Below are 57,671 nucleotides of genomic sequence, written 5' to 3' on the forward strand. Positions count from 1 at the left end.
GACGGGGTGTGCGCCGAGGTGGCGAGCCGCCATCCCGACCGTGTCGCGGTGCTCGACGGGGACCGGGAGATCACGTACGAGGAGCTGTTCACCCGTGCCGCCGGCGTGCGCGCCGGCCTGGTGCGGCTCGGAGTCCGCCGGGGTGACGCGGTCGGCGTGTGCCTCGACCGCGGCACCGAGATGATCGCAGTGCTGCTCGGAACTCTCATGGCGGGCGCCGCCTACGTGCCGCTCGACGGCCGTTCCCCGGCCGCGCGGCTCGAGTTCGTGGCGTCCGACGCGGAGTTGGTCTGCGTGGTCGCCTCCGAGTCCTGCCTGGAGGCCTGCACCGCCGGCGGCGTGCCGGTGGTGCGGCCGGAGGAGCTCGACGACGAGCCGCTGCGGCAGCCGAGCGCGAGCGAACCGGACGACGTGGCGTACGTGATGTTCACCTCGGGTTCGACCGGCCGGCCCAAGGGCGTGGAGGTCACGCACCGCAACGTCGTCGCGTTCCTCGACGCGACGGCCGCGTTGCTGCCCCCGTCAGCGCCGCAACGGGTGCTGTTCGGCACCAGGCTCACGTTCGACATCGCCGGGCTGGAGATCTACCTCCCGCTCAGCTGGGGTGGCACGTGCGTCGTCGCCCAGGACACCTGGCTGCTGCGACCGCGGTCGCTGGCCAGGCTGATCAACGCGGTGCAGCCGACGCTCGTGCAGGCCACGCCCGTGCAGTGGCGCCTCCTCCTCGACGCGGGTGCCACCTTCAGCGCCGAGCAGACGCTGCTGTGCGGAGGTGATGTCCTGCCACCCGGCCTGGCCGCACAGCTGGCCGGGCTGACCGCATGGAACGTCTACGGCCCAACGGAAGCGACGGTGTGGGCCACGGCCTGGCGAGCCACGCCCGGCGCGGTGCGCATCGGCAGCGCCATGGACCACGCGACGGTGTACGTGCTCGACGAGCACGGTGATCGGGCAACTGAGGGAGAGCTGTTCATCGGCGGGCCGGCGGTCGCCGCCGGTTACCGGGGCAGGCCGCGGCTGACGGCGGAACGGTTCGTGCCCGACCCCTTCTCCCCGGTCGCCGGTGCTCGCATGTACGCGACGGGAGACCTGGTGCGTGCCCACGGCGACGAGCTGGAGTTCCTCTGCCGCAACGACAACCAGGTCAAGCTCAACGGAGTCCGGCTGGAGCTGGGCGAGATCGAGTCGCTCGCGGCCGGCGTGCCGGGGGTGCGCGCCGCGGTGGCGGTGGTCGTCGCGAACGACGGGGTCAAGACGCTGCAACTGTTCCTGGACGCGCCGGCGCCTTCGTCGTGCGACGCGGCCCGGTCCGCGCTGGAACAGCACTTGTCGTCGTCGGTGATGCCCAGCCGCATCGTGGCGATCGACTCGTTCCCCACGACGGCGAACGGGAAGATCGACCGGAAAGCTCTGGCATCCCTGGCGGAACGGCGTTGAACAACTCGGAAGGCGGCGCGGTGGCCCATTACTACGACGTGTTCGCCGAGGTGTACGACGAGCGGTGGGGGCAGCAGGACTACGCCGGTGCCGAGCTCGCGTTCCTGCGGGAGCTGGCCGGAGACGAGCCCGCGCTGGAGGTCGGCATCGGCACCGGGCGGGTCGCCATCCCGCTCGCCGAGGCCGGTGTCACGGTGGTAGGCGTCGACCCGTCACCGAAGATGCTGGCCGTGCTGGCGCGGAAGCTCGCCGGTGCGCCTCACCTGAAGGTGGAGGCCGGCGTGGGCGACATGACGCTAGCCGGCGTGACCGGTCGGTTCGGTCTCGTCTTCTGCGTCTACCACACGCTTTTCTACGCGGACTCACGCGAGGAGCAGCAACAGTTCTTCCACCGGGCCGCGCAGCTGCTTGCTCCCGGCGGTGCCGTGGTGGTCGAGGGCTACCAACCCGGACAGACCCGCAGAGCACGCTGGGCCAAGGGAGTCCGGGTCTGCGAGCTCTCTCCCGACGGCTTCGAGTACGAGCTCTACCGGCACGACGAGGCGAACCAGACGCTCGAGGTCGGCTGCCACTCCTTGACCGGCGGGCAGCTCCAGTACTCCTACTGGGTGGAGCGCTACCTCACCGCGGGGCAGACCGACGAGCTGGCGGCCGAGGCCGGGCTGGCGCTGAGCGAACGCTGGGGCAGCTATGCCCGTGCTCCGTTCGACGACGCGAGCAGCCGGTGCGTCTCGGTGTATGTGAGCTCATCGTGCTGACTGCGCACGCATTGTGGGGCGTTGTTGCCCCGCAGCGGGATCCCGTCGTCGTTGGTGGTGACCTCGGACCCGTTGCCGCGCACTACGAGCGCCCGGTTCGTCGTCGCCGCGTTCGGGCTGGACGTCGGTCCGGCGGAGCTGCCGCCGGACCATGACCTGCTGAGCCGTGTTGTGGCGCCCCACAGGGACCCGCGACCCGTCGAGGGGCCGCGGGCCGGGTGCGGTCAGCGTCGGCGAGGTCCGGCTTGCGCGCGTGCCTCGGCGGCGTCCAGGTCGGCCGCGTCGGTCAGGGTCGCGTTGTCCTCGTAGGTGACCGAATCCGGTACGGCGTCGCTGCCGACCGGGTCGGCGTCCCACACGTTGCCGCGGTAGACCACGTTGTCCAGCGGCGGGTGGACGTGCAGCACAGCGGTGTTGTCGGCGCGCCGCACCACGTTGTCCGCCACCGTCACCCACGCCGCGCCGTAGTCGGTGTAGAGGGCGAAGTTGTACGGCGTGCGGGTGTCGGTGACGACGTTGCCGCGCACCACCGCCCCGTCCTCGTGCGATTCGCCCTGCGGCCCGGCCACGTAGATGCCGCCGCCGTCGGCCAGCACCCCCATCGCGCCGGTGACGTGGTTGTGCAGGATGCGCGTGCCCTTCGCCGGGCCGCCCACGATGCCGCAGTGCGGGACGTCGTCCACGCGGTTGTGCGCGACCGTGCAGTCCACCGTGGCGAGGAGGGCGATGCCGGGCGAGCCCGAGTGGTCGAGCCCGACGCGGCGGATCTCGTTGTCCTCGACCACCGCCCGGTAGGTGCCGGTCAGGGTGATGGCGCCGGCGGCGAGGGTGTCGAACCCGCACCCGCGCACCACGGCGTCCGCGCCACCGGTGACGCCGAGCGCGGTCGAGCCCAGGCGGGTGAAGCGGCAGCCCTCGAACCGGATGCCGGTGGTGTCGACCAGGGACACGGACGCCGGGACGGTCTCCGGCTCGCCGGTGACGGTCAGCCAGGACTGGCCCTCCACGACGACCACGGTGTCGATCCGGCCGCCGTCGTGGAAGCCGCTGCCGTGGTAGTGCAGGAAGCCCCGGTCGCCGGTCGGGCGCAGCCAGGTGGTGTCGGCGAAGGTCAGGCCGCGGAAGGAGATGCCGCTGGCCCCCGTCGCCACCAGCAGGGTGTCCCGTTCCGGAGCGACGACCTGGGTGGCGGCGGGGTCCTCGCCGGTGCGCGGGAGGTAGTGCAGGACGTGCTCGCCGGGGCGGGAGCGATCCAGGGCGAACGTGCCCGGTGCGGTGAGGAAGGACGGGTCGTTCTCCACGCGGGTCGGCAGGCCGGGGCCGGAGGAGGTCTGGCCGTCCCAGGAGGAGTTGTAGAGCTGCCGGGCCCAGGAGAAGGCGGGCTGCTTCATGGTGATCGTGCCGTCCGCGACCGACTCGACCGCGAGCCGGGCCTCGGTCCACGGGTAGACGCCCCGGTGGACGAACTCGACGCCCGCTCGCCAGTCGAGGCGAGCATCCGTGACGTAACCCGACTCGTTTTCACTCACTTCGCCCGGGATCCCGTCGATGGCGGCCCGATCGACGCGCCGACCGTCGACGGTGAGGTGGCGGGTGTCGAGCGTGCCGACGTCCACGACCCAGACGCCGTCACCGCCCACCCGCCAGCCGGTGATCACCCGTCCGCCGCCGATCACCACCTCGTCCTGCGCGGGCGTGCCGAACCCGTTCGCCTGGTAGGTGATCCGGCCGCCTTCCCGCGCGGAGTCCTCCGCGGTGAACTCCCACGGCCCGGGGTAGGTGCCCGCGCGCACGTGGACGACCACGTCGCCCGCCGCCTCCCTGGCCGCCCTCCGCGCCCGGTCGATCGTGGCGAAGGGCCGTTCCGGGCTGCCGGGGGCGTCGTCGTCGCCGTCGAGGGCCACGTGGACTTCCGTTGTGTATGCCATAAACGCATTTATACTATAAACAGGAGGTACTGGTGACGAAGGACAACGAGCGGGTCGAACTGCTGTGGCGCGACGAGGACGCCCGGCCGGGGTTGAGCCAGGACCGGGTGGTGGCCGCCGCGGTGGAGGTCGCCGACGCGGAGGGCCTGGCGGGCTTGTCCATGCGCAAGGTCGCCGAGCACCTGGGCTTCACCACGATGTCGCTGTACCGGCACGTGCCCAGCCGGGAGCACCTGGTCGACCTCATGCGCGACGCCGTCCTGGACGCGCCCGCGCCCGACGACACCGGCGCACCGTGGCGCGAGCGCATGGAGACGGCCGTCCGGCACGGCTGGGAGCTGCGCAAACGCCACCCGTGGCTGGCAGAGGAGCGCAGCACGCGGCACCTCCCGGGCCCGAACGCGCTGGCGCACTACGAGCACCTGCTGAGCATCCTGGCGAGCACGCCCCTGCCGCCGGCGGAGGTCGTGGCGGCGGCGGGCCTGCTCGGCCGCTTCCTCGACGCCGAGGCCCTGGCGCTGGTCGAGGCGGCGCGCGCCGAGCGGGACAGCGGGGTGAGCGACGAGGAGTTCTGGGGCGCGCGCGACGGGCTCTGGTCGCGGATGAGCCGCTACCCGACCCTCACCGCACTGTGGGAGACGGGCGGTTTCGAGCAGCCGGACCCGTTCGAGTTCGGCCTGGCGCTCCTACTCGACGGCGTCGAGCTGCGCATCGCTCAGCGTGAGGGAACACGTGACGAAACCTGCGCGATGTGCGGCGGGCCGATCGAGCAACCCGTTTCGGGCCGTCCACGCGCCTACTGCTCGCGAAGTTGCCAACAACGCGCCTACCGCAGCCGGAAGCGCTGACACCACCGGATCACGCCGGCGCGGTGAGGTCCTCCGCACCGTGCGGTTGGCCCAGCGGTCCAGCAGGAGCGTGTCGCGGGAGATCGCCAGCCCCCGCGCCAGGCACGCCCGCTGCAACTGCCCGTCGCTGACCTCGTGTGGCCGGCGGGTGAGCAGTGCCGGCTGGCGACGCGAAGGCGCCGACCACGAACGTGCCGTACCAGCTGACGGCCGACGACGGACCCGCGAGCACCGACATGAGCCCGCGCACCCACGGCCCAGGCCGTGTCCTGCAAGGCCGCTCGATGAGAGTCACGGTCAAGTGGTTCGCCGACGGCGTGACTATCACGAACGAGACTTGCAGGACATGGCCCAGGCCAGACGCAGACCGCGCCGATCATTGCGGGTTTGACGCCGCGATCCGGGCTCGCGTGGCCGCGACGGGGGTGCGCAGCGCGAGGCCCAGCGCCAGCATGCACAGGCCGTAGACGCCCACTCCGAGCGTGAGCCCGCCGGTCGCCGCGAGGCCGACCAGCACCGTCGTCCAGACTCCGGCTGCCAGTGGGACATAACGGCGCCAGCCCTGCCACTGACCCGCACGCACGGTGGCGACGCCGGCCATCAGGAAGCCGACCCCGATCAGCAGGGTGCCCAGCCCGAAGACCCCGCCGACGATCGACGGCCCCGTGGCGTCGAGCGGGTCCGCGCGGAACAGGATCGAGGCCAGTTCGGCGACGAGGAGAACACCGGTACCCGCGACGGCGAGCGCGCCACCGGTGCGGGCGACTCGGCTCGTGCCTGTGGCGCCGCTGCGCGCGAAGCCCAGCACACCGACGAGAACGAGCGCGTGGAACACGGCGTACAGCACGCAGACGAGCACGAAGGCATCGCTGGTCCACGGGTAGCTCCACATCGTGTCCGGGACGTCGGCGGACCGGAACTGGACCAGTACCGCGGACACGGCGGTCAGAGCACCTCCGATGATGGCGAACGAGGCGTACATGGCGACCTCCACTTTCGATTGGTTGCCATGAAGAGTGGTCCTCGCGGCGCGCGCGTACATCGGCGCGAACACCGAACGCGATGCAGTGCCAGCACTGTGGTCGGACCTGTCGTGTCCTGCGACGATGATGCGATGCCGGCGCTGCTGTTCGGGCTGACCGTGATCGCGGAACTGGCCGCGATCCCTCTGGTGTGGGGTCTCGAACCGCACTACGACACGGTCATGTACGCGATCTACGCGGTCGTCCTGGCCGGCGCGGGCGCGCTGATCGCCCGGCGCAGCGTGATCGGGTGGTTGTTCCTGGGGTTCGCGCTGCTCAACGCCGTGGCGTCCGATCTGGGGCAGGGCTGGGCGTTGCGCGGCCTGCCGGGTGCGCCGGTCGTGGAGTGGATCGGTGCGATCAGCTGGCTGCCCAGCGGATTCGGCTGGATCCTCACGTTCGTGCTGTTCCCGGACGGCCGGGCCGGCCGGTGGCGGCCGGTGCTCTGGGTGGGGTCCGGGGGCCTGGTGCTGGCCACGGCCGGGTGGGCGTTCAGCCCGGCGCTCGGCGTCAACTTCCACGACGGCCACAACCCGATGGTGGTCGAATGGCTGCCCACCGGCCCGTTGCTCGCCGTCGGGATGACGCTGTTCCTGGGCGCTCTCGCCGCGTCGGTGGTCTCGCTGGTGCTGCGCTTCCGGCAGGCCGACGGCGAGCGGCGGCAGCAACTGAAGTGGTTCGTGTTCGCGGCCGCGATCGCCGGAGTCGGGCTGCCGCTGTCGTTCGCGCTCTGGTTCGTGACGCCCGCCGCCGGGGTGATCGCCGCGGTCTCGCTGATCGGGCTGCCGGTCGCCGCCGCGCTGGCGATCCTGCGCTACCGGTTGTTCGACGTCGATGTCGTCATCAGCAGAACGATCAGTTACGGCCTGCTCACCGTGCTGCTGGTCGCGGCCTACGCGGTGACGGTCGTGGTGCTGGGCACGGCGTTCGGCCGGGGATCGTCCTGGGTCACCGCGGCCGCGACGCTCGTGGCGGCACTGGCCTTCCGCCCGTTGCGGGAGAAGGTGCAGGACGTCGTCGACCGCCGGTTCAACCGGGCCCGCCACGACGCACTGCACCGCATGGCGGACTTCCTCGAAGCCCTCCGCGCGGGCCGGGCCGCGCCGGAGGAGGTGCGCGGCGTGCTGCGGGAGGTGCTGGCGGATCCGGAGCTCGAACTGCTCGTGTACCTGCCGGAGAGCCATGAGCACGTCGACCTCGACGGCAGGACCGTGGCCGGCACCGGTTCGCGGGTGGTGGTCGAACGAGACGGTCAGCCGCTCGGCACGGTCGTCCACTCCAGCCCGCGAGCCGCCCTGGTGCGCGAGGTCGTGGAGGCGGGCGGGCTCGCCATCGAGATCGCCCGGCTGCGGGTCGAGCTGCGCCGGCAGCTCGCCGAGGTGCGGGCGTCGCGGGCGCGGATCGTCGCGGCCGGAGACGCCGAACGCGGCCGCATCCAGCGCGACCTGCACGACGGGGCGCAGCAGCGGCTGGTCGCGATCGGACTGGCGTTGCGGCACGCCCAGCACGAACTCACGACCGACCGGCCGGACCGCGCCGGGCAGACCATCGACGACGCGGTGGCCGAGGTCGCGGTGGCGATCCAGGAGCTCCGTGCGCTCGCTCAGGGCATCCATCTGGAGGGCGGACTCCGGCCCGCCTTCGACGACCTCGCCAGCCGCACACCGTTGCACGTCGAGGTGCGGGCGCCCGCCGAGCGGTATGCCGAGAGCGTGGAGGCCGCGGCCTACTTCGTGGGCTGCGAGGCGTTGACGAACGCGGTCAAGCACGCCCAGGCCACCACTGTCGGCCTCACGGTCGCCCGCCAGAACGGCACTCTCGTGGTGACCGTGACCGATGACGGCATCGGGGGAGCGGCGCCGTCGCGGGGGAGCGGCCTGACCGGGCTCGCCGACCGCGTGGCGGCGCTGGGTGGCACGCTGCGCGTCGACAGCGTGCCGGGCGCCGGTACGACGATCATCGCGGAGGTGCCGTGCGAGTCGTGATCGTGGAGGACCAGGTGCTCCTGCGGGAGGGGCTGGCCCGGCTGTTCGCCGACGGCGGCCACGAGGTGGTCGAGACCCTCGGCGACGCGGGAGAGCTGCTGTCCGCGGTGTCGGCGTTCGGGCCTGACCTGGTCGTGCTCGACATCAGGATGCCGCCGACGTTCACCGACGAAGGCGCCCGCGCGGCTTGTTCGCTCAAGCGGACGCACCCCGCCCTGGGCGTGCTCGTCCTGTCGCAGCACGTCGAGACGACCCACGTGGCAGGGCTGATCACGGTGGGAGGGTTCGGTTATCTGCTGAAAGACCGCGTGCTGGACGTGGCGGACTTCCTCGCCGCTGCGGACCGGGTGGCCCGCGGTGGCTCCGCGCTCGACCCGCAGGTGGTCGCGAGGTTGCTCGGCTCCCATGGTCCACTCGCGACACTCAGTGAGCGCGAACGCACGGTGCTCGAACACATGGCGCAGGGCCTCACGAACACCGGCATCGCGAAGCGTCTGCAGCTCAGCGAACGCACTGTCGAAGCTCACGTTCGGCACCTGCTGATGAAGTTGGATCTGCCGTCCGACGAGGACGGTCACCGCAGGGTGCTGGCCGTCTTGGCGCTGCTGAACGCGACGCGCTGACGACCAGCACTCCGCGTACTACCTGTTGAACCGGAACCAGTTGAACATGGAGCCGGTGCTGGAGCAGCGGCAGAATCGTCGCCGACGTGTTCGCGCGTTTCGGTTCAGCGCGGGAATCCGCACTGGAGTCTTCTGTTCCGAAAGCCTGGCCAAAGGAATCCCGGAAGTGCCCACGAAGGAATCGGACGAGGCCGAGGTGCGACTGGGAAGTCGCTTCCACAGGCTCTTCGGCGCCACGCTGGTGTCGTCCATCGGCACCGGCATGCACGCCGCCGCGTTGCCGTTGCTGGCCCTGCAGGCCACCAGCAGTCCGCTGGCGTTGAGCGCCGTCGTCATGGCGGCCGAGATTCCCTGGGTGCTGCTCTCGCTGCACGCCGGTGTCGTGGTGGACCGGCTGGACCGTCGGCGGGTGATGGTGTGGGCCGACCTCGCCCGGTTCGCCGTCCTGGTCGGTCTCGCGGCGCTGATCCTGACCGCGCAGGTGAACCTGGTGTGGCTGGTGGTCGCGGCGTTCCTGCTGGGGGTCGGCCAGGTCTTCTTCGACATCGCCGCCCAGTCGGCCATTCCGGACTTCGTGTCGCGGGACCCGCGGAACCTGGCCACGGCGAACGGGCGGATCGTCGCCGCGGAAAGCAACGGCGAAGACTTCGTGGGGCCTCCGGCCGGTTCCGCTCTGTTCGGCGTGTGGAACTTCCTGCCGTTCGCCGGCAACGCCCTCTCGTTCGCCGCGAGCGGCCTGCTGATCCTCTCGATCAGGACGGACGCCAAGCCGGAGAAGACGTCCGAAGCGCCGCGCAAGAGCGTGCGGCGCGAAATCGCCGAGGGCATCCGGTGGTTGTTCGGAAACCGGACCCTGCGGGCGCTGGCCACGGTCTCCTGCCTCGGCAACGTGGCCGCCACCGCCCAGTTCGCGATGCTGGCGCTGCTGGCCAAGGAGGTCCTCGGACTTCCGGACTTCGGTTTCGGCCTGCTGCTGACGGCCACCGCGGTCGGTGCGACGGCCGGGGGACTGACCGCCGCGGCCGCCAGCAGGCGGTTCGGTCCCGGCACTGTGATGCTCGTGGGCAAAGCCGGCGTGGGCGCGGCCATCCTGGTTCTGGGACTCGTCGCGAATTCGTGGGTGGCGGCCGCGATGATGATGGTGACCGGTGCATTGATGACCGCGGAGAAAGTCGTCGTGAGCACATTGCGTCAGCAGATGGTGCCCGACGAACTCCTGGGGAGGGTGCTTTCTTCGAGCAGGCTGGTGGTGATGATCGGAGGCCCGATCGGAGCGGCAATCGGCGGCGTCCTCGCGACCGTGTTCGCCGTCCAGGTCTCGTACGTCGCCGCCGGTGTTTTCCTGATCCTGGTGGCATTGGCCTTCTGTCCCGTGCTGAACAACCGCGCCCTGGCGAGCGCCACGGAACAATCAGCCGGATGAGCGCGAGGACTTCGCGTCCGCACGGGAGGTGTCGCTCCGCGCGCTTCGGCTCGTGGACTCACTACCCAGCCAGCGTTGCGTGACACCATCAGCGGGGCTTTCGGTGGTAGGGGGCGCGCGGCAGCAGCGCGCACAGCGCGGATGTCGGTGCGACGCCCAGGGTTTGCCGCAGGATCTGGACGTACGAGTCGTACTGGCGGATCGCCTCGGAGATGTTGCCGTCGGCGAGATGGGCTTCGATCAACGCCCGCTGTGCCGTCTCGCGAAGGGGGTCGGCGCCCACGGCGCGCAAGGCCACCTCGATGGCGGGCTGCGTGTCGCCCGAGCCGGTGAGTTGGCGGCACAGGGTTTCCAACGTGTGCAACCTGATCTGGCGATAGCGCTCGCGTTCGAGCGTCAGCCAGTCGTCCGACCAGTGTGGCAGGAGATCGCAGCTCAGGTCGTCGATGAACTCCCGCCAGCACGAGGAACCGCCGTTGCCCGGCAGGTCGAAGGCGTACCGCGTGGTCCGCCACAGGTCCACGTCGGTGACCGGGCCGAGCACGACCGTCACGACGTCACCGGTGACCATGCCGGGCAGCCGGCGGCGGATCTGCCACAGTGCCGAGCGCATGGTTCCGGCCGCGCGTGCCTCGGACAGGTCCGGCCAGAGGTGCTGGGCGATGTGCGTGCGGTCCTGGGGTCGTGCCTGCGTCGCCAGGAAGGCGAGCAGCCGCTGCGCGCCGAGCGGTAGCCGGACCGGACGGTCGTGCAGGCGCACGGTGAACCCGCCAAGCACACGCAGATGCGGCCCGTCCATCGGTCACTCCCTTCCCAAACGGATATCGACGCAACGGCGCGTTTCGTGTCAAAGAGGACGCAGGCTCGTACGTGTGGGTGACCGAATCCGCACGAATTCCTCTACGCGCGGGATACGGAGCGAGGACGGGGCGTCTGGATGCTGGCTTCCATGGCCGGTTTCGAGAGCGTCGGCGCGGTGGGCAGCAGCCTGGCGCGGCTGCTCCGGCTGGCTTTCGCCGAGCAGCAGCCGATCCAGGGGCAGCAGACCGGCGTGGTGGTCATCCGCACCGATGACCTCGATCTGAAGAACGACACCGAGATCGTCTTCCCGGCGTTGTCGCTGTTGCTGTACCGGGTCGACTTCGACAAGACCATGAGGGCGGCGTGGGCGACGCGAAGCGCCGAGGAGAACCGCACCTTCCTGCCGCTCGATCTTCACTACCTGGTGACCGCGTGGGCGGACAACGCGGTGCACGAGCACCTCATCGTCGGTCGCACGCTGGAGGTGCTGGAGTCGGTTCCGACGTTGTCCGGGCCGTTGCTCGACCCGGCTGGGCGGTGGGCACCCGACGAGTCGGTGAGCGTGGTCATGGAGGACCTGACGACCGACGACCTGATGAGGACGTTCGAGGCGCTCACCGTCGACTTCCGGCTGTCCCTGCCGTACCAGGCGCGGGTGGTCGTGGTGGCGGGTCCGCAGACCGCCGGTCCCCCTCTCGTCGGCACGGTCACGCTGGAAGTGGCGTCGTGACCGCCGGGTTCGGCCTGGTTCACCGCCTCGCGTTCGGCCTCGAGGTCGTCGACGCGATGCGCGGCTCGCTCGCCGACGTCGTCGTGACCAGCGAGGGCCCGCTGGCGGCGAGGCTGGCGCGCGGGCGCCGGCCCGGCCGGTTCCGGCAGCTGGTCACGCCCGGTCTCGCCGCGCCGGTGATCGTGCGCGTCGCCGACGAACGTCGCCGGTACGTGCCAAGGCGGTTCGTCATCCCGTTCGACACCGTCAAAACGCCGAGGGTCGCGCTGTTCCCCGGCGCCGGGTTCGGGCCTCAAGGCGGCACGACCGGGATGCGGGGGCGGGTCGTCGACCCTGCGGGCGCGATCGTGCCGTGGGTGCGGGTGATCGCGCGGCACCCCGCGTCGAACCGGATCGCCGGCCGGGCGGACGGTGACGACCGCGGGGAGTTCCTCCTGCTCGTGATCCCCGGTCCGGCTTTCGTCGACATGCCGGCCAAGTTCTCGTTCCAGCTCGCCCTCACCGTCTGGGCTCTGCCCGGCCCGCTCGCCGGGCCTGTCGCCGAGAGCGTCCCGCCGGCGGGCGAGGTCACCGACATCACCACGGGTCCGGACGCCCCGCCGGGTTTCCAGGACCGCGGCACCACGACCGTCCACATGAGACTGGCTGAGATCGTCAGCCCAGGCCTTCCGTTCACGATCCACTGACACCGCACGGAGTCATGCCATGCCCGAGTACCTCGCACCAGGCGTCTTCGTCGAAGAGGTCAGCTTCCGCGCGAAGTCGATCGAAGGCGTGCCGACCAGCACGACCGGGATGGCGGGGCGCACCCGCTTCGGGCCGGTGCAGTACCAGGACGGCCCCGCGGACTCCGAGCCGCGGCTCATCACGAGCTTCGTCGAGTTCGAGCGCCTCTACGGCCAGCTCGACCAGCTCGACGGTGACGTGACGCCGGTGCTCGCACACGCGGCCAGGGCGTTCTTCCTCAACGGCGGTCAGCGCCTCTACGTCTCCCGCGTCCACGCCGCCGGTCTCGCCGACACCGCGGGTGGGGTGGCGTCGGGAACAGTGCCGCAGACGTTGCCGGCGGGCACCACGGCGACCGCGACCTGGCACGCCCGCTGGCCCGGCCGGATGGGCAACGTCCTGGTCGAGGTGCGACCGATGCGCAGCCGCAACGTGGCGGTCAAGGCGGAGCTCGGCGATCAGGGACCGTTGCGGGCGAACAGGGCGAGGAACGGCGCGCTCGTCGAGGTCGTGCCGGCCGCGTCGCCGATGCCGAAGCCCGACGCGCCGCTCAGCGCCGACAAGCTGCGGGTGGTGAGCGTCGACAACGCGGGCAGGCAGTCGTTCAGCGGCGGCACCGGCGCGATCCAGGCGGACGACCGCCTGCTGCTCGTCGAACTGGAGGTGCTGGTCCGCGTCGACCCGGAACGGGTCGACCGCACCGTGCAGATGGGCTGCCACCCGAACCACCGCCGCTACATCGGCGACGTGCTGCACCGCGATCACCCCGAGGACGACACGGGCGTGGTGTGGCTGGACCCGATGGGCGCGGACGCGATCGTGCTCGCCGTGGCGCTCACCGGCGCGGGCGCCGACCCCGCGGTGGGCCGCTTCGAGCTCGGGGGAGGCAACGACGGTGTCATGCCCACGGCCGACCAGTTGCTCGGCAAGGAGGCCGACCCGGACCACGCCGAGATCAAGGCCACCGGACTCACCGCGCTGGGCGAGATCGAGGACATCGCGATCGTCGCCATGCCGGACGCGGCCGTGCTGGGCGGCGACGCCACCGTGCAGGCCACGAGCTACCTCATCCAGCACGCCGAGAGGCAGGGGGCGTACCGGATCGCCATCGTGGACGCGCCGAAGGGCTCGTCGCTCAACGAGGTACGGGCGTTCCGCGGCAACTTCGACTCGACCCGCGCCGCGCTCTACCACCCCTGGGTCGAGATCCTCGATCCGAACCAGTCTCCCGAGCAGGGCATGCCGCCGGACCGGATGGTGCTGCCGCCGTCCGGGTTCGTCGCGGGCATCTATGCGCGGTCCGACGTCACCCGTGGTGTGCACAAGGCGCCGGCGAACGAGGTCGTGCAGGGGCTGACCCGGTTCGAGGCGAACATCAACACCGCGCGTCAGCAGGTGCTCAACCCGGAAGGCGTGAACTGCCTGAGGTTCTTCTCCGGCCGTGGCAACAGGGTGTGGGGCGCCCGCACGCTCACCAGCGACCCGGAGTGGAAGTACGTCAACGTCCGCCGGTTCTTCCTGTACCTGGAGCACTCGGTGGACAAGGCGACCCAATGGGCGGTGTTCGAGCCCAACGGTGAGGCGTTGTGGCAGAAGATCGTCCGCTCGGTCGAGGACTTCCTCGACGTGCAGTGGCGCAACGGCGCTCTGCTCGGCAGCACGTCGAAGCAGGCGTACTTCGTGCGGTGCGACCGCACGACGATGACGCAGAACGACCTCGACAACGGCCGCCTCATCTGCCTGATCGGCGTCGCACCGGTGCGGCCGGCCGAGTTCGTGATCTTCCGGATCGGCCAGTGGACGGCCGACGCCCGATCCTGACCCGCCGATGAGAGGAGAAGGCGATGGCCACGCGAGACCACCCGTACGGAGCATTCAACTTCCGCGTCGAGATCGACCCCTCCCCGGAGGGCGGGGGCGACCCGATCGTCGCGGGCTTCTCGGACGTGTCCGGCCTCGGCAACGAGATGAACTACTCGGACTACCGCGAAGGCGTCGACCCGCGCAACGCGGTCCGCAAGATCCCCAACACCAACAAGACCGACGAGGTCACGTTCAAACGCGGCATCATCGGCTCCACCGACATCTTCGACTGGTTCGCCCAGGTCCGCGACGGCGAGTACGCCCCGCGCCGGATCACGGTGACGCTGCTGGACGAAGCCAGGACCCAGGTGGTCAGCGTCGAGCTCATGCGCGCCCAGCCGAAGAAGTGGACAGGTCCGACGCTCGCGGCGAAGGGCGGCGGCGAGGTCGCGATGGAGGAGCTGAAGGTCGTCTGCGAATGGATCGAGTACACGTCCCTGTGAGGTGAACGGTGACCACGCCACTGCCTGAGCTGGGCGCGCCAGGGGTGTACCTCGCCCCGGACGTCGTGCACGCGCCGCCCGTCGGCGTGCGCATGGACGTGTGCGCGTTCGCCGGCGTGGCGGCGCGCGGACCGGCGTGGCAGCCGCTCGACGATCCGGCCCTGGACACCGCGGCACTGGCGAACGGCCGTGCGAGGTCGGTGGCGGTGCCGGTGCAGAGCTGGTCGGAGTTCGAGGACCTCTTCGGCGGGCACGACGCGCCCGGTCTGCTGGGTCGCGCGGTCGCGGCCTTCTTCGCTCAGGGCGGGCGCCGGGCGTACGTGGTGCGGATCGTCCCGCGGACGCCGCTGCCCGCCCCCGAACCCCCGGCGTGCACACGGCTCGCGCTGGGGCCTGTGCACATCCGCGCCCGTGATGAGGGCAGCTGGGGCAACTCGTTGTCCGTGCGGCTGACGTTCGGCACCAACGTCGTTCCACTGTCCGATGTGAACTCGCTGCCTCCTGGGCTGGTGGTGCCGCTCGGCGCGGTGCTCCGGCTGCGCGGCAGGACCGGCGCGCCGTCGCTGCACGCCGTGACCTCGGTGGGCAGAAGACTCGCGGCCGGCCGCCTGGCGTGGGAACGGTTCGTGGTGCTGGACCGGCCGTTTCCCGGTGAGATCGCGACGGCCGAGATCGTGACCGCCTCGATGGACGTGTCCGACGGCCGCGGCCGCACCGAGCACTTCACGGGGCTGGGACTGCAGAACGACCACCCCCGCTGGGCAGGTGAGGTGCTCGCCGCCGAGTCGCGGTTGCTGGCGCTGCCGCAGGACGTGACCGAGATCAGGCCGGATCTCGACCTGCGCGGCTGGGAGTCCACTGTGGACACGCTCGGCACCGACCGGCACGGTCTGGTCACCCCGGACGACTTCTTCGGCATCGAGTCCGCGGACGCGGCGCCCTCAGGGCTGGAAGCGTTGCGGGACATTGAGGACTGCGCGAGCCTCTGCGTACCGGACATCTACTCGCCGGAGGAACTCCCGCGGGCCGAGGACGTCAGCACGCCGACGACCTTCGCCGGATCGGGCTTCGCGAAGTGCGAGCCGCTCGCCGGGGTCACGGCGACCGCCCCCGCACGTGTGGAGCTCCCAGGTCTGCGACTGGATCCGGCCGCACCCGCGGAACGTGCGCGCATCATCGCGTTGCAGGGCAGGGTGATCCGGGTCGCGGAGCGGTTCGGGCTGGTCGCGTTGCTCGACGTGCCACCGGGACTGCGGCCGCACGACGTGCGCGGGTGGCGCGCGGCGTTCGACTCCGGTCACGCGGCGGCCTACCAGGGCTGGCCGCTCGTTCCCAGCGCGGCCGGGCTCTCGATGGTGCCACCGTCCGCGTTCGCTGCCGGAGTGCTCGCGTCGGTCGGAATCACCATCGGGCCCGCGTTGGTCGCACTGGCCGGACCGGTCGCGGTGCTGGACGGCCAGACCGATCCCGCCGTGATCCACACCCTGCACCGGGCGGGCCTCAACCTCACCGTGCACGACCGTGCGGCGCTCCGCTTCACCGCGGGCCGGACGCTCGCCCTGGATCCGGCCTGGCGCCAGCTCACCGCGCGCCGGGTCGTCACCCAGCTGGAACGGGCGCTCGCCACCGGCCTCGCGTGGGCCACCTTCGAGCCCAACGGTTCCGCGCTGCGGGAGCGGGTCAGGGTCGCCGTCGAGCACCTGCTCGGTGACCTGTTCTCGGCGGGCGCGTTCGCTGGTGGGACGCCCGCGTCCTCGTTCTTCGTCCGGCTGCCGGACGCGGGGGAGACCACGTTGCTCTGCGAGATCGGGGTCGCGCCGAGCGCGCCGCTGGAGTTCGTGGTCGTCCGGGTGTTGCGCGCGGACGACGGAACGGTGGTGACGGCATGACCACCCCACGCCTCGCGAACGCGTTCCGTTTCAGGGTCACGTTCATCGTGTCCGCGGACGCCGACCCCGCGGCGCCGCCTCTCGGCACCGGCGGGTTCGCCGAGTGCACCGGACTGGACGTGGAGATGGAGGTCGGCGAGTACGCGGAGGGCGGCCGCAACGACGCCGTGGTGCAACGTGCGGGCCGGGCCAAGTACAGCAGGCTGGTGCTCAAGCGCGGCATGCTGCACAGCCCCGCCGGCCGGGTCGAACCCGAGCTGTGGCGATGGTTCGCCGACACCGTCGCCGGGGTCCGGCCGATCCGCCGCTACGACGTACTGGTCGAGGTGCTCGACGAACGCCGCGAGACGGTCGCGAGCTGGAAGGCACTCCGCGCGCTGACCGCGAAGCTCGTCGGCCCGCAGCTCAACGCCCGCACCGGTGAGGTCGCGATGGAGGAACTGCAACTCGCCCACGAGGGTCTGCGGATGGTGCTCGCATGACCACGCCGCTGGTGAAGGCCCAGCTGGAGCCGGTCGGCAAGTCCTCCGGCAAGTCGATCACCGTGCAGTTCAACCCGTCGACACTGCGGCTGCAGATGTCGAACAGCGTCGACATCAAGAAGGCGTTCGGCAACAAGCCGGCGACCCAGTACGACGGCACCTCCACGGCGACCCTGTCGTTCGACCTGATCTTCGACACGGCCGACCTCGGCACCACGGAGAACCCGGTGGACGTCCGCGACCAGGTCGACCCGCTGCGGCAGTTCCTGTTGCCCGCCAAGGGGGCCAAGGCGGTGCCGCCGCGCGTGCGGTTCATCTACGGCACGTTCCGGCTGGTCGGCATCCTCACCACGCTCAACGTCGACTACGACCTGTTCGCCGCCTCCGGCGTGCCGCTGCGGGCCAAGTGCGCGGTGACCATCAAGGAGCACCTGCCGGAGTACGAGGCCAACCAGCTCGGGCCGGGCGGGAACACCGGCGCCGCCGCGAAGGACGACAGCGGGCTGCTCGGCCCGTCGGCGGGAGCCCCCGCGGAGCCGGACCGCGCCGGCACCGCGCTCGAGGGCGAGTCCGCTCCGGACTTCGCCGCCAGAATGGGGCTCGACCCCGGGGCGTGGCCGGAGCTCGACCTCGGTGGACTGGACGCGTTCTCGCTCACCGCGGGCGCCTCGATCGAGTTCTCCGCCTCGGTGTCGCTGGACCTCGGATCCACCGCCGGGGTGACGGCGGGCGAGTCTCGCGGGGGACCGGTGCTCGGGGGAAGCGTGGTGGATCCGCGGGCGGTCACCGCGGCAGGAGGTCTGCAGGGGGCGATCGACCACGACGCCCGCATCGAGGCCGCTGCCGCCGCGACGGCGACCCGCTCGGGGTTCGGAGTGCCGGCACGACCCGCGGCGACGGCTGGACCGACCGGCTCGGCCGGACCGATTGCGTCGGTCCCTCCGGTGGTACGTCCGGACATGCGTTCCCGCACCTACGGATTCGGCGTGCCGTTGCGCGACCAGGTCGGCATCACCACCTCGCCCGCCGGTGCCGCACCGCCGCGGTGGCGGGTCGTTCCGGAGACCGTTGGCACAGGTGGCTGCGGCGGTGCTGGCGGTGGCCGCGGCGGTGGTTGTGGTGGCGGCGCAGGTGGCGGTCGCTCGGGCGGTTGTGGCTGTGGTTGTGGTGGCGGCGGGAGGTGTGGTTGATGCCGGTGCACATCGGTGAGGTCCGCAACGAGATCGAGGCCGTCGGTCCGGCACCGTCCGGCCCTACCTCGGCGCCGGCGGCCGCACGCATGCCGCGGTGGTCCGACCGCGAGCGGCATCGCGCCGTCACGGAGGCGTTGGCGAGAGACGCGGCTCGCGTCGGGATCGGGGAACGCCATGGCTGACCAGTTCGTAGCGGCCGACCCGGTGTTCACGGTGGACGGCCGGCGGGTGCCCGATCTCGGCCGGGACTGCCTGGCCCTGGTGGTCGAGGAGTCGACCGAGGGCCTGCGGACGTGTGTCGCGCATCTGCTCGCCAACGCGCCGAGGCAGGTGCCGAACGACGACGTCGTGGAGTACCTCGACGGGCGCACGCTCGACTTCGGCAAGCAGCTCGCGGTGTCGATCGGCCCGTCCGGCAACGAGCGGGTCGTGTTCGCCGGCGCGATCTCGGCGATCGAGGCGGTGTTCGACGAGGGCGACGCTCCGCACGTCAGCGTGTACGCCGAGGACGCGTTGATGAAGCTCCGCCAGACCCGCCGGTCGGCGACGTACACGCGGGTGTCCGACGCGGACATCGTGCGCCGGATCGCGGCCAGGCACGGGCTCTCCGCGCAGGCCGACGTGACCGGCCCGACCTACGCGGTGGTGCAGCAGGTGAACGAGACGGACCTCGGGTTCCTGCGCGACCGTGCCGCACGGCTGGGTGCCGAGCTGTGGGCGGCCGGGACGACGCTCCACTTCGCCACGCGCGACCGGCGGACCGGGCCGGCGGTGACCTTGGCGCAGGGCAAGGACTTGCTGACCGTGTCGTTGCGGGCGGACCTGGCGCATCAACGAGGTTCGGTCGGGGTGTCCGGATACGACGCGCAGGCCCGCGAACGCATCGACGTGGTGGCCGGCCGGTCCGCGGTGACCGGCGAGATCTCCGGTGGCCGCAGCGGTTTGGACGTGCTGGAGCAGACCGGCGGTACGCACACCGACCAGCGCTCGACGCTCACGCCGGTCACCGGTGCCGAGGCGCGGGCGTGGGCGGAGGCGGATCTGCGCTGCCGGGCCCGCCGGTTCGTCACGGTCGTCGGCACGGCCTCCGGCGTGCCGGAGCTGTCGGTCGGCGCACGGCTCACCCTCACGGCGGTGGGCGCGCCGTTCGCGGGCGGCGGTTACTACGTCACTCGCGCTCGGCACACGTTCGCCCGCGACGAGGGTGGCCTGCGGGTCCACTTCACCGCCGAACGGGCGACCCTCACCTCCAGGGGATCACGATGAGCGCCGCGCTGTGGGGCCTGTATCCGGGGCTGGTCACCGACGTCGTCGACCCCGACCGGCTGGGCCGCGTCGAGGTGCGGCTGCCTGGACTCGGTCAGGCGGGTGACGAGTTCCGCGTCTGGGCCACGCTGCTCACCCCGTACGCGGGGGACGACGAGGGCTTCTGCGCCTATCCGGCGGTCGGCACGCAGGTCGTGATCGGGTTCGAGGCGGGCGACGCCGGGCGTGCCTACGTCGTCGGCTCGTGCTGGAACGGCAGGGAGGCCGCGCCCACGGAGGCCACGCGCCCCAACGACAAGCGAGTGGTGAAGTCGAGGGAAGGCAGCGTGGTCGAGTTCGACGACACCCCCGGCGGTGTCAAGGTGACCGTGCGGACGCGGTCCGGCCACGCCCTGGTGCTCGACGCGGGCGCGCGCGAGATCCGGATGTCGCACGGTGACGGCTTCGGCATCACGCTCACCGCGTCCGGTCAGGTCCGCATCGTCGGCAACGGCCCGGTCGACATCACCGCCCCGGCGATGAACGTGCACGCCGCGACCGCCGTGTTCGACGGGATCGTGACCTGCCAGGCACTCCAGACGAACGCCGTCATCTCGCCGTCGTACACGCCCGGCGCCGGAAACGTGTGGTGAGCCGCGATGACCGTAACTCCGCCGCACGGCTGGCTCCTCACCGCTCCCTGGTGGCACTGGCCCAGACAGGACACCGCGCCGCGCAACACCGTTCCGGCGCTGCAGAAGTACGCCACGGCGGAACTCGTCGACGAGTTCCTGACCGACCCGCAGCGGCGCCTGGTGTTCGACCACCGCGCCGATCAGACGGTGGCGTCGCCGTTCGATCCAGCCACGCTGTTGCCCGTCACCGCGACCGAGGCCAAGCTCCTCAAGCTGTACCTGGCCACGCACCACAGGCACTACCTCGTCACCGTGGAGCTGCACTGCGACGAGCTCGGTCTGCCCAGCCCAGACCGTTCCGACGTGTGCGAGGCGGGATTCATCATCCGGCGCAGACGTGCCGAGATCAGTCCCGCACGGGCGAAGGACGCGCGCAGGCGGATCCGTGACGTGTCGCTCGCCATGGCCCGCCTGGGTGTGCTGGAACGCAGGCTGCGGCAGGCCGCGGCGGCGGGCCGGATCGGGCAGGCGAGGTTCACCGCGCTGGCGGACCAGCGGGCCGCCGCGCTGAGCACCCTGCGGCTCAAGCAGAACGCGTTGACCGCGTGGGCGGCGGAGGCCGGCGTGGAACGAGAGCTGGAGGGCTGGTTCCCCCTCGCGGTCGACGCCGGCGGCGACGTGGTGCGGCTGCCGGAACGCCCGTGCCGAACGCTGCGGCCGTTGCCCCGCATCGGCCGCTGGGGGCCTGTCGGAGAGGTGACCGACGAGGTTCACGAAGGTGTGTTCCCCCTCTATCCGCTCGTGCCCGACCCTCGCGACACCGAGCACGACGCGACCGGCCGCACGATCTGGTTCGGGGTCGTGCCCACCGCGACGCTGGACGTGGAACTCCTGCCGCCGCACAAGAAGCCGAAAGAGGGGTACATCGACCGCGCGCCGCGGTTCGACGACCTGTCCGCGTACGAGATCCGCTGTTTCGTGCGCAGGCACGACCCCGCGTGCCCGCGCAGGCCCGGCGAGCGGGACTGCCACGGCCCGCTGACCTGGTCCGAGCCGACCGCGCCCTACCGGCTCGCCGGGTCGCTCGACCCGCGCGGCACCGCCAACCGGCCGGTCACCATCCGGCTGCCCAGCAAAGCGGAGCTGGCTGAGGGCGCGAAGCTCGGGCCCGGAATGGGCGGGATCCGGATCGGCAGCCCGGACATCAACCTCGATCCCGGCGGTACCGGTTTCCAGATCTGCTCGTTCGGCATCCCGCTGATCACGATCGTCGCGACGTTCGTGCTGAAGATCTTCCTCGGGATCGTGGTGTTCCTGTTCGGGCTGTGGATCCTGCTGGCGTTCAAGCTGTGCATCCCGCCGAGTATCAAGATCACCGCCGACGCGGAGGCGCTCCTCGCCGGGAAAGGGCCTGAGTTCGAGGCCGACGCCGCTTTCGAGGCGCAGCTCTTCGCGGCCTTCCGGCTGGACACCAAGGACGCGCTCGGCAAGGCGGGCCAGGCGATGGACGACCGGTTCGCCAAGGCGGGGCTGAAGCCGACCCCCGAGCCCAAGCTGGCCGATGATCTCCCCGCCCAGCCACCCGGCGACAGATTCCACCTGCTGCGTTCGTTCGCGATCAACCGGCTCACCGCTCCGGAGGACGACCTCGTCTACGAACCGCGGGTGGAACGGGCGGAGGTGTTCGTGCCGTGAGCACCGGATGGTCTTTCCCCGTGCTGCCAACGCGACCGCACGGCGCGTTGACGACGTGTTCCGGCCCCGCGCTGGTCCGGCAGGCCGTCCGGCTGGTGCTGGTGACCGAGCCGGGCGAACGGATCATGCGGCCCGCGTTCGGCTGCGGCCTTCGGCAGTTCCTGATGGCGCCCAACACCCCCGGCACCCGCGCCGCCATCGCTGAGGCGGTGACCACGGCGCTCGCCACGTGGGAGCCGCGCATCACCCTGCGGGGCGTGGAGGTCGTGCCCGGTGAGGATCCTTCGGTCGCCGTCGTGACGGTTTCGTACGTGCACGCCCGTGACGGCAGCGCAGACGTGCTCCGGCTCGGTGTCGCGGTAGGAGGTCGCTGATGCCGTTCCCGCCTCCGGTCCTCGACGACCGCCGGTTCGCCGACCTGCTCGAGGAACTGAGCCGCCGCATCCCGGTGTACGCGCCGGAATGGACGGACCCGTCGCCGGCCGACCCCGGCATGACGCTGCTCGACCTGATGGCGTTCCTGGGCGAAAGCGTGCTGCATCGGTTCAACCAGATCCCGGACGCCACCCGCCTGTGGTTGCTGCGTCTGCTCGCGGTGCCACTGCACCCGGCTCATCCCGCTACCGGCCTGATCGTCTGCACACCTCGCACCGGCGCGGTCGTGCTGCCGTTCCCGTTCCTGGTCAAGGCCGGCGAGACGCGGTTCGAGACCAACGAGGACGTCACCGCACTGCCGGTGACCGCCATCGTCGCGGCCAAGATCGCCGCGGAGGCGCCGCTCGACGGCGACGACGACGTGTTGTCCAGAGCCGACGCCGCGCTGGACGCGGTCGAGGCGCCAGAGGACGCGAAACGGCTCTACTACACGACGGAGGTGCTGGGAGCGGCACCGCTCGACGTGCCGAACGCGGTCGACCACGCGTTGTGGCTCGCGCTGGTGGCTGTCGACGAGAAGGCCCGCGACACGTTGCTGGCCAAGGACTCCGTGCTCTCCGGCGCGGTGCTGAACGTCGGGGTGGTGCTCACACCGGACGTGCCGTCGCTGGTGAGCCAGGCCAGCGGTGAGCCGGCGGGCCAGATCACGTGGGTGGTGTCCACCCCGGACGACTCACCCCGGTACCGGGCCCTCGACATCGTGGCCGACGGCACCAGGGGACTGCGGCAGGACGGTGTGGTGCGGCTGCGGTTGCCGGACGTGACCGAGCTCGGCCTGGTCGAGCCACCCCCGGACGGCGCGGGCACAGGCGACTTCCCGCCGCCGCTCGAAGGCGACCCACCGGTGGTGTGCTGGCTGAGGGGCACGCCGGTCAGCGGAGGCCCGGACATCCCCGCGCTGCGGTGGGCGGGGGTGAACGCGGCGACGATCGTGCAGGCCGTCACGACCGCGCCGGAGTTCCTCGGCACCGGCACCGGCCAGCCTGGCCAGACCTACCCGTTCGCACACCGGCCGGTCCAGGACGCGGAGCTGACGGTCGTCGTGGAGGTCGAGGAACCGGGCGGATGGACGCCGTGGGTCCGCGTCGACTCGTTCGCCGCGAGTGCCCGCGATGACCGGCATTGGACGCTCGATGCCGAGGCGGGCACGGCGACGTTCGGCGACACGGTGCGAGGCCGCGCACCGCAGCAGAACGAACGCATTCGCGTGCTGCGCTACCGTTTCGGCGGCGGCGCGGAGGGCAACGTGCCCGCGGGCGCGATCGACAAGCACGAGTCGAACGAACAGGTCGACGTCACCAACCCGCAGCCCACCGCGGGTGGCGCTCCCGCGGAGACCCTCGCCGATGGGCTGGAACGCATTCCGGGCGAGTTCCGCAGGCACGATCGCGCGGTGACCCGCTCGGACTTCGCCGAGCTGGCACTCGCGACACCGGGCCGGGAGGTCGGGCGGGCCGAGTGTCTGCCGCTGTTCCACCCGCGCACCCGTGCGACCGACGCGGCCGGCGTGGTCACCGTCGTCGTGTGGCCGAGGCACGACCAGGCGCACCCGGACGCTCCCCGGCCGGAACGCGGGCTGCTGCGCCGGGTGTGCGCGCACCTCGACTCGCGCCGCCTGATCACGACCGAGCTGTACGTGGTACCGCCCGAGTACCGCAAGGTCGCGGTATCCGTCGCGGTGCGGGCGAAACCCGGTTACTCGGCGGATGCGGTCCGCCGCTGGGTCGAGCTGGTCATCCGGCAGTACCTGGCACCGCTGCCGCCGTTCGGGCCGGAGGGGCGCGGCTGGCCGCTCGGGCGCCGCGTGCACTCGCCGGAACTGCAGGCGGCCGCATTGCAGGTCGAGGGCGTCGAGTACATCGCATCGCTCGGCGTGGCCGAACTCGCCGAGGACGGTTCCTGGGTCGCGAGAACCGTGTTGCTGGAGCCCTGGGAGGTCGTCGAGCTCGCTGCGATCGTGGTCGTCGTGGGGGACGCGGCGCCGCCGTTCGGGACGCTGCCGCCGGGGCCGGACCTGGACGGCACGCCGGTGCCCGTGCCGGTGCCGAAGAAGGTGTGCTGATGGACGCCGGGCGTGAGGTGGCGATCGCGGTGGCCGCGCAGTGGCACCGGTGCGTCCACGTCCACACCGTCGTGGACGCGAGCGGCGTGGTGAGCCTTGAGTCGGTCGATGTCGAGCCTTCCTCGACGGCCGGTCCGGTCCCGCGCTCCGCGGGCCTCGCGGTCGGGCCCGATCGCCGGGTCTACCGTGCGATCCCGGAGGACGGCCGGATCGTCCGGTCGCCGTGGCGGCCGGGCACCCGCCAGTTCGCCTCCGAGGACGAGGATCTCCTCACGCCGCAACGTCTACGTGACGCCGGCGCGTTCACCGCGATTGGAACGACGGCCCCGCCCGTCGCCGCTACCGCACTCGCCGTGTCACCGGACGGCCTGCTGGCACTGGTCGACGCGACCGACGGAGCGGTGGTCGTCCTCGATCTGGTGGACGGCAGGCCGATCCGGCGGGAACGACTGTCCGCTGTGGACCTCGCGCTGGCCGGTGACGAGCTGCTGGTGTGCGTGGACGATCCGGCCCAGCCGTTGTGGCGGTTGCCGTGGCGACGGTCGCCGCGACCGGTGTCCGGAAGTGTGCCCGCGCGTCCGGCGCGGGTCGCGGTGGCGGAGGACGGTACGCGGTGGGTGCTGGCGGGCGAGCGCGTGTACGAGATCGGCGGCAAGAGGATCCTCGGGCCGGTCGCGGGTGCCACGGACGTCGAGGTCGACGGGCAGGGCAGGGTGGTCGTGGCCGGGCTGCCTGGCTCCGACTTCGCGCGCTACCTCGTCGGCGACGGGGTGAGCAGCACAGCACCGTTGCGGGCGCCGCGGTACGACGGACGTGGGCTCGCGCGCACCCCGGACGGGCGGATCGCCTACTGGGCGGGGAAAAGGCTGGGAGTCGGGTTCCCCGCCTCGGTCCGGTACCGCACCGAGGGCGAGGTGCGGACGTTCGCGTTGGACAGCGGCGGCTATGGGCGCCGCTGGGGGAGGATCTTCGTGGACGCGTGCGTGCCGGACGGGGCGGCGCTGCGGGTCGAGTGCCTCACTTCTGATGACGGAGAGCCGCCGCCGGCCACGGGGAAGAGCTTTGCCCTCCATCGGCGTGGACAGCCGGAACTGCCGTGGACGCGCGCGGACGACTTCGTGACGTACGAGGCTCCAGTCAACGCGCCACCTGGCCGATTCCTGTGGCTGGTGCTGACGTTGCGCGGCACTCCCGCCGTGACGCCCCGGGTGCGCGCGGTGCGCGTGGAGAAGGCCGCGCCCCATCTGATCGACAAGCTGCCCGCCGTGTACTCGGCGGAACCGAGGGCGGCGGCGTTCCTCGACCGGTACCTGACGATGCTCGCCGGGCCGTTGTTCGACGTCGAGGCCGCGGCCGAGGAACGCCATGTCCTGCTGGATCCCTCGGCCACGCCGGCGGAGCTGTTGCCGTGGCTGGCGTCGCTCGTCGGGCTGGTGCTGGACGACCGGTGGCCGGAGCCGGCGCGGCGCGAACTGATCGCGCGGGCGGTGCCGTTGTTCAGGGCGCGGGGCACGGCAGGCGCGTTGCGGGAGATGATCAAGATCCTGCTCGGCGTCGAACCTGTGCTGGTGGAACGGTTCCGCTTCCGTTCCGTGGCCGACCCCGACCGGGTGGACGCGGGTTTCGCCGAGCACGCGCACCGGTTCTCGGTCGTGGTGCGGGGGCGGCTGTCCTCGGCACAGGCCGCCGCGTTGCGGGACCTGCTGGACGAGCACCGCCCGGCGCACACGGTCGTGGAGATCTGCACCGCTGGTTCGGCACGGCTCGGGCTGGGGTGGCACCTGGCGCTCACCTCGGTGGTGGGGCCGGAAGCCGGGTTCGGCCAGCTGGCGGTCGGCGGCGTGGTCGGGCGGAACGCGGTGCTCGGCCGGCCGAGCGGTGGCCTGCGCGTCGGCGCGGGCCGGTTGGGTCAGGACGCGAGGGTCGAGCCATGACGTCCATCGACTGCTTCACCGTGCGCTGGCGTCTCGCCGAGGGGGAGCCGAAGCGGGACGACGTGCTGGACGCGTTGCTGAGTGGCGCGCTGGACGATGCGCTGGAGGCCTGCCGGATCGGGTGCGACGAGGAGATCGCGATCGCGTCCGTGGACGTTGAGCCACAACGCATCGGGACCGGTCAGTCCGTCGCGGACGCGGCCGTGGTGTGGGCGGAGGCCGTTGCCGCCGCGGTGACCGCGCGGATCACGACCGGCGGGCCTGGCGTCGTCCGCTACCCGAACCGGGTCGCGGCGGTGTCGGACCTGGTGCTGAGCCTGACGAACGGTGACTCGGCCCGGATGTGGGCGTGGCGCCGCCTGGGTCTGCCCTCTGGCGGTAGCGGATCCGAGATCGTGTGCGGTGGTCTGATCGAGGTCGCGGGTCAGGCACCCGCGCTGGTGGCGGCGCTGGCCCGCGCCGGGCGCCTGCCCGCGCTGGTCGATCTCGTGGGAACCGCTGGGGTGAGCCGGATCGCGGCCGCGGCCTGGCGGGCACTGAGCGCTGACCCGATCACCGCCGACGCCATGACGGCGGACTTCACCGTCGGCTCCACGGCCGCCGACCGGATCGACGCCGACCGCCCGAACGTCGGCCCGACCTACGTCGACTCCCCGACCGGTGCCCCGAACGACGCCGTTGCCGCCGACGGCACGGGCCATGACCACGTCGCCGCGGCGTCTGAGCCGCTGCGGGCCACAGAGTTGCTCCAAGACCGTGTCATGACCTCGCCTCTGGCCCGATTCGCCTGCGAAGCCACGGATCCTGTTCTCGCCACAGCCCTCGCGGCCCTAGCGGTGGCGGACACCGAACCCGCGGTCGTCTCTCGCGGCGAGGGCGGCCCGCTCGTCGCGGCGCTCGTCACCGGCCGACCGGTCCTCGACAGCTCCAGGATCCGCCAGGAGACGGACGTTTCGGCGTCTCCCGCAGCTTTGGCACTTCCGTCGTCCGGCGAGACCGCCGGTGCCGAGTCCACATCGGACCCGACGATCGTGGACCGACGCCGGCACACCACCGCCAACGCGGGAGTGCTGTTCGTCCTGCACGTCCTGGAGGACCCGCTGGAGTCGCGCTGGGCGTACTACCACCTCGCCCAGGAGTTGGTCGCGAGGTCCTCGATGGAAGGTGAGCCGCCCGCCACCGACGATCCCGCGCTGCTCGTGTTCTGCGGCCTGCCACCGGGCTCTGAGCCGCCGGAGCAACAACCGGACGACCCCGTCGAAGCACGCGCGGACGCTGTGATCGCCGCCGTCCGAGACCGGCTGACCGGCCGGGACCTGGCGCTGTGCGACGACACGGCGTTGCTGGCCGCGATCGTGCGCAGGCGGGGCGCGGTCGTCGCGGATCCGGGATGGATCGAGGTGGAGCTGGACCTGGACGAGGTGTCGGTGGACCTGCGGGCCGCCGGGCTCGACCTGGATCCGGGGTGGTTGCCCGAACTCGGCTGCGTCGTGAGGTTCCGCTATGTCTGACATCGCGCTGCTCGACCCGACCACGGCCGCCGCGGCCAGGTTGCACCACGGCGTGCTGGAGCTCGCCGGACGGCTCGGCCATCTGCTCGGTGACGACCACGAAGCCGCGGGTTTCCTGGCCGCACTGGGCGAACAGGCCGGACCGGGACCGGCGGGTCCGCACCCGATCGACCGGCTGGCCGTCGGTCTCGGCCTCACCCGCGCGGAGATCGACGTCGTGCTCCTCGCCGGTGCCGCCGAGGAGCACGAGGGACTCGCCAGCGTGCTGCGCGGTCTGCATCCGGGACACCTGCCCGTGGCGACCTGCGGCCTTGTCGCGGCGCTGGCCGAGGCGGGCCTGCTGCACGACGCGCCGGACGATCCGGTCGAGGCACGGCTCTGGGCGCGCTCACAGCTGACCGGGGCGCTGGACCTGGTGCTGGTGCAGGGACACGGGCCTTTCGCGGAACGTGGCCTGATCCTGCCCGAGGGGTTGTGGACGGCGTTGCGCGGCGATCCCGGCTGGCCGGCGGGCGCCCGCGAGATCGACACCGGCGCGATCGGTCCGCTGGGCCTGCGCGCCGAACAGCTCAGCGCCGCACTCGTCGCGTGCGCGAACGGCGTGCCCGTCACGGTCGTCGTCGACGGTGCGGGCGACCCGGTCGGAGCGGCCATGCGGCTCACTCCGCTGCTCGCGGGCGGGGGAGCGAACCCCGTCGTTCTCACCGTGCCCGCGTTGCCCACCGCCGCGGGCAGGGCGATCACGCTTGCGGCGCTGGCGCGAGGTACGACCCCGGTGCTGGTGGCGGACGACCTGCCGGACGGCGTCGCGGCGCTCGACGGCGTGCCCGCGCCGTCGGTCCTGGTGACGTCCGGCCCGGTTCGGATCGGCACGACCAGCCGGGCGGTGTTGCCGGTGCGTGTGCCGCCGCCCAGCCGGTCCCAGCGACGACAACTGTGGGCGCGGCTGACACCGGACTGCCCGGACGCCGCCGAGGTCGTGCCGCCGGGTTGCGGCGTCGCCGTCGCGACCGAGCTGGCACGTGACGCGGCGACTGCCGCGTTGTTGAGCGGAACCCATGTGCGCCAACGAGACCTGCGGGCCGCGTTGGACATCCGGGGCGGCGACCGCACACCGGCCGGTGTGCAGCGCATCCGCCCGGTCGCGGGCTGGGACGACCTCGTTCTGCCCGAGGACCGGCTCACCCAGCTGCACGAGGCGGTCGCCAGGGTCCGTGCGCAGGACGTGGTGCTGGGGCGCTGGGGGTTCCTGGCCGACCGGCCGGGCCGCTACGGCGTGCGCGCGTTGTTCTGTGGGCCGCCGGGCACCGGCAAGACGCTCGCCGGCGAGGTGCTGGCCGGTGCGATGGGCCGCGACCTGCTCGTGGTCGACCTGTCCCGGATGACGTCCAAGTGGATCGGGGAGACCGAGAAGAACCTCGCCGAGGCGTTCGACGCGGCCGAACGCGGGGACGCCGTCCTGCTGTTCGACGAGGCCGACGCCCTGTTCGGCAAGCGAACCGAGGTCGGCGACGCGCGCGACCGTTACGCGAACCTGGAGACGGCCTATCTGCTGTCGCGGCTGTCCTGGTTCGACGGGGTCGCGGTGCTCGCCACGAACCTGCGGCACAACGTCGATCCGGCGTTCACCCGGCGGCTGGAGTTCGTCGTCGCGTTCGACCCGCCGGACGAGGAGCAACGAGTTCTGCTGTGGCGGCGCCATCTTCCGGCCACCGCGCCACTCGCGGCCGACGTGGACCTCGGTCTGCTCGCGCTTCGCTATCCGGTGACCGGTGCGCTCATCCGCAACGCGGCCGTGGCCGCCGCCTTCCTGGCCGCCGAGGCGGGCACCCCGATCGGCGCCGCCCAGCTCGCCTGGGCGATGCGCCGTGAGTACGCCAAGGCAGGCCGCGCCTATCCCGCGATTTCCGAGGAGTCACCGTGACGACGCCACTGACCGAGCTGGCCGACGACAGAGCGAAGCGGGCCACGGCCGCCGTGGCGGCGTTCGAGACGAAGCTGGCGGCTGCGGGCGGCGCGCTCGCCGCCGCCAGGGCGGCCGCCGCGGAGGCCGCCACCCGGCTCGAAACGTTGCGGCAGCTGGAGAAGGAGCTGCGTGCGAAGCTGGGGGTCGCGCCGTTGCCCGCGGACGCCGAGCACCTGAGCGACGAGCTGGAACAGACGCTGGTCGCCCTGCTCGACGCCGTGGCGTCGGCCGCCGCCACGGCCGACGCTCTCGGTGCGGCGCAACGGGATCACGCCCGAATCGCGGGCGTGCTGACCGAGGCGTCCCTCGCCAGGTCCGTCGCCGTCGACGCCGCGGTCACCGTCCACGAGGAGGCAGCTCGCATCGCCGCCTGGCGCGCGGCGCTCGCCGGTCGGCCTGTGACCGACGCGCTGGCCGCAGCCAAGACCGCGAGCGGCGAGGAGCCGTACACCAAGGCCCGCGATCGGCTCTTCGGCGTGGTCGACGCACCCTTGCCCGCCGGCAAGAAGCCCACCAACGCCCATCCGTTCGGGCAAGGGATGCTCGACCTGCTGCACGCCCGCGCGGAGGAAGCCAACGCCAGAAGAGCCCACGTCGAGGCTTCGTGTGCCCGCGTCGCGTCGCTCGTCGGCACCGCAGCCGCCCACGCCGCATCCGAACGGGAGGCGGTGGTCGAGCGGGTCCGGCGCCTGGCGACCGGTGCGGTCGGCGACGTGGAGGCGGTGACGGTGACCTGTCAGGAGATCGCGGACGGGCCGCTGCCGACCGCCGCCGAGCAGGGGAGCCTCGACGGCCTGCACGACGCCGCACTTCTCGTCAGCCAGAAGCAACGCGCGGTCTTCACGGCAGCGCAGGCGTGGCGGGACAGCACCAAGGCGTTCGACGAGAAGGCGCTGACCGAGATCGCCGCGGATCCGGCGTTCGACCCCGCGACGTCGGACGCGGTGAAGGCCGAACGCGAAGCCGTCGACAAGGCCGTCGCAGACCTCAAGACCGCGCAGGACGAGTTCGCCAAGGTGCGTGAGGACCTCGACGTGTGGCAGGTCGCGCTTCCCGACCAGACCAAGGCACACCTCGTGGCGCTGTTCGACGTCGGCGACACGCTGGCCCGGCTGACCGCCGAACCGGTCGCGACCCTGCTCGGCGGGCTCGATGCCGCCGACCAGGCGCTGGCCGACGCGCTGAAGGCACAGGACACCCGGGAAGCCGTGGCCACCCGGTTCGCGCGGGAACTCGCCGACCGGGCGGGCGACGAGGACGCCGTGCTCGCGACGGCCGGCGACCGGCGGGCCGCGCTGATCAGAGGGGAGGGATGATGATCACGCCCGACGTGTCCGCGCCCATCCCCGCGACCGATCCGTTCACCACCCTCGCCCCGCACTTCGGGATGCTGCTCGGCGTCTCGGACCTGGAGGCCGTCGTCGGCCACGCCTGGGCGAAGTCGAGACTCCACAACTCCTGGCAGCACGGAGAAAGCGTGATCTGGGGCTTCGCGCTCTCCGTCGACCCGCCGACCCGCGAGGTGCGCGTCGGCGCCGGCCTCGGCCAGGACTCGCTCGGCCACGAGCTCAGCCTCCCCGCGACCTACTGCCTCGACCTCGCCGCCTGGTGGGAGCAGCACAAGGCCGACCTCGGCCCGCCCGGCCAGCCGTTCGACGCGCACGTGGTGGCCCGGTTCCGCGCCTGCCTCGCTCGTCCCGTGCCCGCCGTGGTGTCGCCGTGCGAAGGCGCCGATGCCGAGACCGCCTACTCGCGGCTCGCCGAGACCGTCGAGCTGTTCTTGCTGCCCGGCAAGGCGGATCGCCCGGCGGACCGCTATCCGCGGCTGCGGGCGTTCCTCGGCCTGGGTGGTGCCGATCCGGACTCGGACGCCCAACGGCAGAGGGTCGCGGCCACCGAGCCGGGGGAGAGGACGACGGCGTGGCTCGCGGCGGTCCGCAGACTGGCCGCGGCGGACGGCATCGACCGCAAACCGGCCGGCGCAGGGCACTTCCCCGGTCCGGAACCGGATCCGGACAAGCCCGCGACCGGCGCGCTGGTGCTGGGCAACCTGATCGGGCTGACCCTCACGCAGACCGATCCGCCGCAGGCATCCGTGGCGGAGATCGACTACAGCGTTCGTCCGTCTCATGTGGACACAGTGACCTTGCTCGAGCTCGCGGCGCGCGGCGAGGCCGACGCGGGCGGTCCGCGGGTGAAGTCGGTCCGCACTGCGGGCAAGGTGATCCACGTCGAGGTCACGCGAGCCGTTGTGCCCACGACGTTGTCGGCGTCCGTGCAGTCGTACGACCCGGCGACCGGGTGGCGTCCGGTGGCCGTCACCGGTCTCGGCTACACCGCGCCGGACATCACGATCGACCTGACCACCAGGCCGGCGAACAACACCCGGCTGCGGATCGTGCTCCCCGGCACCGGTCCGGCGCCGGTCGTCGCCGACGAGGCAGGCGTGCCCGTCGCGCTCGCCGGAGTCGTGGGCGGTCCGCCCGCGGGCCGTGACGAGGGCCGGGACGTCGTTCTCAGCCTGGTTTTCCCGAAGGAGGCCTGAGCGTCATGGCGGACGTGGTGCTGACCGGCGCCGTCGACGGCTACGCGGTGCTGCCCGCCGCGACACCGTTGACCCGCTTGAACTTCTTCGACGGCAGGCGGCTCAGCGGCGCCGACCTGCGGGCCGAGCAACAGGCCGGGCGGGAGCTGACGTTCGCGCTCGGCCGTGTGGGCGGTCCCGGTGTCGGCCACGGCATGGATGTCACGCTGAGCGGCGAGAAGCTGACCGTGACGCCGGGGCTCGTGATCGACCCGCCCGGCCGGGTCCTGCTGCTCACCCAGCCGGTCACCGCCACGGTCGCCGCGATCCTCGCCGCGACCGAAGGCCGGACGAAACCGCCACCGAAGCCAGGCGGCAAGGCCAGGTTCGACCTGTGTGACATCGCGGTCGAGGAGACACCGGCCGTCACGGCGCAAGGCGTCGCCCTGTACGTCCTCACGGTGGGCTGGGTCGAAGGCCTGTGCGGCAACGCCGAGGTGTTCGGCGCCGCGTGCGAGACAGCCTGCGTGACTGCCACAGATCGCACCTATCGCATCGACGGCGTCGTCCTGCGGCTGCGGCCGCTTCTGCTCGACTCGCCACTGCCGGGGTCCACGACCGTCCCGCTCACCGGCGAGCACCTCCGGTCGAGGGTCGCCGCCGCGTACTTCTCCGACGAACGCGCCGACGGGGGCCCTCAGCTCTCCGCGGTGTCGAAGGCGTGGTGTCACGGCGCCACCGGACCGACGGGGAGAGAGGTTCCTCTCGCCGTGCTCGGCCGGGCCGGCGACAGCACGGTGTTCCTCGACGAGTGGACGGCCCGGCGCGAGCGCGTGGAGACCCCGGCGGGCAGGCAGTTCGACGGCCGGATCGCCGCCCGGCCCCTGTCGGTGTTCTCCGCCCAACTGGGCCAGTTCCAGTGCCACCTGGCCGATGTCGTGCTGCCGCTGAGGTCGGATCGGAAACTGATCGACGCGGGAATCGTGGAGGTCCCTCCGTTCGGCTACCTGGAGATGCCACCCGGTGTCGACGTGCTGGCCGCGTCCAGCCTGATGCTCGGGCCCGGTGTGGACGTGCGGCTCGTGCCGACGCCGGCCGACCTCGTGCCGCGGGAGGCGGAGTCGGTCCGGCACCGCGACCGGATCCCGTTGCTGGCCGGGGTGGACGACCCGGCGCGAAAGGTGCCCGTCGACGTCCTCGTGCCGGGCGCGGTGAGCTTCCGCCGCCCGCTGCCGCTTCCCAGGCCGCGGACCATCAGAGCCACTCTCGGTGCCGACGGGCTGGAGTTGCTGGGGTCGGGAGATGTCCGGCCACGCGGCGAGGGTTTCACCGTGTCCGCGGCGGTGCTCGGCGGAGCGTCCAGCCAGCAGGCCGCAGCGTCCTTTGTGGAGGGTTTGGCGCGTGGGGAGGTCGCGGTACCGCCGCCCGCCAGGTCTTCACTCGACCTGAACGCGTTGCGAGACGTCGCGGCCGAGGCCGGCGCCCACGCCGTCAAGGCGAGGGGCGATCTGTCGAACGCCGGCCTGTTCTCCGCGCGGTTCAGTCGCGACGAGGCCAAGCCGCTGGCCGTCTACGGCACGCTCACCGTCGACCGGAATCCGTTCGAGACCGGAGACGCGATCGTCAGCGCCCAGCTCGACGCTTACACACCCGGTGGCGGGGCGGCCTTCGCGTCCGTCGAGGCGATCGGACGGCTGCGCCCGATCGACGGCGGGCGGCTGCGGTTCACCGGCCAGCTCACGGCGGGACCGGGTTCGATGCCGGCGCGGTTCGAGGCGGACGTCGCCACCGACGGCGAGGGGTGGGTGATCACCGCGGGCGAGGTGACCTTGCGCCTGACCACAGGTGATGATCAGTCCGACCACGCCGACGTGGCGCTGCGGCTGTTGCGCGGTGGGAGGGTCGACGACCCGACGTTCTACGAGAGTGCCCGCGAGGCGGTCTTCGGCGCAGCACTCGTGGTGGGCAGGGCGCCTGTCTTCACCAATCAGGGCTGGGTCGCGTTCAAACGGCGTGACCCAGAGCCGCCCGCGCCTCCGGTCACCACCAGGACGGTCCTGCTGTGGGAGGCGACCGCCGACAACGTCGAGGAAGCCAGGCTGGCCGAACGCTCGCTGCGCGCGGGCCTGCCGGTCAGGCTGGTGTTCAAGCGCGTCACCGAGGTCGTGTTCCGGACCGGCTCGGCGGAGCTGGTCACCACGGCGGCCGAGCTGCGGGCCGCGTACCAGGCCAGCGGCGGGGCGCCGGTGGTGCAGTTCTTCGGCTACGGCCCGCCGGAGATGATGCCCGCGGGACCGGCTCGGGTCGAGGCGATCCGGACGGCACTGGGACCGCTGCTCGTCACGGACACGGCCACGGTCGACGCCGTACCCGACCCGCCGACCGACCTGCTGGCTCCGCAGACCGACGGGAGCATGTTCCTCATCGTGTACCCGAGGCCGGTGCGGACGGCGACGCTGCAGGTGGTGGGACTGGACCTCAACTTCGCGGACCAGAGCTCGGCGAAACTCGCGGCAACGGCGCTGCGCGACCGCGACGGGGCGAGGTTCCAGACCACGATCGGCGCGGCCGTGACGTCGCTCGGCACGATCTCGCTCACCGAGTCGCAGATCGACCCGAAGTTCGTGGCGCAGGCCGTCAAGGTGACGTCCAAGGTGGTCAGCGGGCTGGTGGTCGACACGAACACCCCTGTGCTGTGGCTGGACGGTCAGTGGGCGAACGGCGAGCCCAGGATCGTCGACGTGATGGTCGACGCCTGCAAGCAGATCGCGGGAGGAACCAAGGGACAGCTCCTGCCACCCGCGCTTGAGCTGCGCGACGTCCAGACCGTGGTGCTGGACACGACGCAGCGCAACGGCCTGCTCATCTACCAGTTCCGGAAGGGCTGAGTCATGACCGAGCCCGCCGGGGCCGAGCGGCGCGCCAAGGGCGCGGCGCCGTCGAGCCGCGAGCCTGCCCCGCCCGATCTTGGCCGGACGGCGACGGCGACGACCGGCACCGGCGGCGCCTCGCTCGGGCAGCTCGCCGTGCGGGCGAAGTCGAAGGTCGGCGCAACCGGCGACCCGGCGGAGAAGGAAGCGGACACGGTCGCGGATCAAGTCATGCGGCGTGCGGTGGTGCCGCCCGTGGCCGCGGGACAGGAGACCATTCGCAGACAGGCCACCGTTCCCGACGAAGGCGGGGACACGACCGACCAGGTGCAGTCCCAGATCGACGTCTCCGTCGGACATCCCTTGCCACCACAGGCCCGCGTGCACTTCGAGAGCGCGCTCAGCCGGGACTTCGGCGACGTCCGGATCCACGACGACGCGGCCGCCGCCCGTGCGGCCGACTCGTTGAACGCCATGGCTTTCACCCGCGGCCACGACATCTACTTCGCGTCCGGCGCCTACGATCCGGACAGCGAGGGGGGACGCCGCCTGCTCGCACACGAACTGGCGCACGTCGTGCAGCAGACCGGCAGGGCCGAGGCACCGATCCGCCGCGAAACCAAGACCAAGGCCGACCCGAAGAAACCCGCCTACGACAACAAGGCCGCGCCCTCCACCACCAAGTTCGACAACCCGAAGGTCGGCAAGATCGACACGGATGCCAAGACGGGCGAGATCGCCAAGCTGGCCATCCCACCGTTCAAACGCAAACTCACCGACAAGACGCAGATCAAGCTCCGCAAGTCCGGCGAGAAGCGCAGCACCGACCAGATCGCACAGTGGGAGGCGACGGTACTGGCCGACGTCGAGACCGCGGTCAAGGGCCGGGTCAAGCAACGGACCCCGCCGCACTACCTGTCCTTCGAGCACAAGAGATGGCGGACCATCTACTTCATCGGCACGCCTGCCGAGATCGCGAAGGGCGTGGCCAGGCCTGGGTGGGACCAGAAGGGCGACAGCGCGCAGTTCGACGTCGACCACAAGCTCGAGTACCAGCTCGGTGGCCACGACAAGACACCCACCGACAACCTGTGGCTGCTCGACTCCGGTGCCAACCGCAGTGCCGGCTCGCAGATCAACGTCGAGATCGTGAAGCAGCGCGACGCGTTGATCACCGCGGCCCGGCCGCACCTGAAGCCGTCGCCGAGGCCGAACACCGTCCTGCGCGACTACACCTTCACCGTCGCCGAGCTCGTCGACGGCAAGGACCCTGATGGCACGAAGGTGTTCTGGACCGCGGCGGACATGAAGAAGGCAGCGGTCGCCAAGCCGCTGCGATGGGTGCCGAAGAAGAAGATCGACGACTTGCGCGGCAGCGCGAAGAAGCTGTCGCTCTACACCCGTGCCCAGGGCGGGAGGGTCAAGCAGGTTCCGTTCGACGGCAAGTCGGCGGCGCCGAAGGACTGGGAGAGGGAAGGCCTCTTCACCATCAAGAAGGTCAACTGGACGCCGCCGGCAGGGGGAGCGAAGCCGGGCGTACAGGTCGGCAACATCACCGGAACCGCGTTCTCCAAACCCAAGAAGGGCAAGGAGACGATCAGCCCGTTCCCGCTGGACATCCCGATCATCGGCATGACCGGCGTCGAGTACGGCGGATTCCTGAGGGTCGGACCGGGCAACAAGGCGCGTTCTCCGTTGTTCAGCCCGGTCGAGTTCGGGCCGCTGGAGTTCGACGTCGAGCGCGGCCTGCTCGGCCGTGGCCGGATCCTGCCCGACATCGCGCTTCTCCAGGGGCGCGCGGACCTGAGCCTGATCCTCGACGAACGCGGCCTCGGCCTCGAAGCCGTGCTCACCGCCGGCAGCTTCGCCCTGCCAGGCCCCTTCAAGATCACCGGCGGCTACCTCGCTCTGTCCGCGGCGGGCCTGCCGCCGAAGTTCGAGGCCGACGGCCGGGTCGGCTTCGAGATCGAGAGTCTCGCGACCGGGTTCTTCGAGGCGAGTCTCGCCGGCGGTGCGTTCGGCGTCGCGGGCGAGCTGAACTTCGACAAGTCGATCTTCACCGAGGCGAAGCTCGGCGTCAGTCACCGCGAAGGGAAGTGGGGCGTCACCGGCAAGCTCGCCATCGGCGAGAAGAGGGTCACCGGCATCAAGAGCGCGTCCGCCACTGTGAAGATCGAGGGCGACAGCGTGACCGCCGACGGCGAGTTCGAGTCGTCCGTGAAGGGCGTCAAGAGCGGCAAGCTCGGGTTCTCCTACGACCCGACCGCGGGCATGAGCATCGACGGCCTGCTCACCCTCGGCGAGCTGCCCGGCATCCGCGGCGGCACGGTGAAGGCGAAGGTGGCGAAGAAGAAGGACGGCGAGGGCTGGAGCCTCGCCGGCGAGGTCACCGCCGAGCCCGCGATCCCCGGCGTGACCGGGTCGATCACCGGCCGCTACGAGGACGGCGCGTTCCTCGCGATGGCCGACCTCGCCTACCAGCGCGGCCTGCTCGACGGACGGCTGATGCTGGGCCTCACGAACCAGAAACCGGGCCCCGACGGCAAACCGGCGGGTCCACCGGAACCCGGCCTGCTGATCGTCCACGGCCGCGGCTCGCTCGCGCTGAAGCTCACGCCGTGGCTCGTCGGCACGGCAACGGTCGAGGTCCGTCCCAACGGGACGATCGCGGTGGCGGGCGGGATCGCGCTGCCGCTGAAGTTCGAACTCTTCGCGCGCAAGGAGCTCAACAGGCGGATCTTCTCGATCGGCATCGACATCCCGATTGTGGGCATCTCGGTCCTCGGTCAGCGGATCGGCATCTTCGCCACCATCGGCGGCGGCATGGACCTGGTCGCGGGCATCGGCCCTGGCGTGCTGCTCGGCACCGGAATCCAGGTGAGTTACGACCCAGAACGCGAGGACGCCACGACGGTCGAAGGCCAGACCCAGCTGGTCGTACCCGCCGACGCGGGCCTGCGACTGTTCGTCCAGGGCTCGGTCGGCGCGGGCATTCCCGTCGTGAGCGCGCGTGCCGGAGTCGAGCTGGCAGGCCAACTCGGCATCGCCGGCCAGCTCACCGCCGCCGCGCACCTGCTGTGGACGCGTTCGGCGGGCCTGGTGCTCGACGCCGAGGCGAGCCTGTCGGCGTCACCGGCGTTCCGCTTCACCATCGACGCGTTCGCACTGGTGGAGGCCGAGGCGTTCGGGTTCTCGAAGGAGCTGTACAGCAAGAAGTGGAAGCTCGCGGCGTTCGAGTTCGGGTCCGCGCTGACCTTCGGCGTGACTCTGCCGGTGCACGCCGAGGCCGGTGACTTCCAGCTCGACTTCGCCAAGATGCGGTTCGTCTACCCGAGCATCGACCCTTCCGAGACAGCGCGCGGCGTGCTGCGCTCGGCCTTCGACGCTTGACACAACTGTCATGTCCGGCTTCGAGGCCACTCCCTTGATCGGCACGTAACCCTTCTCGGCCACGCGCCACGCCGCCCCAGCGAGGCGCAGGCACGATTGTCAGTCCCGCGGTTTCAGGTAGCCACGGGAGAATCCGGCGGCCACGGCGGCGGCCCGGTCGTTGACGCCCAGCTTCGCGTACACGTGCAGCAGGTGGGTCTTGACCGTCGTCTCGCTGATGAAGAGCCGCTTGCCCGCCTCGCGGTTCGTCGCGCCCTGGGCGATCAGCTCGAGCACCTCCAGCTCGCGTTGCGACAGCGGCGCCGGAGCCGGTTTGCGCACCTGGCTCAGGAGCCGGGTCGCGACGGTGGGGGAGAGCACCGCCTGCCCCCGTGCCGCTGCCTCCACCGCGCGGACGAGCTCCTCCCTCGGTGCCTCCTTGAGCAGGTAACCGGTGGCACCCGCTTCGATCGCCGGCAGCACGTGGCTGTCGGTGTCATAGGTGGTGAGCACCAGCACCCGTGACGGCACCCCGCGCTCCGCCAGCTGCCGGATGGCGGCGACCCCGTCGGTCCCGGGCATCCGCAGGTCCATGAGGATGACGTCGGGGCGCAGACGTTCGCCGGCCGCGACCGCCTCCGCGCCGTCAGCGGCTTCGCCGACCACTTCGAAGCGAGGATCGGCACCGAACATGCCCCGCAGCCCGTCCCGCACCACCGGGTGGTCGTCGACGATCAGCAGCGTGATCACACCCCACCCCCGGCGGGGATCGCCGGCAACGTCACCGTGATCGCGGTGCCCCCGCCCGGTTCGGACTCGACGTCGAGCCGTCCCGCGAGTCGATGCACCCGCTGCCGCATGCCGGCGAGCCCGAAGCCCCCGTCCGCGGAGCCGGAGCGCTGGGCGTCGGGCCGGAAACCGACCCCGTCGTCCAGCACGTCGAGCGTCACCAGGTCCTCCATGTACGACAGGGTCACGGCGACCCGACCGGCTCGGGCGTGCTTCGCGACGTTGGCGAGAGCCTCCTGCGCGGTTCGCAGCAGCGCCACCTCGACATCGGTGTGCATCGGCCGGGCATCGCCGGTCGTGGTCAGCACCGCCTCGACCCGGTTCACTTCGGACCAGCGCCTCGCCACGTCGCCGAGCGCGTCCGGCAGGCGGGCGGACGCCAGCGCGGACGGCCCCACGGCGTGCACCGTCCGCCGGGCCTCGGTCAGGCTCTCCCGGGCCAGGGTCATCGCGTTCGTCACGTGCCGGCGCGACACCGCCGGTTCGTCCGCCTGCTCCGCGGCCTGGAGCTGGGTCAGGATGCCGGCCAGGCCCTGGGCGAGCGTGTCGTGGATTTCCCGTGCCATCCGCTGCCGCTCGTCGAGCACGCCGGCCTCGCGGGCCTGCACCAGCAACCGGACGTGCAGGGCCGCGTTCTCCGCCAGCGCGGTCTCGAGCTCGGTGTTGGCCCGGTGCAGCTCGATCAGCGCCCGCTTCTGCCGGTGGTTGCGGCGGTCGGACATCACGTCGGCGTAGAAGGCCGCCGTGGCGATCACCGTGGTGACCGCGCTGACGGCGGGCCACTGCCACCACTGCTCGGCCGTCATGCTGTCCGCCCCTCCCACGTACGAGATCGCCGAGACCGCGGACGTGACAGCCACGCCGACGTACCGCCACCGGCCCTTCAGGTACTGGAAGGCGTGCACGTAGCCGATGAAGGCGAAGAAGCCGAACCAGGGTGTGAGCAGCACCAGGCAGGCGGTGATCGCCATGAGACCCGCGTAGTACAGGCCCATCAGCCGGTCGTGGTCGTGCCATTCGGGGTGGGCCGTGTGGAACCACGCCACCCACGCGGTGAGCACGGTCGAAAACCCGAGCACTGCAGGGAAGTGCACCGGCGCGTCCCACAGCGGTTGCAGCAGGGTGAACACGACGCTGACCGCCAGCAACGGGTACGGGAGCACCTTCAGGACCGCCGACTCCTTGCGCTCCCAGCGGTCGAACTCCTCGCGCAACTCGGCCTCGACGTTCACCCCGGCAATGGTCGCACGCCCGTGCCCCGGCATGGCAAAGCCGCGCTACACCACTGCCCGCACGGCGGGCACACGGCGCAGAGCGCCTGAGATCAGCCAGCTCGCGGCCGCGGCGACCACCAGAGCCAGCAGGAACTTCAGGACGGGTACGGCGTCGAGCGGTCGAAGCAGCTCCACGGTTCCGACGATGACCGGCGCGTGCAGGAGGTAGACGGCGAAGGTGTTGTCGGCGAGGTAGCCGCCGAACCGCGACGCACCGGCGACGAAGCGTTGGAACACGCGGAGCAGGACCAGGACGACGCCGACCGCGAACAGCGACTCCCACAACGCGAGAGCCAGGTGGGCGAGGTCGTGACCGGCCAGGTCGTCGGGCGATGCCAAGCCTCGGTAACCGCCCAGCGCCATCGGCACGAATGACACCAGCACGAGGAGCACGCCGAACCAGCCCGATCGCCGCGGAAGCGCCTCGAACCAGCGGCGGCGGTACGCCAGGACGCCGGCGATGAAGAGCAGGACGTACTGCGGCAGGTACGCGGGGCTGGGCAGCCCGAGCACCGGCTCATAGGTCCCGAGAGGGACGAAGATCCGCCACCCGTAGGTGACCAAGCCGAGTACGAGCGTGAAGCCGAGCAGATCCCGTCGCCGCAACGGTTTCGACCGCACCGGCTCCGCATTCCCGCGCAGGTGCCGTGCCAACGCGTACACGAGCGAGAAGATCAGCAGAACCTCGAGGAACCAGGCCGGCCCGACCTCCCAGGTGGTGAAGTAGTAGACCACAAAGGACGGTCTGGTCGCGGACGGCAGGCCGAAATAGGTCGGGAGGACGAAGAACGGACGCAGCAGCAGGATGAACGCGAGGAAGGGGATCCCGAGGCGTTTCAACCGCTCGACCGCGAACGCGCGCTGCCCCCTCCTGTCCACCGCGCCGGGGGCGAAGTACCCGGACAGCAGGAAGAAGAACCCCATGAAGAACGTCTGGTTGACCACGAGCAGCAGGTCCAACGGCACCGCCGCGGATGCCGGGACGGGCTCTTGCCGGTTCGGCCAGACGTCGAGGTTGCTGTAGGGCGCCGCGCAGTGGTGCGCGACCACCAGGAGCGTCAGGAAGACCCGGAGGTTGTCGAAGTAGGAGATGCGCGCCGGAAGGGAAGTGCGGACGACGTCGGGTGAGGTCATGCCGAAAGCCTGTCGCGCGCGAGAAGGCGCCGGATCGACCGCGCGGGTGTGGATCACCGCGAACGCGGCGGACCCCTCCATCCTCCGATCGGAGGATGGACGAAGTTGCGGGCATCGACGTCACGTTCGCCACCGCCGCGCCTCGCCGATTCGATCCCGGTGTTCAGCATGCCGAGCTTCCTCGGTCTCCAACGTTGCCCGCTTTTTAGCGACGATTAGCTGAAGCTTTTTGAATCAGGCGAACATGCTTTCTGGCAAGCGTTTCGATTGTTCGAGTCGAATAGATCGAATATGTTGGCAACGGCTTGACTGGTATCGAACTTCTCGCCAGTGTCAGTGGTGAATGAACGTCGATGCGCTGGAGGGCCTCGTGGCAGGTGATCGGCGATCACGGAAACCGCGAGCGATCACGGCCGCAGGTCTGGCGGCGTCTGTGGTCGCGGCGATGTTCACGGTCCCGACAGCCACGAGCGCCGCGGCGGCGACCGCCGGGCCCGCGCTGTCGGTGGACGTCTCGGCTGCGCGGCATGCGATCAGTCCCGGCATCTACGGCTTGAACGGCGGTGATCCGGCGTTCAACGCCGAGATCGGCCAATCGGTGGCGCGCTGGGGTGGCAATGCCTCCAGCCGGTACAACTTCAAGAACCGCACCTACAACACCGGCAGTGACTGGTTCTTCGAGAACATCGTCGCCGACGAGCCACACTCCGTCGAAGGAATGGTCGGGTCGAACCTCGGCCGCGGCATCAAGCCGGTCGTCACCGTGCCCATGATCGGCTGGGTGGCCAAGGACTCGCCGTCGTCCCACCCGTTCAACTGCGGGTTCCCGGCGACCCGGTTCCCGCAGCAGGACAGGTTCGACGAGTGGGACCCCAACTGCGGCAACGGCCAGCTGAACGGGCAGAACCTCACCGCTGTGCCGGAGGACAGCTCGATCAGGGCGGATGCGGCGTTCGCCGGGGAGATGGTGTCGCACCTGGTGAGCAGGTTCGGCACGGCGGCGCAGGGTGGCGTGCCGATCTACGAGCTCGACAACGAGCCGGTGCTGTGGGCCCACACCCATCGGGACGTGCACCCCGAACTGGTCTCGTACGACGAGCTGGGCGGCAAGGGCACCGCGACCGCTGCCGCGATCAAGGCCGCCGATCCGAGTGCGGCGGTTCTCGGCCCGTCCGGCTGGGGGTACTGCGAGTGGGTCGCGTCCGGGGTGGACGGTTGCGGGCCGGGTGCCGACTCGGCCGCGCACGGCGGGCTCAACCTCTCCCAGTGGTATCTGAAGAACATGAAGGACTACAGCGACGCCCACGGAGGTAAGCGTTTCCTCGATTACTTCGACCAGCACTTCTACCCGCAGATCGGCGGAGGCAAGGACCCGGAGAACAACGCGTTGCGGCTGAGGTCCGTGCGGTCGCTGTGGGATCCGACCTATGTCGAGGAGTCCTGGATCGGCCCGGGCGGGGTCAACGCGCCGCCGTTGCAGTTCATTCGCACGATGAAGTCGTGGATCGCCCAGCACTACCCCGGCACCAAGACCGCCATCACCGAGTACAACTGGGGCGCGCTGGACGACATCAACGGCGCGCTGGCGCAGGCCGACGTCCTGGGCGTCTTCGGACGTGAAGGCCTCGACCTCGCCACGATGTGGGGCGAGCCCAAGCCGACCGATCCGGGTGCGTACGCGTTCCGGATGTATCGCAACTACGACGGCGCGGGCAGCCGGTTCGGTGACACCAGCGTGTCGGCCACCTCTGCGGACCAGGGCAAACTGGCGGTGTACGCGGCGCAGCGCTCGTCCGACAGCGCCCTGACCGTCATGGTCGTCAACAAGACCGGGGAAGACCTGACCTCGCCGCTGTCGGTGGGCGGGTTCGACAGCACCGGTACCGCGCAGCGGTTCACCTACAGCCCAGCCGACCTGGGCGCCATCGTGCGCGGCGATCTCCCGGTCAGCGGCGGTCGCGTCGACGCGACGTACCTGGCGAACTCCATCACGCTGCTGGTCCTGCCACCGGCCGGGTGCTCGGCGAGCCTGCACGTCAACGGGGACTGGGGCACGGCGCACGTCGCGACGGTGACGGTCACCAACGAACGCCGCACGGCGATGACCGGGTGGCGGGTCAGCTGGACGTGGCCGGCCGGCCAGCAGGTCACCAACTCGTGGAACACCGCCCTGGAGCAGGAGGACACCCGCGTGGTCGCCGCGGATGCCGGGTGGAACGGCTCGATCGATGCGGGCGGCAGCAGGACCTTCGGGTTCCAGGCCACCGGCAGAGCGGCGACGCCGGCGTTGACCTGCACCCCCACCTGACGTACGTGTCGCGCATCCTCACCAAGCTTGACCTGCGCGACCGCGTGCAGGCGGTGGTCTACGCCTACCGTCGCGGGCTGGTGACCTGACCGATCACCGGGCGATCAGGCCCACGGCCGGATCGTCGATCTGAGTTCCACGCCGCCGCTGCGGACAGCACATCGTCGCTGGGCTTCAGGTCCAAGACGAACGTGTCGTCGAAGTCGGGCGTCTGCCAGAGATGGCTGGTGAAGCCGACCGCCACCGCGGCCGAGTGTGGGGTTGTCAGCCCTTCTGCAGGTAGGCGTCGATGATCCGGCCGTCCCTCGGAGGGGAGCTGAAGGTGTCCTTGTTGCCCTCCGGGCAGGCCTTGTTGCTCGTCCACGTGCTGCCGTCGGGGTAGTTGGCCGTCACCCACCCGCACATGCCGTCGGACCTGGTGTCCTTCACCCAGCCTTCGATCCAGATCTGGGTGCTGTTGCAGCGAACCGTCCAGCTGGCCTTCGCGCCGCCGAGGTCCGGGTTCTTGACGGCTCCGCACGAAGCCATGATCGAGACCGGATCACCGGCATCTGATGTAGTGCTCGCCAACGCGGGTGTCGTGCCGATCGTCATGACGGCCAACGAGGCCGCCAGCCACAGATTCTTGGACGCGGGGTACACGTGGATCGCCTCCGATGCGTTCGCCGTGACAACCGCTTCCGGATGTCGGCTACCGGCGTGGACCCACGATGTGCCGTCGTTTCAGTGAAACTCCCGCGCTTTTCAACAATCCGCAGGTCGGGGCCGGCGTTGTCGTGCTCGTTCGTTTCCGATCGCCGTCGGTGGTGGCACCGTCGTCTCCGGCGGCGTCGACAACACCATCATCACGTGGGACATCAGCGAACTCGTCACGATCATCGACAACCTGCGGGACAGGGCGGGCCGCGAGGCGCTGCGGCCGATGACCGACGTGGAGTGGCGGAGTCATGACTACCTCAGCCACCTCCCGTACTCCGACAACTGCGCGGAACGTCAGGCGTTGTGGGCCTCGACGGAATCCGTTGAGACCCAACGGGTTGTCGTTCGAACGGAGCGTGGCGACCAGTGGTCTTGAGGTGAGCGGGTGAGTCAGCGCGACATGGCGCAAGCCGTCGCCGCCGCGCTGTCCTGCGTCCAGTAGATCCCGTACCGGGCTGCTGTCCGCGTGAGCAGGGTGTTCAACTGCGCCTAGGTGCTGATGTCGACGACGATCCCGGTATGTCCCTCCGGCACGAAATCGCCGAACCCCTCGACGAACTCCGTCCCGGAGGGGAACGCCGTGACCTCGACGCGCGGCAGCTCGTCCGTGCGCTCGAAGAAGACACCGGGGCCGCACCGGTGCGGCAGCGGGTGCGGCGGCTCGTAACCTGCGGCGATTACCGCTTCCAATTGGGCGGGGAACACGTCGTTCAACTGTCCTCTCCGGACGGTCACGACCACCCGGCCCGGTGAGGGCTGGAGTCCCCGGCCGCCGTAGCGCCGTTCCCTGATGATCTCGCCCTGCCTGGCCTTGATCAGTTCAGCCACCCGCGCGGTACGGCGATGCCTACGGGTCGCCCCGAAGAAACCTTTGGCTCCCACTGCTTCCCACCTTATGCTCTCGCCCCACGCCGGAACACGGCTCGTATTCGATGCTGGGGGCAGCGTATGCGCGGGTACAGATTTTTGGCGTCCTTGCTCGTGATCATCTCGCTGGTGCTGGGCATCGTGCCCTCGGCGGCGGCGCAGCCGGACGCGGGATGTCCGGACGTGCTCGTGCTCGGCTCACGTGGGTCTGGGGAGCCCCAGGACGGCGTCGGGGTGGGCAAGCCCGTCACCGAGTTCTGGAACCAGCTCCGTTCCCAGCTGCCGGCGGACAAGTCCATCGAGCTGTGGCCGAATCCCTACCGGGCCATCTCGCTCATCGGGGCCGTCGAACTGGTGCAGGTGACCGTTCCGCTGCTGTGGAACAAGGCCAACTACGGCCGCTACCGCGACTCGGTTGATGACGGCGTCGTGAGGCTCAGCGCGAAGATCACCGAGTTCGTCGCGGCGTGCGGCACCACCCAGCTCGTGATCTCCGGTTACAGCCAGGGCGGACAGGTGTCGGCGGAGGTCTACGAGTCGCTGGCCCCTTCGGTCCGCAGCCGCGTGGCGGGCATGGTGCTGTTCGGCGAGCCGGTCTTCAACTCCGCGTCCCGCAGCGCCCTGGGCAACTTCGAGTACGGGCGGCACGGATCGCTGCAGGGCCCGCGTCCCGAGTTCACCGAGCCGGAGCGGGTGCTGTCCTACTGCCACTTCCAGGACTTCGTGTGCCAGGGGATGTGGGACTGGAACCGGCTGAAGAAGCCGACCCAGCTGTTCGGCATCGCACCACACCTCAACTACGACACGCTGGGCAACTTCGCGGGCGGGCCGACCTACCCGGAGTCGGCCGCGCGCACGATCGCCGGCAGGCTGCGCCCGGCGCCGCCGTCCGCGGGACCGACCGCGGTGATCACGCCGGTTGACGGCGCGGTCGCGGGCGAACCCGTCGGCATCACGGCCGCGCAGTCGGTCGATCCGCAGGGCCGCAAGCTGACCTACCACTGGGATCTCGACAACTCGGGGCAGTACAGCACGACCTCCCCCGGACCCGCCGTGATCGCCACCTTCGACACCGCCGGACAGCGGACGGTCGGCCTGCGCGTCACCAACGACGCCGGGCAGAGCGCCGTCACCTCCGCCGTCATCCCGGTCGTCGCGCCCGACGACTTCACCGCGCCACCCGGCAAGCCCGTGGCGGTGACGTCCACCCCGTCGCCCGACCAGACCTCGGCGACGCTGACCTGGCAACCGGCCCCGAGCGGACCGCCCGCCGAGACCTACGAGGTCGTCACCACCGACGGCCAGGTGATCGCCGCGATCGAGCACGGGGGAGCCGGCCAGTTCACCCTACCGGCCGCCGAACTGCCGATCTCCGTTGTGGTGCAGGCGAAGAACCGCGCGGGCGACAGCCCGGACTCGGACGCCGTCGTCATGTCCGTGGCCGGGCCGGGCAAACCACACGGCGACCTGAACCAGCTCTGGAACGCGTACGGCGATCAGGGAGGGCACTGGACGGGCGGTGACCGCACCGCGTCGGTCCCGCTACCGGACGGGCGCACGGCATGGCTGTTCTCCGACACGTTCCTGGGAACGGTGAACCCCGACCACAGCAGACCCGCCAACTCGCCGATGCCGCGCAACACGCTGGTCGTGCAGAACGCGAACGGCAGCCTCGGCACGACGCTGCACGGAGGCACTCCCGAGGCACCGCGCGCCCTCGTCGAGCAGAGCGGTTCGTCCCTGATCCACTGGGTCGGTGACGGCGTCGTCGAAGGCGGCTCGTTGCGGGTGCTCTACAACCTCTACGAGTCGACCGGCCCCGGCGGCCTCGACGTGCGCCTCGCGGGCACGTCGCTCGCGACCTTCAGCCTGCCCGGTCTCCAGCTCACCGAACTGCGCAGGTTGTCCGTCGGCGCCACCACCGCGTGGGGATCGGAGATCCTCGTGGAGGGCGGGCACACCTACATCTACGGCTCCGAGAACAACAACGTCCGCGTCGCTCGGTCGGCGAACGGCGTCGGCGGAGCCTGGGAGTACTGGACCGGCAGCGGCTGGTCGTCCGACGAACTGACCTCGACGGCGGTGCTCAACGGTGTCGGCACCGCGTTCTCGGTGACCAAGGTCGGCCAGGAGTACGCCCTGGTGACGGTCGACGCGACGAACACGTTCAGCTCCACCGTGATGGGCTATGCGGCCACCGGGCTCACCGGGCCGTTCACCCGGCCCCGGGTTCTCTACCAGGCGCCCGAGGTGGGCAGCGGTGGCAAGCAGATCATCGTCTACGACGCGACCGTCCACCAGCAGTACAGCTCCGGCAGCACACTCCTGTTCTCCTACAACGTGAACAGCCTCAACGCGTCGGACAACTACGCCGACGCGCGGATCTACCGGCCCCGGTTCGTCAGCGCGAACTGGACACCGGGCGCGCCCGACCCGGAGGCCCTGCCCGGTCCTCCGACGAACCTGACCGCGCGGGACAACGGCGACGGCAGCGCCACGCTCGAATGGCGGCCCGTCCAGGACACCGGCGTCGTCTACCGGGTGTACCAGCGCGATCTCCGTGCCGCGCAGGCGGACTTCACCAGGCTTTCCGGCCGCTACGCACACCCGTCCGCGACCATCGGGTTCCTGCGCGACCAGCACCGTTACGAGTTCCGCGTCACCGCCGAGAACCCGGCGGGAGAGAGCGCGCCGTCCAACACCGCGGAACTCGATCTCCACGTGGGCAGACCGGAACCACCGACCGCCCTCACCGCCACCCCGAACGACGCCGGTGAGGTCAGTCTCCACTGGGTCCGGTCGCCGAGCTCGGGACTCGTCAACTACACGGTGCTGCGCCGGGACGAGACCGGCGGGGAGAACGAATTCACCCCCATCGGCGCACCGGACACGTCCTTGAACACCACGAAGGACACCGGGCTCGCGCACCAGCACACCTACGAGTACAAGGTGGTGGCGAGCCGCAGCGGCCTGACCAGTGATCCGTCGAACCTCGCGCAGGCCACCGCCCGGTACGCCCTGCCCGCCGCGCCCACGGGGCTGACCGCCACGTCCCGGCCGGACGGCCAGATCGACGTCGCCTGGCGGCAGCCGGAAGCCGGTGCGTGGTACTACGTCTACCAGCGGGACCTGACGATCGGGCAGCAGGTGCCGACCCGGCTCGACCTGCCCATCACCACGTGCTGCGGGTTCACCGCCGGATACCTCACCCACGGCCACGAGTACGAGTTCCAGGTGTCCGCGGTCAACCGCGGTGGCGAAGGCCCGAAGTCCGCCCCCGCCACCGCCGTCTCGACCTATCCGGTGCCCCAGGCCCCGACCGCGCTCACCGCGACGCCGGGCAACGGCGAGGTGAAGCTGCGCTGGACCGCGAGCCCGACACCCGACGTCTTCTACTGGATCTACCAGAGGGACGTCACGGGCGGCGAGACCACGTTGAGGCAACTGCCCTACCCGCTCTCGACCTGCTGCGAGTTCACCGCCGGTCTGCTGGCGAACGACCACGAGTACGAGTTCGCGGTGTCCGCGACGAACCAGGCCGGGGAGTCCCCGTCCGCCGGTCCGGTGCGGGCCACCCCGAAGGCGCCGCTGCCGGAACGACCGACCGGGCTCACCGCGACCCCGCGTCCGGACGGGACGATCAAGCTGACCTGGCAGGAGGCGACACCGAACACCTGGTTCACCGTCTACCAGCGCCATGTCGACAACGAGCCGGACTTCACGGCGCTGCCCCTGCCCATCACCACCTGCTGCGAGTTCACCGCGGGCATGTTGGAGCACAACGAGGCCTATGAGTTCAAGGTCGCGGCGACCAACGGCACGGGGGACAGCCCGCACTCGCAGGTCGCGCGTGCCACCGCGTTCTACTCACCGCCACCGGCACCGGGCAACCTGCGCGGGCGCGCGGCCGGCAACGGCAGGGTCTCGCTGGACTGGGACTCGGCCGGCCCCAGCCTCTTCTACTGGGTCTACCAGCGCAACGCCGGGTCGGGGAACTTCCAGAAGTCGCTGTTCCCGACCGACCGCCTCGAGGCGAGCATCGAACCCCTGGTGCACGGCACCGCGTACGAGTTCTACGTGACCGCGCAGAACGCGGGTGGCGAAGGACCGCCCTCGGCGACGGTCCAGGTGACGTCGCTGGGCGGGCTGCCCGCACCACCGGGCGCGCTGACGGCGACGGCGGGCGACGGCCAGGTCAGCCTGACCTGGGTGGCGAGCACGACACCGGGCGCGCAGTACTACGTCTGGCAGCGCGACACCGCCGCCCAGTCGTGGAAACGCCTGCCGATCCCGGTCAACTGCTGCTCGTTCACCGCGGGGCTGCTCGCCAACGGCACCACCTACGAGTTCAGGGTGACCGCGGCCAACGCCTCCGGCGAGAGCACTCCGTCCACTGTGGCCAGTGCCAGGCCGATGCCACCGCTTCCGGCGGCGGCGAGCGGCCTGTCCGCCGTGGCGGGGGACGGCAAGGTGACCCTGAACTGGAACGCCAGCCCGTCACCGAGCGTCATGTACTGGATCGAGTACCGCGCGGGCGGCAACTGGACGCGGCTCCAGTACCCGCTCTCGACCTGTTGTGCCTTCACCGTCGAGCGTCTGGCCAACGGCACGACCTATCAGTTCCGGGTCTTCGCCGCCAACCTGTCGGGCGACGGAGCACCGTCCAACGTGGCCAGTGCGAGGCCGATGCCGCCACTGCCGGCGGCGGCGAGTGGCCTGTCCGCGGTGGCGGGGGACGGCAGGGTGACGCTGAACTGGAACGCCAGTCCGTCGCCGAGCGTCATGTACTGGATCGAGTACCGCGCGGCGGGCGGCACCTGGACCCGTCTGCGCTATCCGCTGTCCACGTGCTGCGGCTTCACCGTCACGTACCTGGGCAACGGCACCACCTACGAGTTTCGCGTCTTCGCCACGAACCTCGCAGGAGACAGCGCACCGACCAACGTGGCGAGCGCACGTCCGATGCCACCGTTGCCCGTCGCGCCGAACGCCCTTTCCGCGACCCTGGAAGGACAAACCACGGCGAAGCTCCTCTGGACAGCCGTACCGAACGCCTACTACTACGTCTATCTCCGCAGGGGCAACGGCGCGTTCGAGAGGCTGGCCTATCCGTTCAGCACGAACTACGCCACGGTGCCGATGCAATACGGCTACTTCTACGAGTTCTACGTCACGGCCATCAACATGACGGGGGAGAGCGGCCACTCGCCGCACGCCACGGTCCGCTCCGGTCCGAGGGACTTCATCACGCAGTGCGCGACGGCGGTCGGCAGCTTCCCGAACCCGATCAGTGGCGACCCCAGTAACCACTACGCCTTCCCGAAGGCGACGATCTGCGGCTACCGCAACGGCTCGAAGATCGACTACTCGCTGACGTGGACCACCTCCGGCCATCGCCTGATGTACGGCTACTTCCGGTACCAGATCGAGGACTGCGCGACCGGCAACATCGTCAGTGAGAACGAGATGAACTACCCCACGGAGCCCTCCAGGACAGACGAAACCCGGAACGGGGTGCTGCAGATCGACTGGCGGCGAATGTACCGCGTGCACGCCTTCGGCGAGGGGAACATCCTCGTCGGCACGAATCCCGGTCCGTACTACGCCAGATTCACCTGGGGGCCTGGTTACTCGCCGAGGTTCGATGCCTGGAGTTCGTGCTTCTGACCGATGGCGCTCGCGGTCACCGTCATGCAAACGGTGACCGCGAGCTTCACCACCGGTCCAGGGGCGCGAGTTCGCGTTTGAAGTCGGGGCAGTCGACCAGCGGTTCGTGCGTGCAGGTCGCCGCGTGCTCCAGGCTGGCCCGCATCCGTTGCAAGGCACCGGACACCTGACCCGGATGCCCTACATGAACGCGATCGTATGCGCTCGGATTCCTGACACGCCGTCCTGGAACTCGGAACTGTTGCCAGGACGGCGGTGCAGGAAGGGGTCATCCCAGTGCGGCGACTGTTGCGCAGCATGCCGCCAGAACAAGGCACAGTGGCGAGTAGATCCGCTGGTCGAGCCGGGCGAAGTCGGTGTCCTGCCGTGACGACACCACCAGACCGCCCGCACCGCGCAGCAGGAACACCGCGGCGACGCCAGCCGTCCCCACGGCCGCCAGCCAGGTGGGGCCCGGCATCGGCGCCACGCCCACGCGGCCCGCGACGATGTAGGCGGCCACCCCGAGCAGTACCGCGACCGCGCCAGTCGCCGGCCCACTTGGCAGCTTTTCCACTGGAACGCCCACCACTCGGCTAGCGAACTGCTCGCGGGTGCGCAGAGGCCATGGCGAGAACATCCACACCACGTGCAGGGCGCCGACCAGCGTCAACACCGCAGCCGTGCCCAAACCCAACACCGTCATCGCGCGCCTCCAGCGTTCCGTACACCCCTGCATGGTCAACCGTACAGTACTGTATGGACGTGGCTCGGTTGTCGAAGCAGGACTGGCTCACCGCGGCGCTCGTCGCCCTGGCGAAGGGCGGCGTGAGCGCGGTGGCCGTGGTGCCGCTCGCTCAGCAGCTCGGTGTGACGCGAGGCAGCTTCTACTGGCACTTCACCGATCGGACGGCGCTGCTGCGCGACGCTCTGCAGTGGTGGGAGCAGGAAGGCACCATCGCGGTGATCGATCGGGTGGCGGCCATCGCCGACCCGCGGGACAAACTCCGCCGGCTCTTCCTGATCGCGATCACCGAAGATCCGGCGAGTGGGCTGGAACCCGCGTTGGTGGCACATGCCGACGACCCGGTGGTCGCGCCGATCCTGCAGCGGGTCACCGAACGCAGGGTCGCGTTCCTGGCCGAGGCCTACGCGGAACTAGGACTGCCTGCGACGCGCGCCCGGCAACAGGCCGTTGTCGCGTACTCCGCTTACGTCGGCTGGGTGCAACTGCGACGCGCAACGCCCGACGTTCTGCCGGAGGTCGTTGACGACCCGGAGGCCCTGGCATACCTCGTGGACAACCTCATCGGTCTCACCGGATGACGCTCGTGCACATCGATCCACCAGCTGGACTCAACAGCTGCGTTGAGGACGGACGGAACAACAGCACCAGAAGCTTGTGTCGGCGAGGCTCGACTCGTCGGTGTTGAGCCAGCGCTTCAGTTCCAACGCCGTCATGTTGACCGCGTCGGCGAACTCGCTCACGATCTCTGCCTACATTCGCTCCGCTACGCATTGACCTTCGCGGGATCACTCGATCCGGCGACCTCACGCCCTCCCCAGGCGCGCCGACTCGTCCGATGTGGACACAACCGGCAGGCTGTCACAGCGTTGCGACTGAAACACGTGGAAGGAACGACGAGCGGATGATCCGAATCGTGCCCGCCAAGGACCAGCACGTGCGGGTGACCTGGGCGCTGCCCCGGCACGAGCCGCCAGGGCCGGTGAGCGTGGTGGGTGACTTCAACGGCTGGACACCGGGAGCGACCGAACTCCGCGCCCGCTCGAACGGCAATCGCACCGCGGCCGTCGTCGTTCCGCGCGGCACGACGCTGCGCTTCCGCTACCTCGGTTCGAACGGCCACTGGTTCGACGACTCGGACGCGGCGGCACAGGACGACCACGGCTGCATGATCACCGTCTGACGAGGCCCCCAAGCAGAAGCCCGCCGTGAAAGTGGAGCTGACGTTCGCCGGCGTGCCGCTGGACGTGGACATACGTGCACGTGGTGCCCAGCTTGTCCTGGAAGGGTTCCTCGTGGGCGGTGAACGCGACCCCGTCGCCGGCAGCGAAGCCATCCTCATCGAGCTGGAAGAGTCCTTGCTGCGACGCCTGCTCCCCGCGCCGGACGCTCGTCGAGCGGTCGGTATGCCCGATCAGGATGGCGGCAAGCCGTGATCCCGGAATGTCGGCGTCGGGCCCGGAACTGGGTGACTGTGCCGACGGAACATCGGAACGAAAAGTAACCGCCAAGGGTGATCTTGGCGAGCAGGGCTGGGCTCCAGCATGGCGACGAAGAGATCGCTATCTGGCCTCGCGAGAGCTTCAAACCTGAGGGATGGCGATGAGGCGAGCGAGGGGCATGCTGAACGGCTGCGATGGCGGGCCGGTCGTCGGTGGCGCGCGTAGCGATGGCGATCTCCACGGGTGCTCCTTCGAGCGGTACGAAGCAGACATCCGGGCGAGGGTAGAAGCGGCTGGCGGCGTGGGCGTGCAGGGCCAGTCGGCCGGTCGTCGCTACGGCTGCCGGGATGGCGGCGGGGTTTGGCCGGCCAGTTCGCGGCGTCGGCGTGCCAACTGCTATGCCGAACTTTTTGTTGTCCCGGGAGGCGTTGACCTACACATGAGACCGATCAATCTTGACCTGGCTGATCTGGACCTGGGTGGATAAGTCGTACCAATAAGGCCAATTGACCGCTCTGACCAGGCGTCCGACTGGTCTAGTTGGACTCGTTCTCTTCAACATGTACTACCTATTGACCGCCGCACGCGCCGAGCCCTACCTTGAGAACCGTTGCCTGAGCAGACCTGCACCGGCACCCACATTCACGCCCGGTCAGAACTGTGTCAGGCGCGTGTCCGCCTCATGAACAGAGCATTGGTCCACTGTGGACTGTGCGTTGGCCGCCGCCGGCATTGAGAACTCTTAGCCAGGACAAGGAGTTCAAGCATGGTACGAGTGTTGGCGCGGGCCGTGGTCGCGGTAGTGCTCGCCGTGGTCGGGGTGACGAGCCCGATCCCGGCGGCTGGTTCCGCCGCTCCGGTGCCGGACGTGAACGGGGTCGCCGCGGACGTGAACGGGGTCGCCGCGGGCAACGCCGCGATCGGGTCCGTCGATCTGGCCGGAAGGTGGAGCTTCACGCCGGCGGGCCGGGCGGCCACGACGATCACCGTGCCCGGTGGTGGTTGGTACAAGCAGGGCTTCACCGACGTGTCCGAGGCGACGTACTCGCGCACTGTCACCGTGCCGGACTCGGGGCAGCCGCAGTCGGCGTGGATCGAGTTCGGCGCGGTGAACCACCAGGCGACCCTGTCGGTCGACGGGCGGGTCGTCGCCACCCAGACGACCGCGTTCACCCCGTCGAACTTCGACATCACCGCTTTCGCGGCGCCCGGCACCACGCACACGATCAGCGTGAACGTGAAGGGCCGCAACGCGTTGAAGACGCCGGCAGGCAAGTACCTGGTTCCCGACGCCGCCCCCTGGTCCGAGGCGGTGCCGCAGGGCATCTTCCGTTCGGCGTTCCTGCGCGTGTACTCGGCCGTGTACGTGAGCGACGCCTTCGTTCGCACCTCGGTGACAGACCAGAGCCTCACCTATGACGTGTCGGTGACCAACACCTCCGGCAACGCCCGTACCGTCACCCTCGGTGGCACGCTCGCCTCGGACAACGGCGAGACCTTCAACTACCCCGCCCTGCCCAGTCGCACCGTCACCGTCGCGGCCCGATCCACCGCGACGGTGACCGTCGGCCCGGTGGCGTGGTCTCTCGGCACCGCTTCGTACTGGTGGCCGAACGTGCCGTACCGCCAGGGATATCGCGCTCAGCTGCACCGGCTGTCGGTGCACGCGTCCACCGATGACGGCCGCACCAGCGACGCCACGTACCGGTTCGGGTTCCGGGAAAGCACCCAGAACGGCGAGTACTGCCGCCTCAACGGTGTGCGGCTGAACGTGCGCGGCGACAACCTGCAGGGCGCCAACTACGACCGGATCAACAACGGCGGCAAGGGCGACGCCTACCACACGCTGCCCGGCTTCCTGCCGCCCTCGGCGGGCAACGGCGGCTGGCCGCAGGCGGTCGACAACTATCTGCGGCTCAACTTCAACGTCGTCCGGATCCATCAGGAGCCGGCCAGTCCGTACATGCTCGACACGGCCGACGAGCTCGGCCTGATGATCATCGACGAGACCGCCATCCGCGGCTCCGGCGGCCCACAGGACTTCAACGCCGGTCGCGCCAACATGGTGGCCCACGCCCGCGCGCTGGTCCTGCGCGACCGCAACCATCCCGCGATCATCCGCTGGAGCCAGGTGAACGAGCCGAACGGCGGCGAGTACGACTCCGAGCAGTTCCAGCGAGAGCTGTACGCGGCCATGAACGGCGCCGACGGCACCAGGCCGATCATCACCGAGCTGGGCACCGGCGGGTCGCCCAACCAGTATCCCAGCATGACGCAGGCCAACTTCAACCTCATCCCGCACTACCTCGACGGCTTCGGCCGCTACGGCGAGCAGACCTGGTCCGTGGCCGGTCGGCCGGACGGCGAGGGCGAGTACATCTGGCCGGCGTGCAACACCAAGCAGGGCTTCGAGTGGTTCGCCACCACGACCGCCGCCAAGCGCGGCAAGGACACCAGCGACCTACGGCCCTACACGCTGCTGTCCGCCTGGGCGAGCGTCATCCCCGGCGTGCGGACCACGGACTTCACGCCGGAGGAGGGCGGCCGCCCTGTCTACGGCGTGGACAACCTGCCCGACCCGTGGAGCAACGCCCAGATCCAGCGGGTCCAGGCCGGCTTCAACCCGGTCGCCGCGATCGACCTGCCCTACTGGTCGGCGTCCGGTGTGTCCGACGCGAACGGCAGCTTCCCGCTACCGTCAGCTGTTCCCGGTTACGCCGGCAACACCAGGGTCGACCGCACCGTCACCGTCTTCAACGACACCCTCACCGGCACCGCCGTGGACTTCGCCTGGAGTGCCCGGCTGGACGGCCCCACCGGCGCGGTGATCGCCTCCGGCAGCACCACCCTCACCGTCCCGCTGGGTTCGCGAGTGAACCAGCCCGTGTCCTTCACGACCCCGGCCAGTGGCTCACGGGTCTACCTCGTCCTGTCCACCAGCAAGTCCGGCACCACCACGTTCACCGACACGGCCGAGTACTTCACCCTGGGCGCCGGCCAGAGCCCCGCGCCGGGTAAGTACCGCATCGTCAACCGCAACAGTGGCAAGCCGCTGGCCATCGCCGGCAACTCCACCGCTGATGGCGCCAAAGCCGTGCAGCAGACCGGAAACGCGACCTGGACCATCAGCACTGGCCAGAACGGAGCCTTCAGCCTGCGCTACGACGCGACCGGCAAGGTGCTCGACGTCAACGGTTCCTCTTCCACCACCGGGTTGCAGCTGCAGCAGTGGACCGCGAACGGCGGCAGCAACCAGCAGTGGTTCGTGCGGCCGGCGGCTGGTGGGTTCTTCACCATCGTCAACGTCGGTAACGGTCTCGCGGCGGACATCTACGGAGCGTCCACAAGCGACGGTGCGCAGGTCGTGCAGTGGGCTGCCAACGGCGGTGCCAACCAGCAATGGCAATTCCTGCCGCAGTCCTGACCTGAGGTGGACAGGAGGAAGAGCGCGGTGGCCAGCAGAAGTGTGAAGACCGCGAGCACGACTACGTCGTCAGGTTCACCTCGGCCAGCTGACCCAGGGTGGTGGGCAGCGGTTCGTGGTGCAGCACGCCGAGTCGTTGCGTGGCACGGGTGAGTGCCACGTACAGCTCGGCCTCGCCGCGCGGCCCGCCGGCCATGATTCGTCCGGCTCGACGACCAGTACCGAGTCGTACTCCAGGCCCTTGGTCTCCGAGGCGGGCACGTGCCGGGCACGCCGGGCGGTCCGATCACCACGCTCGTGCCTTCGAACTCCGCCTTCGCAGCCACGAACTCCTCGATGGCGGCGGGCAGCTCTTCGACGGAGACCTGCCGCGACCACGGCCGGACTCCGTTGGAGCGCAGGGATTGCGGGGCCCGCACGTCCGGCGCGAACTCGGCGAGCACCTGGGCGGCGACCGCCATGATCTCGGCCGGTGCGCGGTAGTTGACCGTCAGGGAGCGGTACTCCCAGCGGCCCGGCACGTACAGGTCGAGCATCTCGCCCACGAGGTGGCGCCCGCCGACGAACGGCGCTGGGCCCGATCACTTGTCGCCGCAGCACCCTTGCGGGCACGGCTCCAGTCTCTTGAACTCGACCAGATCGAGCGCCTCTCAACAGGTCGACGGCACCGTCTCGGCGGAGTCATCCACGAGTATCGCCATGCCGCTTAACCTGCGCGGATCGGTTTTCGGCACGCACAGGGCCGCTCGAGACTCAGGCGCGAGTCGTGCTGAGTTCTATTCCGCGGGCCTGCCATGGGTCAGACGGAGTGGACCAGGTGACGGGAAGGGCCGTAGCCGATCTTCCAGCTCGCGGAGTAGCCGAGGAGGCCGTCCGTGGTGCATCGGACCGCGATGCTGACCCAGCGGACGTCCGAGGTCGGGCTGTCGTCGTAGAAGGTGAAGCC

At 70.6% G+C, this 57,671-nt stretch carries 44 protein-coding genes and 2 pseudogenes (2 of these 46 running past the window's edge); 33 read left to right on the forward strand and 13 right to left on the reverse strand.

Translation table 11 applies throughout. The features are described from left to right. Positions 1-1,437, forward strand: partial view of an amino acid adenylation domain-containing protein gene (locus tag SK803_RS14185; protein WP_319966436.1) — the 3' portion only. The gene continues 180 nt to the left of window position 1, outside the view; the window shows 1,437 of its 1,617 coding nt (coding positions 181-1,617); its start codon lies off the left edge, out of view; it ends in the stop codon at positions 1,435-1,437. Beyond that, positions 1,434-2,195 carry a class I SAM-dependent DNA methyltransferase gene (locus SK803_RS14190; protein ID WP_319966437.1) on the forward strand — a complete coding sequence of 254 codons (762 nt, stop codon included), beginning with the start codon at positions 1,434-1,436 and terminating at the stop codon, positions 2,193-2,195. Before SK803_RS14185 ends, SK803_RS14190 begins: the two co-directional genes overlap by 4 nt. A 224-nt stretch (positions 2,196-2,419) precedes the next feature. Here the strand turns inward: SK803_RS14190 and SK803_RS14195 are convergent, their stop codons facing one another. Then, positions 2,420-4,123, reverse strand: a complete 1,704-nt coding sequence (locus SK803_RS14195; protein WP_319966438.1) for a right-handed parallel beta-helix repeat-containing protein — start codon at positions 4,121-4,123, stop codon at positions 2,420-2,422. Between the two features lie 32 nt (positions 4,124-4,155). On the opposite strand from SK803_RS14195, the gene SK803_RS14200 reads away from it, so the two are divergent. Further along, complete coding sequence (locus SK803_RS14200) at positions 4,156-4,971, forward strand: TetR/AcrR family transcriptional regulator C-terminal domain-containing protein (RefSeq protein ID WP_319966439.1); 816 nt, start codon at positions 4,156-4,158, stop codon at positions 4,969-4,971. Between the two features lie 376 nt (positions 4,972-5,347). On the opposite strand, the gene SK803_RS14205 is transcribed toward SK803_RS14200, so the two are convergent. Beyond that, positions 5,348-5,953 (reverse strand): hypothetical protein, encoded by a 606-nt coding sequence (locus tag SK803_RS14205; protein ID WP_319966440.1) that lies wholly within the window; start codon positions 5,951-5,953, stop codon positions 5,348-5,350. 132 nt (positions 5,954-6,085) lie between these two features. Here SK803_RS14205 and SK803_RS14210 point away from each other — a divergent pair, with 132 nt between their 5' ends. The 3 genes from SK803_RS14210 to SK803_RS14220 all read left to right on the forward strand — a co-directional run bounded on the left by SK803_RS14210 (position 6,086) and on the right by SK803_RS14220 (position 10,024). Then, on the forward strand, positions 6,086-7,978 hold the full coding sequence (locus SK803_RS14210) for a histidine kinase (RefSeq protein ID WP_319966441.1): 1,893 nt from the start codon (positions 6,086-6,088) through the stop codon (positions 7,976-7,978). After that, positions 7,966-8,601, forward strand: a complete 636-nt coding sequence (locus SK803_RS14215) for a response regulator transcription factor (RefSeq protein WP_319966442.1) — start codon at positions 7,966-7,968, stop codon at positions 8,599-8,601. The genes SK803_RS14210 and SK803_RS14215 overlap by 13 nt, the downstream gene beginning before the upstream one ends. Before the next feature lie 166 nt (positions 8,602-8,767). Beyond that, complete coding sequence (locus tag SK803_RS14220) at positions 8,768-10,024, forward strand: MFS transporter (protein WP_319966443.1); 1,257 nt, start codon at positions 8,768-8,770, stop codon at positions 10,022-10,024. 88 nt (positions 10,025-10,112) lie between these two features. On the opposite strand, the gene SK803_RS14225 is transcribed toward SK803_RS14220, so the two are convergent. Continuing rightward, positions 10,113-10,823, reverse strand: coding sequence for an AfsR/SARP family transcriptional regulator (locus tag SK803_RS14225; RefSeq protein ID WP_319966444.1), 711 nt, complete (start codon positions 10,821-10,823; stop codon positions 10,113-10,115). A 150-nt stretch (positions 10,824-10,973) separates the two neighbouring features. Between SK803_RS14225 and SK803_RS14230 the strand changes: the two genes are divergently transcribed. The 20 genes from SK803_RS14230 to SK803_RS14325 are packed head-to-tail and all read left to right on the forward strand — an operon-like array spanning position 10,974 to position 38,418. After that, a complete protein-coding gene (locus tag SK803_RS14230; RefSeq protein ID WP_319966445.1) occupies positions 10,974-11,555 on the forward strand; it encodes a DUF4255 domain-containing protein in 582 nt (193 codons plus the stop codon). Beyond that, positions 11,552-12,241 carry a hypothetical protein gene (locus SK803_RS14235; RefSeq protein WP_319966446.1) on the forward strand — a complete coding sequence of 230 codons (690 nt, stop codon included), beginning with the start codon at positions 11,552-11,554 and terminating at the stop codon, positions 12,239-12,241. The genes SK803_RS14230 and SK803_RS14235 overlap by 4 nt, the downstream gene beginning before the upstream one ends. A 19-nt stretch (positions 12,242-12,260) precedes the next feature. After that, positions 12,261-14,102, forward strand: coding sequence for a phage tail sheath family protein (locus SK803_RS14240; RefSeq protein WP_319966447.1), 1,842 nt, complete (start codon positions 12,261-12,263; stop codon positions 14,100-14,102). 23 nt (positions 14,103-14,125) lie between these two features. Then, positions 14,126-14,587, forward strand: coding sequence for a phage tail protein (locus SK803_RS14245; protein WP_319966448.1), 462 nt, complete (start codon positions 14,126-14,128; stop codon positions 14,585-14,587). Between the two features lie 8 nt (positions 14,588-14,595). Next, positions 14,596-16,476: a hypothetical protein gene (locus tag SK803_RS14250; protein ID WP_319966449.1), complete on the forward strand. Its 1,881-nt coding sequence runs from the start codon at positions 14,596-14,598 to the stop codon at positions 16,474-16,476. Further along, entirely contained in the window at positions 16,473-16,958 is a 486-nt protein-coding gene (locus SK803_RS14255) for a phage tail protein (RefSeq protein WP_319966450.1), read from the forward strand. The genes SK803_RS14250 and SK803_RS14255 overlap by 4 nt, the downstream gene beginning before the upstream one ends. Further along, on the forward strand, positions 16,955-18,148 hold the full coding sequence (locus SK803_RS14260) for a CIS tube protein (RefSeq protein ID WP_319966451.1): 1,194 nt from the start codon (positions 16,955-16,957) through the stop codon (positions 18,146-18,148). The genes SK803_RS14255 and SK803_RS14260 overlap by 4 nt, the downstream gene beginning before the upstream one ends. Further along, a complete protein-coding gene (locus SK803_RS14265; protein WP_319966452.1) occupies positions 18,148-18,333 on the forward strand; it encodes a hypothetical protein in 186 nt (61 codons plus the stop codon). Before SK803_RS14260 ends, SK803_RS14265 begins: the two co-directional genes overlap by 1 nt. After that, positions 18,326-19,417 (forward strand): phage late control D family protein, encoded by a 1,092-nt coding sequence (locus SK803_RS14270; RefSeq protein ID WP_319966453.1) that lies wholly within the window; start codon positions 18,326-18,328, stop codon positions 19,415-19,417. Before SK803_RS14265 ends, SK803_RS14270 begins: the two co-directional genes overlap by 8 nt. Next, complete coding sequence (locus SK803_RS14275; protein ID WP_319966454.1) at positions 19,414-20,049, forward strand: phage baseplate assembly protein V; 636 nt, start codon at positions 19,414-19,416, stop codon at positions 20,047-20,049. Before SK803_RS14270 ends, SK803_RS14275 begins: the two co-directional genes overlap by 4 nt. A 6-nt stretch (positions 20,050-20,055) precedes the next feature. Next, positions 20,056-21,726, forward strand: coding sequence for a hypothetical protein (locus SK803_RS14280; protein WP_319966455.1), 1,671 nt, complete (start codon positions 20,056-20,058; stop codon positions 21,724-21,726). 20 nt (positions 21,727-21,746) lie between these two features. Next, a complete protein-coding gene (locus SK803_RS14285) occupies positions 21,747-22,100 on the forward strand; it encodes a GPW/gp25 family protein (RefSeq protein WP_319966456.1) in 354 nt (117 codons plus the stop codon). Beyond that, the gene (locus SK803_RS14290) at positions 22,100-24,223 is read left to right on the forward strand and encodes a putative baseplate assembly protein (protein WP_319966457.1); all 2,124 of its coding nucleotides are present in this window, start codon (positions 22,100-22,102) and stop codon (positions 24,221-24,223) included. The genes SK803_RS14285 and SK803_RS14290 overlap by 1 nt, the downstream gene beginning before the upstream one ends. Then, the gene (locus tag SK803_RS14295; RefSeq protein ID WP_319966458.1) at positions 24,223-26,157 is read left to right on the forward strand and encodes a phage tail protein I; all 1,935 of its coding nucleotides are present in this window, start codon (positions 24,223-24,225) and stop codon (positions 26,155-26,157) included. Before SK803_RS14290 ends, SK803_RS14295 begins: the two co-directional genes overlap by 1 nt. Next, entirely contained in the window at positions 26,154-27,668 is a 1,515-nt protein-coding gene (locus SK803_RS14300; protein ID WP_319966459.1) for a hypothetical protein, read from the forward strand. The genes SK803_RS14295 and SK803_RS14300 overlap by 4 nt, the downstream gene beginning before the upstream one ends. Further along, a complete protein-coding gene (locus SK803_RS14305; RefSeq protein ID WP_319966460.1) occupies positions 27,661-29,592 on the forward strand; it encodes an ATP-binding protein in 1,932 nt (643 codons plus the stop codon). Before SK803_RS14300 ends, SK803_RS14305 begins: the two co-directional genes overlap by 8 nt. Next, positions 29,589-30,950, forward strand: a complete 1,362-nt coding sequence (locus SK803_RS14310; RefSeq protein WP_319966461.1) for a hypothetical protein — start codon at positions 29,589-29,591, stop codon at positions 30,948-30,950. The genes SK803_RS14305 and SK803_RS14310 overlap by 4 nt, the downstream gene beginning before the upstream one ends. Continuing rightward, complete coding sequence (locus SK803_RS14315) at positions 30,950-32,179, forward strand: hypothetical protein (protein WP_319966462.1); 1,230 nt, start codon at positions 30,950-30,952, stop codon at positions 32,177-32,179. Before SK803_RS14310 ends, SK803_RS14315 begins: the two co-directional genes overlap by 1 nt. A gap of 5 nt (positions 32,180-32,184) precedes the next feature. Further along, a complete protein-coding gene (locus SK803_RS14320) occupies positions 32,185-35,046 on the forward strand; it encodes a hypothetical protein (RefSeq protein ID WP_319966463.1) in 2,862 nt (953 codons plus the stop codon). Between the two features lie 3 nt (positions 35,047-35,049). Beyond that, positions 35,050-38,418 (forward strand): eCIS core domain-containing protein, encoded by a 3,369-nt coding sequence (locus SK803_RS14325; RefSeq protein WP_319966464.1) that lies wholly within the window; start codon positions 35,050-35,052, stop codon positions 38,416-38,418. Positions 38,419-38,517: 99 nt separating this feature from the next. On the opposite strand, the gene SK803_RS14330 is transcribed toward SK803_RS14325, so the two are convergent. Genes SK803_RS14330 through SK803_RS14340 form a run of 3 tightly spaced genes read right to left on the reverse strand, consistent with a single transcriptional unit; the run spans position 38,518 to position 41,675 of the window. Further along, positions 38,518-39,147 (reverse strand): response regulator transcription factor, encoded by a 630-nt coding sequence (locus SK803_RS14330; RefSeq protein WP_319966465.1) that lies wholly within the window; start codon positions 39,145-39,147, stop codon positions 38,518-38,520. Next, on the reverse strand, positions 39,144-40,418 hold the full coding sequence (locus SK803_RS14335) for a sensor histidine kinase (protein ID WP_319966466.1): 1,275 nt from the start codon (positions 40,416-40,418) through the stop codon (positions 39,144-39,146). The genes SK803_RS14330 and SK803_RS14335 overlap by 4 nt, the downstream gene beginning before the upstream one ends. Before the next feature lie 45 nt (positions 40,419-40,463). After that, positions 40,464-41,675: an acyltransferase family protein gene (locus SK803_RS14340; RefSeq protein WP_319966467.1), complete on the reverse strand. Its 1,212-nt coding sequence runs from the start codon at positions 41,673-41,675 to the stop codon at positions 40,464-40,466. Positions 41,676-42,039: 364 nt separating this feature from the next. On the opposite strand from SK803_RS14340, the gene SK803_RS14345 reads away from it, so the two are divergent. Next, complete coding sequence (locus SK803_RS14345; protein WP_319966468.1) at positions 42,040-43,902, forward strand: glycoside hydrolase family 44 protein; 1,863 nt, start codon at positions 42,040-42,042, stop codon at positions 43,900-43,902. After that, positions 43,902-43,991 (forward strand): annotated as a pseudogene (locus SK803_RS14350) (DNA-binding response regulator); the annotation flags it as partial. The gene SK803_RS14345 and the pseudogene SK803_RS14350, both read left to right, overlap by 1 nt. Here SK803_RS14350 and SK803_RS14355 read toward each other — a convergent pair. From SK803_RS14355 to SK803_RS14365, 3 genes are all read right to left on the reverse strand, one after another. Continuing rightward, positions 43,967-44,146: a hypothetical protein gene (locus tag SK803_RS14355; RefSeq protein WP_319966499.1), complete on the reverse strand. Its 180-nt coding sequence runs from the start codon at positions 44,144-44,146 to the stop codon at positions 43,967-43,969. The pseudogene SK803_RS14350 and the gene SK803_RS14355 sit on opposite strands and share 25 nt — an antisense overlap. 20 nt (positions 44,147-44,166) lie before the next feature. Then, the gene (locus tag SK803_RS14360) at positions 44,167-44,544 is read right to left on the reverse strand and encodes a hypothetical protein (protein ID WP_319966469.1); all 378 of its coding nucleotides are present in this window, start codon (positions 44,542-44,544) and stop codon (positions 44,167-44,169) included. Positions 44,545-45,090: 546 nt separating this feature from the next. After that, positions 45,091-45,483, reverse strand: coding sequence for a hypothetical protein (locus tag SK803_RS14365; RefSeq protein ID WP_319966470.1), 393 nt, complete (start codon positions 45,481-45,483; stop codon positions 45,091-45,093). A gap of 99 nt (positions 45,484-45,582) precedes the next feature. On the opposite strand from SK803_RS14365, the gene SK803_RS14370 reads away from it, so the two are divergent. Then, positions 45,583-51,135 carry a DUF5005 domain-containing protein gene (locus tag SK803_RS14370; protein ID WP_319966471.1) on the forward strand — a complete coding sequence of 1,851 codons (5,553 nt, stop codon included), beginning with the start codon at positions 45,583-45,585 and terminating at the stop codon, positions 51,133-51,135. Between the two features lie 268 nt (positions 51,136-51,403). On the opposite strand, the gene SK803_RS14375 is transcribed toward SK803_RS14370, so the two are convergent. After that, complete coding sequence (locus SK803_RS14375; RefSeq protein WP_319966472.1) at positions 51,404-51,820, reverse strand: DUF3995 domain-containing protein; 417 nt, start codon at positions 51,818-51,820, stop codon at positions 51,404-51,406. A gap of 53 nt (positions 51,821-51,873) precedes the next feature. Between SK803_RS14375 and SK803_RS14380 the strand changes: the two genes are divergently transcribed. After that, the gene (locus SK803_RS14380) at positions 51,874-52,440 is read left to right on the forward strand and encodes a TetR/AcrR family transcriptional regulator (protein ID WP_319966473.1); all 567 of its coding nucleotides are present in this window, start codon (positions 51,874-51,876) and stop codon (positions 52,438-52,440) included. Positions 52,441-52,470: 30 nt separating this feature from the next. Here SK803_RS14380 and SK803_RS14385 read toward each other — a convergent pair whose 3' ends face one another. Next, entirely contained in the window at positions 52,471-52,602 is a 132-nt protein-coding gene (locus SK803_RS14385) for a DUF3140 domain-containing protein (protein ID WP_319966474.1), read from the reverse strand. A gap of 161 nt (positions 52,603-52,763) precedes the next feature. On the opposite strand from SK803_RS14385, the gene SK803_RS14390 reads away from it, so the two are divergent. The 3 genes from SK803_RS14390 (at position 52,764) to SK803_RS14400 (ending at position 56,725) form a co-directional block, all read left to right on the forward strand. Further along, positions 52,764-53,042, forward strand: a complete 279-nt coding sequence (locus SK803_RS14390; protein ID WP_319966475.1) for an isoamylase — start codon at positions 52,764-52,766, stop codon at positions 53,040-53,042. A 25-nt stretch (positions 53,043-53,067) separates the two neighbouring features. After that, the gene (locus tag SK803_RS14395) at positions 53,068-53,295 is read left to right on the forward strand and encodes a hypothetical protein (protein WP_319966476.1); all 228 of its coding nucleotides are present in this window, start codon (positions 53,068-53,070) and stop codon (positions 53,293-53,295) included. Between the two features lie 772 nt (positions 53,296-54,067). Continuing rightward, positions 54,068-56,725: an RICIN domain-containing protein gene (locus tag SK803_RS14400; protein ID WP_319966477.1), complete on the forward strand. Its 2,658-nt coding sequence runs from the start codon at positions 54,068-54,070 to the stop codon at positions 56,723-56,725. Between the two features lie 61 nt (positions 56,726-56,786). Here SK803_RS14400 and SK803_RS14405 read toward each other — a convergent pair. Both SK803_RS14405 and SK803_RS14410 read right to left on the reverse strand, forming a co-directional pair. Continuing rightward, positions 56,787-57,308: pseudogene (locus SK803_RS14405) on the reverse strand (helicase); the annotation flags it as partial. A 216-nt stretch (positions 57,309-57,524) separates the two neighbouring features. Next, positions 57,525-57,671, reverse strand: partial view of a hypothetical protein gene (locus tag SK803_RS14410; protein ID WP_319966478.1) — the end only. The gene runs 312 nt beyond the window's last position; 147 of the gene's 459 nt are visible here — the last part of the coding sequence; its start codon lies off the right edge, out of view; the stop codon is at positions 57,525-57,527.

This window comes from Lentzea miocenica, from assembly GCF_033949945.1.
GTDB lineage: Bacteria > Actinomycetota > Actinomycetes > Mycobacteriales > Pseudonocardiaceae > Lentzea > Lentzea miocenica.

Excerpts from the sequence above, each read along its gene's own strand:
- SK803_RS14195 (WP_319966438.1), bottom strand. The coding sequence starts at position 4,123 with ATGGCATACACAACGGAAGTCCACGTGGCCCTCGACGGCGACGACGAC.
- SK803_RS14205 (WP_319966440.1), bottom strand. The coding sequence starts at position 5,953 with ATGTACGCCTCGTTCGCCATCATCGGAGGTGCTCTGACCGCCGTGTCC.
- SK803_RS14210 (WP_319966441.1), top strand. The coding sequence starts at position 6,086 with ATGCCGGCGCTGCTGTTCGGGCTGACCGTGATCGCGGAACTGGCCGCG.
- SK803_RS14225 (WP_319966444.1), bottom strand. The coding sequence starts at position 10,823 with ATGGACGGGCCGCATCTGCGTGTGCTTGGCGGGTTCACCGTGCGCCTG.
- SK803_RS14230 (WP_319966445.1), top strand. The coding sequence starts at position 10,974 with ATGGCCGGTTTCGAGAGCGTCGGCGCGGTGGGCAGCAGCCTGGCGCGG.
- SK803_RS14240 (WP_319966447.1), top strand. The coding sequence starts at position 12,261 with ATGCCCGAGTACCTCGCACCAGGCGTCTTCGTCGAAGAGGTCAGCTTC.
- SK803_RS14245 (WP_319966448.1), top strand. The coding sequence starts at position 14,126 with ATGGCCACGCGAGACCACCCGTACGGAGCATTCAACTTCCGCGTCGAG.
- SK803_RS14255 (WP_319966450.1), top strand. The coding sequence starts at position 16,473 with ATGACCACCCCACGCCTCGCGAACGCGTTCCGTTTCAGGGTCACGTTC.
- SK803_RS14260 (WP_319966451.1), top strand. The coding sequence starts at position 16,955 with ATGACCACGCCGCTGGTGAAGGCCCAGCTGGAGCCGGTCGGCAAGTCC.
- SK803_RS14265 (WP_319966452.1), top strand. The coding sequence starts at position 18,148 with ATGCCGGTGCACATCGGTGAGGTCCGCAACGAGATCGAGGCCGTCGGT.
- SK803_RS14270 (WP_319966453.1), top strand. The coding sequence starts at position 18,326 with ATGGCTGACCAGTTCGTAGCGGCCGACCCGGTGTTCACGGTGGACGGC.
- SK803_RS14275 (WP_319966454.1), top strand. The coding sequence starts at position 19,414 with ATGAGCGCCGCGCTGTGGGGCCTGTATCCGGGGCTGGTCACCGACGTC.
- SK803_RS14280 (WP_319966455.1), top strand. The coding sequence starts at position 20,056 with ATGACCGTAACTCCGCCGCACGGCTGGCTCCTCACCGCTCCCTGGTGG.
- SK803_RS14290 (WP_319966457.1), top strand. The coding sequence starts at position 22,100 with ATGCCGTTCCCGCCTCCGGTCCTCGACGACCGCCGGTTCGCCGACCTG.
- SK803_RS14295 (WP_319966458.1), top strand. The coding sequence starts at position 24,223 with ATGGACGCCGGGCGTGAGGTGGCGATCGCGGTGGCCGCGCAGTGGCAC.
- SK803_RS14300 (WP_319966459.1), top strand. The coding sequence starts at position 26,154 with ATGACGTCCATCGACTGCTTCACCGTGCGCTGGCGTCTCGCCGAGGGG.
- SK803_RS14305 (WP_319966460.1), top strand. The coding sequence starts at position 27,661 with ATGTCTGACATCGCGCTGCTCGACCCGACCACGGCCGCCGCGGCCAGG.
- SK803_RS14315 (WP_319966462.1), top strand. The coding sequence starts at position 30,950 with ATGATCACGCCCGACGTGTCCGCGCCCATCCCCGCGACCGATCCGTTC.
- SK803_RS14320 (WP_319966463.1), top strand. The coding sequence starts at position 32,185 with ATGGCGGACGTGGTGCTGACCGGCGCCGTCGACGGCTACGCGGTGCTG.
- SK803_RS14325 (WP_319966464.1), top strand. The coding sequence starts at position 35,050 with ATGACCGAGCCCGCCGGGGCCGAGCGGCGCGCCAAGGGCGCGGCGCCG.
- SK803_RS14340 (WP_319966467.1), bottom strand. The coding sequence starts at position 41,675 with ATGGAGGGGTCCGCCGCGTTCGCGGTGATCCACACCCGCGCGGTCGAT.
- SK803_RS14345 (WP_319966468.1), top strand. The coding sequence starts at position 42,040 with ATGTTCACGGTCCCGACAGCCACGAGCGCCGCGGCGGCGACCGCCGGG.
- SK803_RS14375 (WP_319966472.1), bottom strand. The coding sequence starts at position 51,820 with ATGACGGTGTTGGGTTTGGGCACGGCTGCGGTGTTGACGCTGGTCGGC.
- SK803_RS14380 (WP_319966473.1), top strand. The coding sequence starts at position 51,874 with ATGGACGTGGCTCGGTTGTCGAAGCAGGACTGGCTCACCGCGGCGCTC.
- SK803_RS14390 (WP_319966475.1), top strand. The coding sequence starts at position 52,764 with ATGATCCGAATCGTGCCCGCCAAGGACCAGCACGTGCGGGTGACCTGG.
- SK803_RS14400 (WP_319966477.1), top strand. The coding sequence starts at position 54,068 with ATGGTACGAGTGTTGGCGCGGGCCGTGGTCGCGGTAGTGCTCGCCGTG.